The 54,972-nt window shown below is 51.5% G+C and carries 68 protein-coding genes and 1 tRNA gene (1 of these 69 only partly in view); 38 read left to right on the plus strand and 31 right to left on the minus strand.

Translation table 11 applies throughout. The annotated features are described in order from the left end of the window. Positions 1-300 precede the first annotated feature (300 nt). A complete protein-coding gene (locus B5F76_RS07440) occupies positions 301-675 on the minus strand; it encodes a hypothetical protein (protein ID WP_087352875.1) in 375 nt (124 codons plus the stop codon). A 767-nt stretch (positions 676-1,442) separates the two neighbouring features. On the opposite strand from B5F76_RS07440, the gene B5F76_RS07445 reads away from it, so the two are divergent. The 3 genes from B5F76_RS07445 to B5F76_RS07455 all read left to right on the plus strand — a co-directional run bounded on the left by B5F76_RS07445 (position 1,443) and on the right by B5F76_RS07455 (position 5,468). Continuing rightward, complete coding sequence (locus B5F76_RS07445; RefSeq protein ID WP_087352877.1) at positions 1,443-2,657, plus strand: iron-containing alcohol dehydrogenase; 1,215 nt, start codon at positions 1,443-1,445, stop codon at positions 2,655-2,657. Positions 2,658-2,997: 340 nt separating this feature from the next. Continuing rightward, complete coding sequence (locus tag B5F76_RS07450) at positions 2,998-4,215, plus strand: ATP-binding protein (protein ID WP_162608747.1); 1,218 nt, start codon at positions 2,998-3,000, stop codon at positions 4,213-4,215. 227 nt (positions 4,216-4,442) lie between these two features. After that, positions 4,443-5,468 (plus strand): Fic family protein, encoded by a 1,026-nt coding sequence (locus B5F76_RS07455; protein ID WP_087353046.1) that lies wholly within the window; start codon positions 4,443-4,445, stop codon positions 5,466-5,468. 171 nt (positions 5,469-5,639) lie between these two features. Here B5F76_RS07455 and B5F76_RS07460 read toward each other — a convergent pair whose 3' ends face one another. The 18 genes from B5F76_RS07460 to B5F76_RS07540 form a co-directional block, all read right to left on the minus strand. Continuing rightward, positions 5,640-6,224 (minus strand): DJ-1/PfpI family protein, encoded by a 585-nt coding sequence (locus B5F76_RS07460; RefSeq protein ID WP_087352882.1) that lies wholly within the window; start codon positions 6,222-6,224, stop codon positions 5,640-5,642. Positions 6,225-6,385: 161 nt separating this feature from the next. Further along, positions 6,386-7,729, minus strand: a complete 1,344-nt coding sequence (locus B5F76_RS07465; protein WP_087352884.1) for a secretion/conjugation apparatus DotM-related subunit — start codon at positions 7,727-7,729, stop codon at positions 6,386-6,388. Then, complete coding sequence (locus B5F76_RS07470) at positions 7,729-8,391, minus strand: phage tail protein (protein WP_162608748.1); 663 nt, start codon at positions 8,389-8,391, stop codon at positions 7,729-7,731. Before B5F76_RS07470 ends, B5F76_RS07465 begins: the two co-directional genes overlap by 1 nt. A 110-nt stretch (positions 8,392-8,501) precedes the next feature. Next, the gene (locus B5F76_RS07475) at positions 8,502-9,419 is read right to left on the minus strand and encodes a prepilin peptidase (RefSeq protein ID WP_087352888.1); all 918 of its coding nucleotides are present in this window, start codon (positions 9,417-9,419) and stop codon (positions 8,502-8,504) included. Positions 9,420-9,493: 74 nt separating this feature from the next. Then, positions 9,494-10,009 (minus strand): lytic transglycosylase domain-containing protein, encoded by a 516-nt coding sequence (locus tag B5F76_RS07480; RefSeq protein ID WP_162608749.1) that lies wholly within the window; start codon positions 10,007-10,009, stop codon positions 9,494-9,496. Further along, positions 9,996-11,357, minus strand: a complete 1,362-nt coding sequence (gene pilV, locus B5F76_RS14480) for a shufflon system plasmid conjugative transfer pilus tip adhesin PilV (protein WP_144268413.1) — start codon at positions 11,355-11,357, stop codon at positions 9,996-9,998. Before pilV ends, B5F76_RS07480 begins: the two co-directional genes overlap by 14 nt. A gap of 73 nt (positions 11,358-11,430) precedes the next feature. Further along, a complete protein-coding gene (locus tag B5F76_RS07485) occupies positions 11,431-11,859 on the minus strand; it encodes a hypothetical protein (RefSeq protein ID WP_087352893.1) in 429 nt (142 codons plus the stop codon). An 81-nt stretch (positions 11,860-11,940) separates the two neighbouring features. Then, positions 11,941-12,813, minus strand: a complete 873-nt coding sequence (locus B5F76_RS07490) for a type 4 pilus major pilin (protein ID WP_144268414.1) — start codon at positions 12,811-12,813, stop codon at positions 11,941-11,943. 102 nt (positions 12,814-12,915) lie between these two features. Beyond that, on the minus strand, positions 12,916-14,007 hold the full coding sequence (locus B5F76_RS07495) for a type II secretion system F family protein (RefSeq protein WP_087352897.1): 1,092 nt from the start codon (positions 14,005-14,007) through the stop codon (positions 12,916-12,918). Between the two features lie 52 nt (positions 14,008-14,059). Beyond that, positions 14,060-15,583 carry an ATPase, T2SS/T4P/T4SS family gene (locus B5F76_RS07500; protein ID WP_087352899.1) on the minus strand — a complete coding sequence of 508 codons (1,524 nt, stop codon included), beginning with the start codon at positions 15,581-15,583 and terminating at the stop codon, positions 14,060-14,062. 9 nt (positions 15,584-15,592) lie between these two features. Continuing rightward, complete coding sequence (locus B5F76_RS07505) at positions 15,593-16,408, minus strand: hypothetical protein (RefSeq protein ID WP_087352901.1); 816 nt, start codon at positions 16,406-16,408, stop codon at positions 15,593-15,595. 27 nt (positions 16,409-16,435) lie between these two features. Then, complete coding sequence (gene pilO2, locus B5F76_RS07510; RefSeq protein WP_087352903.1) at positions 16,436-17,737, minus strand: type 4b pilus protein PilO2; 1,302 nt, start codon at positions 17,735-17,737, stop codon at positions 16,436-16,438. After that, positions 17,730-19,340 carry a hypothetical protein gene (locus B5F76_RS07515; RefSeq protein ID WP_087352905.1) on the minus strand — a complete coding sequence of 537 codons (1,611 nt, stop codon included), beginning with the start codon at positions 19,338-19,340 and terminating at the stop codon, positions 17,730-17,732. The genes pilO2 and B5F76_RS07515 overlap by 8 nt, the downstream gene beginning before the upstream one ends. Beyond that, a complete protein-coding gene (locus tag B5F76_RS07520; RefSeq protein WP_087352907.1) occupies positions 19,340-20,647 on the minus strand; it encodes a TcpQ domain-containing protein in 1,308 nt (435 codons plus the stop codon). The genes B5F76_RS07515 and B5F76_RS07520 overlap by 1 nt, the downstream gene beginning before the upstream one ends. 10 nt (positions 20,648-20,657) lie before the next feature. Then, complete coding sequence (gene icmT, locus B5F76_RS07525) at positions 20,658-20,906, minus strand: IcmT/TraK family protein (protein WP_087352909.1); 249 nt, start codon at positions 20,904-20,906, stop codon at positions 20,658-20,660. Between the two features lie 65 nt (positions 20,907-20,971). Continuing rightward, positions 20,972-22,216, minus strand: a complete 1,245-nt coding sequence (locus B5F76_RS07530) for a type IV pilus twitching motility protein PilT (protein ID WP_087352912.1) — start codon at positions 22,214-22,216, stop codon at positions 20,972-20,974. Between the two features lie 11 nt (positions 22,217-22,227). Further along, positions 22,228-23,265, minus strand: coding sequence for a type IV secretory system conjugative DNA transfer family protein (locus B5F76_RS07535; RefSeq protein ID WP_087352914.1), 1,038 nt, complete (start codon positions 23,263-23,265; stop codon positions 22,228-22,230). Positions 23,266-23,313: 48 nt separating this feature from the next. Next, the gene (locus B5F76_RS07540) at positions 23,314-23,775 is read right to left on the minus strand and encodes a DotD/TraH family lipoprotein (RefSeq protein WP_239406996.1); all 462 of its coding nucleotides are present in this window, start codon (positions 23,773-23,775) and stop codon (positions 23,314-23,316) included. A 947-nt stretch (positions 23,776-24,722) separates the two neighbouring features. Here B5F76_RS07540 and B5F76_RS07545 point away from each other — a divergent pair. Beyond that, the gene (locus tag B5F76_RS07545) at positions 24,723-25,322 is read left to right on the plus strand and encodes a hypothetical protein (RefSeq protein WP_087352918.1); all 600 of its coding nucleotides are present in this window, start codon (positions 24,723-24,725) and stop codon (positions 25,320-25,322) included. A 55-nt stretch (positions 25,323-25,377) separates the two neighbouring features. On the opposite strand, the gene B5F76_RS07550 is transcribed toward B5F76_RS07545, so the two are convergent. Further along, entirely contained in the window at positions 25,378-26,523 is a 1,146-nt protein-coding gene (locus B5F76_RS07550; RefSeq protein WP_162608751.1) for a tyrosine-type recombinase/integrase, read from the minus strand. A 264-nt stretch (positions 26,524-26,787) separates the two neighbouring features. After that, on the minus strand, positions 26,788-27,324 hold the full coding sequence (locus B5F76_RS07555; RefSeq protein ID WP_087352922.1) for a glycoside hydrolase family 108 protein: 537 nt from the start codon (positions 27,322-27,324) through the stop codon (positions 26,788-26,790). Between the two features lie 98 nt (positions 27,325-27,422). Here B5F76_RS07555 and B5F76_RS07560 point away from each other — a divergent pair, with 98 nt between their 5' ends. The 10 genes from B5F76_RS07560 to B5F76_RS07605 all read left to right on the plus strand — a co-directional run bounded on the left by B5F76_RS07560 (position 27,423) and on the right by B5F76_RS07605 (position 32,575). Continuing rightward, on the plus strand, positions 27,423-27,980 hold the full coding sequence (locus B5F76_RS07560; RefSeq protein WP_162608752.1) for a 3'-5' exonuclease: 558 nt from the start codon (positions 27,423-27,425) through the stop codon (positions 27,978-27,980). Positions 27,981-28,020: 40 nt separating this feature from the next. Further along, entirely contained in the window at positions 28,021-28,290 is a 270-nt protein-coding gene (locus B5F76_RS07565) for a hypothetical protein (RefSeq protein WP_087352926.1), read from the plus strand. After that, on the plus strand, positions 28,280-28,921 hold the full coding sequence (locus tag B5F76_RS07570) for a hypothetical protein (protein WP_087352928.1): 642 nt from the start codon (positions 28,280-28,282) through the stop codon (positions 28,919-28,921). The genes B5F76_RS07565 and B5F76_RS07570 overlap by 11 nt, the downstream gene beginning before the upstream one ends. A gap of 220 nt (positions 28,922-29,141) precedes the next feature. Beyond that, a complete protein-coding gene (locus B5F76_RS07575) occupies positions 29,142-29,528 on the plus strand; it encodes a hypothetical protein (protein WP_087352929.1) in 387 nt (128 codons plus the stop codon). 321 nt (positions 29,529-29,849) lie between these two features. Beyond that, on the plus strand, positions 29,850-30,035 hold the full coding sequence (locus B5F76_RS07580) for a hypothetical protein (protein WP_087352931.1): 186 nt from the start codon (positions 29,850-29,852) through the stop codon (positions 30,033-30,035). 329 nt (positions 30,036-30,364) lie between these two features. Further along, complete coding sequence (locus B5F76_RS07585) at positions 30,365-30,754, plus strand: hypothetical protein (RefSeq protein WP_087352933.1); 390 nt, start codon at positions 30,365-30,367, stop codon at positions 30,752-30,754. Positions 30,755-30,766: 12 nt separating this feature from the next. Beyond that, positions 30,767-30,988 carry a hypothetical protein gene (locus tag B5F76_RS07590; RefSeq protein ID WP_087352935.1) on the plus strand — a complete coding sequence of 74 codons (222 nt, stop codon included), beginning with the start codon at positions 30,767-30,769 and terminating at the stop codon, positions 30,986-30,988. A gap of 76 nt (positions 30,989-31,064) precedes the next feature. Then, positions 31,065-31,826, plus strand: coding sequence for a hypothetical protein (locus tag B5F76_RS07595; RefSeq protein ID WP_087352937.1), 762 nt, complete (start codon positions 31,065-31,067; stop codon positions 31,824-31,826). 68 nt (positions 31,827-31,894) lie between these two features. Continuing rightward, on the plus strand, positions 31,895-32,383 hold the full coding sequence (locus B5F76_RS07600; protein ID WP_087352939.1) for a hypothetical protein: 489 nt from the start codon (positions 31,895-31,897) through the stop codon (positions 32,381-32,383). A gap of 6 nt (positions 32,384-32,389) precedes the next feature. After that, positions 32,390-32,575: a hypothetical protein gene (locus B5F76_RS07605; protein ID WP_087352940.1), complete on the plus strand. Its 186-nt coding sequence runs from the start codon at positions 32,390-32,392 to the stop codon at positions 32,573-32,575. Positions 32,576-32,730: 155 nt separating this feature from the next. Here B5F76_RS07605 and B5F76_RS07610 read toward each other — a convergent pair. The 8 genes from B5F76_RS07610 to B5F76_RS07640 all read right to left on the minus strand — a co-directional run bounded on the left by B5F76_RS07610 (position 32,731) and on the right by B5F76_RS07640 (position 36,115). Beyond that, positions 32,731-32,822 (minus strand) — tRNA-Ser (locus B5F76_RS07610). Between the two features lie 168 nt (positions 32,823-32,990). After that, positions 32,991-33,164, minus strand: a complete 174-nt coding sequence (locus tag B5F76_RS14850) for a hypothetical protein (RefSeq protein WP_162608753.1) — start codon at positions 33,162-33,164, stop codon at positions 32,991-32,993. A 1-nt stretch (position 33,165) separates the two neighbouring features. Beyond that, complete coding sequence (locus B5F76_RS07615) at positions 33,166-33,570, minus strand: hypothetical protein (RefSeq protein WP_144268416.1); 405 nt, start codon at positions 33,568-33,570, stop codon at positions 33,166-33,168. Next, complete coding sequence (locus B5F76_RS07620) at positions 33,540-33,926, minus strand: hypothetical protein (protein WP_087352946.1); 387 nt, start codon at positions 33,924-33,926, stop codon at positions 33,540-33,542. Before B5F76_RS07620 ends, B5F76_RS07615 begins: the two co-directional genes overlap by 31 nt. A 66-nt stretch (positions 33,927-33,992) precedes the next feature. Then, positions 33,993-34,895 (minus strand): SPFH domain-containing protein, encoded by a 903-nt coding sequence (locus tag B5F76_RS07625; protein ID WP_087352948.1) that lies wholly within the window; start codon positions 34,893-34,895, stop codon positions 33,993-33,995. Next, positions 34,855-35,067 (minus strand): hypothetical protein, encoded by a 213-nt coding sequence (locus tag B5F76_RS14855; RefSeq protein ID WP_087352949.1) that lies wholly within the window; start codon positions 35,065-35,067, stop codon positions 34,855-34,857. The genes B5F76_RS07625 and B5F76_RS14855 overlap by 41 nt, the downstream gene beginning before the upstream one ends. Before the next feature lie 63 nt (positions 35,068-35,130). Continuing rightward, positions 35,131-35,598, minus strand: coding sequence for a hypothetical protein (locus tag B5F76_RS07635; RefSeq protein ID WP_087352951.1), 468 nt, complete (start codon positions 35,596-35,598; stop codon positions 35,131-35,133). Further along, positions 35,588-36,115 (minus strand): hypothetical protein, encoded by a 528-nt coding sequence (locus B5F76_RS07640; RefSeq protein ID WP_087352953.1) that lies wholly within the window; start codon positions 36,113-36,115, stop codon positions 35,588-35,590. Before B5F76_RS07640 ends, B5F76_RS07635 begins: the two co-directional genes overlap by 11 nt. Before the next feature lie 393 nt (positions 36,116-36,508). On the opposite strand from B5F76_RS07640, the gene B5F76_RS07645 reads away from it, so the two are divergent. Next, positions 36,509-36,922 (plus strand): hypothetical protein, encoded by a 414-nt coding sequence (locus B5F76_RS07645; protein ID WP_087352956.1) that lies wholly within the window; start codon positions 36,509-36,511, stop codon positions 36,920-36,922. A gap of 685 nt (positions 36,923-37,607) precedes the next feature. Here B5F76_RS07645 and B5F76_RS07650 read toward each other — a convergent pair. Then, entirely contained in the window at positions 37,608-39,875 is a 2,268-nt protein-coding gene (locus tag B5F76_RS07650) for a hypothetical protein (protein WP_162608754.1), read from the minus strand. 222 nt (positions 39,876-40,097) lie between these two features. Here B5F76_RS07650 and B5F76_RS07655 point away from each other — a divergent pair, with 222 nt between their 5' ends. The 5 genes from B5F76_RS07655 (at position 40,098) to B5F76_RS07675 (ending at position 43,423) form a co-directional block, all read left to right on the plus strand. Next, positions 40,098-41,438, plus strand: coding sequence for a hypothetical protein (locus tag B5F76_RS07655; protein WP_087352960.1), 1,341 nt, complete (start codon positions 40,098-40,100; stop codon positions 41,436-41,438). Positions 41,439-41,450: 12 nt separating this feature from the next. Further along, positions 41,451-42,248, plus strand: a complete 798-nt coding sequence (locus tag B5F76_RS07660; protein ID WP_087352962.1) for a phage antirepressor N-terminal domain-containing protein — start codon at positions 41,451-41,453, stop codon at positions 42,246-42,248. A 60-nt stretch (positions 42,249-42,308) separates the two neighbouring features. Continuing rightward, the gene (locus B5F76_RS14485; protein ID WP_144268417.1) at positions 42,309-42,542 is read left to right on the plus strand and encodes a hypothetical protein; all 234 of its coding nucleotides are present in this window, start codon (positions 42,309-42,311) and stop codon (positions 42,540-42,542) included. Positions 42,543-42,893: 351 nt separating this feature from the next. Next, positions 42,894-43,247: a hypothetical protein gene (locus B5F76_RS07670; protein ID WP_087352966.1), complete on the plus strand. Its 354-nt coding sequence runs from the start codon at positions 42,894-42,896 to the stop codon at positions 43,245-43,247. Beyond that, positions 43,244-43,423 (plus strand): hypothetical protein, encoded by a 180-nt coding sequence (locus B5F76_RS07675; protein ID WP_087352968.1) that lies wholly within the window; start codon positions 43,244-43,246, stop codon positions 43,421-43,423. The genes B5F76_RS07670 and B5F76_RS07675 overlap by 4 nt, the downstream gene beginning before the upstream one ends. A gap of 1,007 nt (positions 43,424-44,430) precedes the next feature. On the opposite strand, the gene B5F76_RS07690 is transcribed toward B5F76_RS07675, so the two are convergent. Continuing rightward, the gene (locus B5F76_RS07690; protein ID WP_087352972.1) at positions 44,431-44,892 is read right to left on the minus strand and encodes a deoxycytidylate deaminase; all 462 of its coding nucleotides are present in this window, start codon (positions 44,890-44,892) and stop codon (positions 44,431-44,433) included. 52 nt (positions 44,893-44,944) lie between these two features. Between B5F76_RS07690 and B5F76_RS07695 the strand changes: the two genes are divergently transcribed. From B5F76_RS07695 to B5F76_RS07785, 18 genes are all read left to right on the plus strand, one after another. Then, complete coding sequence (locus B5F76_RS07695; RefSeq protein WP_144268418.1) at positions 44,945-45,505, plus strand: hypothetical protein; 561 nt, start codon at positions 44,945-44,947, stop codon at positions 45,503-45,505. A 2-nt stretch (positions 45,506-45,507) separates the two neighbouring features. Then, positions 45,508-46,089, plus strand: a complete 582-nt coding sequence (locus B5F76_RS07700) for a hypothetical protein (protein ID WP_087352976.1) — start codon at positions 45,508-45,510, stop codon at positions 46,087-46,089. Between the two features lie 23 nt (positions 46,090-46,112). Further along, positions 46,113-46,607, plus strand: a complete 495-nt coding sequence (locus B5F76_RS07705; protein ID WP_087352979.1) for a hypothetical protein — start codon at positions 46,113-46,115, stop codon at positions 46,605-46,607. A gap of 10 nt (positions 46,608-46,617) precedes the next feature. Further along, entirely contained in the window at positions 46,618-47,220 is a 603-nt protein-coding gene (locus tag B5F76_RS07710; protein WP_087352981.1) for a hypothetical protein, read from the plus strand. Positions 47,221-47,265: 45 nt separating this feature from the next. Beyond that, the gene (locus B5F76_RS07715) at positions 47,266-47,499 is read left to right on the plus strand and encodes a hypothetical protein (protein ID WP_087352983.1); all 234 of its coding nucleotides are present in this window, start codon (positions 47,266-47,268) and stop codon (positions 47,497-47,499) included. A gap of 14 nt (positions 47,500-47,513) precedes the next feature. After that, positions 47,514-47,879 (plus strand): hypothetical protein, encoded by a 366-nt coding sequence (locus tag B5F76_RS07720; RefSeq protein WP_087352985.1) that lies wholly within the window; start codon positions 47,514-47,516, stop codon positions 47,877-47,879. 964 nt (positions 47,880-48,843) lie between these two features. Continuing rightward, complete coding sequence (locus B5F76_RS14490) at positions 48,844-49,299, plus strand: hypothetical protein (RefSeq protein ID WP_144268419.1); 456 nt, start codon at positions 48,844-48,846, stop codon at positions 49,297-49,299. A 25-nt stretch (positions 49,300-49,324) separates the two neighbouring features. Further along, entirely contained in the window at positions 49,325-50,008 is a 684-nt protein-coding gene (locus B5F76_RS07730) for a hypothetical protein (RefSeq protein ID WP_087352989.1), read from the plus strand. Positions 50,009-50,109: 101 nt separating this feature from the next. Then, positions 50,110-50,559 carry a hypothetical protein gene (locus B5F76_RS07735; protein ID WP_087352991.1) on the plus strand — a complete coding sequence of 150 codons (450 nt, stop codon included), beginning with the start codon at positions 50,110-50,112 and terminating at the stop codon, positions 50,557-50,559. Continuing rightward, positions 50,552-51,025: a hypothetical protein gene (locus B5F76_RS07740; protein WP_087352993.1), complete on the plus strand. Its 474-nt coding sequence runs from the start codon at positions 50,552-50,554 to the stop codon at positions 51,023-51,025. The genes B5F76_RS07735 and B5F76_RS07740 overlap by 8 nt, the downstream gene beginning before the upstream one ends. After that, positions 51,018-51,515, plus strand: a complete 498-nt coding sequence (locus B5F76_RS07745) for a hypothetical protein (RefSeq protein ID WP_087352994.1) — start codon at positions 51,018-51,020, stop codon at positions 51,513-51,515. Before B5F76_RS07740 ends, B5F76_RS07745 begins: the two co-directional genes overlap by 8 nt. Beyond that, on the plus strand, positions 51,515-52,054 hold the full coding sequence (locus B5F76_RS07750; protein ID WP_087352996.1) for a hypothetical protein: 540 nt from the start codon (positions 51,515-51,517) through the stop codon (positions 52,052-52,054). Before B5F76_RS07745 ends, B5F76_RS07750 begins: the two co-directional genes overlap by 1 nt. Then, positions 52,038-52,505, plus strand: a complete 468-nt coding sequence (locus tag B5F76_RS07755) for a hypothetical protein (protein WP_087352998.1) — start codon at positions 52,038-52,040, stop codon at positions 52,503-52,505. Before B5F76_RS07750 ends, B5F76_RS07755 begins: the two co-directional genes overlap by 17 nt. Before the next feature lie 72 nt (positions 52,506-52,577). Further along, positions 52,578-52,832, plus strand: a complete 255-nt coding sequence (locus B5F76_RS07760; protein WP_144268420.1) for a hypothetical protein — start codon at positions 52,578-52,580, stop codon at positions 52,830-52,832. Beyond that, positions 52,820-53,344: a hypothetical protein gene (locus B5F76_RS07765; RefSeq protein ID WP_087353002.1), complete on the plus strand. Its 525-nt coding sequence runs from the start codon at positions 52,820-52,822 to the stop codon at positions 53,342-53,344. The genes B5F76_RS07760 and B5F76_RS07765 overlap by 13 nt, the downstream gene beginning before the upstream one ends. A gap of 16 nt (positions 53,345-53,360) precedes the next feature. Then, complete coding sequence (locus B5F76_RS07770) at positions 53,361-54,002, plus strand: hypothetical protein (protein WP_087353004.1); 642 nt, start codon at positions 53,361-53,363, stop codon at positions 54,000-54,002. Then, on the plus strand, positions 53,992-54,267 hold the full coding sequence (locus B5F76_RS07775) for a hypothetical protein (protein WP_087353006.1): 276 nt from the start codon (positions 53,992-53,994) through the stop codon (positions 54,265-54,267). Before B5F76_RS07770 ends, B5F76_RS07775 begins: the two co-directional genes overlap by 11 nt. 420 nt (positions 54,268-54,687) lie before the next feature. Continuing rightward, positions 54,688-54,972 carry the 5' end (the start) of a hypothetical protein gene (locus B5F76_RS07785; protein WP_087353010.1) on the plus strand. 312 nt of this gene lie beyond the right edge of the window, so the window shows 285 of its 597 coding nt (coding positions 1-285); its start codon is at positions 54,688-54,690; its stop codon lies off the right edge, out of view.

Consider the following 54,972-nt stretch of genomic DNA (forward strand, 5'->3'; position numbering starts at 1 on the left):
CTTAGTCGCACTTAAATCTAGCGGCAAGGGCTATCAGGAGCTGATGACTTTTCTAGGCCGGTGAACACCACTGGCTGGCCGTTGAGTGGTAATTTTTGGGAAGTTCAGGATTGGAGGAAATGCCCTCTTCTGCTTTCTGCTGCTGAGCTTCGGAGGAGGAAAATTCGGAAGATCCCATACATTATTCGTGGTTTTGAGGTTTTGCGGGACACTTTTCGAATGACAGGGATTGCCAAAAGGTCTCCCCTCCCCGGGAAGCCCCTGAGGAGGGGAGAATGCAGTCCCCTTGCGGGACAGGGGCTAGAGAAGGATCTTTCTCACTGCGGCAAGCGCCATGGCTGCCGTGTCGTCGGAGATGTCGATGGATTCGGGCACAAAGCGGTTGAGGGCGTTTTCGATGCAGAGCGTGTTGCTTTTGAAGTTGGCAAGGCTGAGCTTGTGACCGTCTTCGGAGATATCGATCCTGTGCACTTCGGCAGTGTGCACCTGGCCCGGAATACCTGCAAGCGTGAAGGTCAGTATCGGGCGTTTCTGCTCGATCTTGATGTTCTGAAGCTCCAGAATGCCCTCAAGGTACCTGTTGACAAACTCGCGTGCAAACTTGTCCAGTGCAGTGGAGGCAGCCATGTCGATCATGGCGTCCTTCTTTTCCTTCAAGGTGTCAAAGAGGCCCATTTGTTTTCTTCTCCTGATTGTTTTATGCCTGTCTCTCGCAGGCAGAGAGTCCTGTTTGCGCTACTTGTTGCACTGTTGTGAGAGTTTATGTATGCCTTTGCAAACAGGTAGTGCAAAATTCCTTTTGCTGTTTTTGAAAGTTTCTGCAACCTTGTGTTTTCTACATGGTTTATCCTTGGAAAATTGTGGGAAAAACTTGCCTTGAACAATGTGTGCGAGTTTGCTTTGGTTGTGGTACAAAGGAATGACACGAGTGTCTACACGCAAATATGGGTATAGATTTGTCTCTGTCAAGGGAAGAACGCAATTTTTCCCAAAGGCAGAAGAGGTTATTTCCAGACTTTTCCTTGCAAATAGTGTGCCATTATATGCTTTGACATGTCAAAACAGATATGCAAGCACTGTGCCACAGAAAGGCCCAGGGGCTTGTTGCCTGTCTCACCCTTCGTTCAGCCAGAGTCTTGCCGTGAGGGAGGGCGACGGGAAGGGCGTCTCGGCTCAAAACCAGCTTGCAGGTGGCGATCGAAGGGAGATAATGAAATAAATCACAAACAAATTATTTATTGAATATCAATATGATATAGAAAAAATTGTGACAAATTTACATCAAAATGAGAAAAATTTCACAAAGCTGTTCTTGACTGTTTGCCCAGCCAGTTTTAGTCTTTTTCTCAAGTTCAGGAAGGCAAAAACGGGCCGCACTCATTGGTCCGCGCATGCCGGTCAGCTTAATATTTTCAATAGTTTATCGTCTTCAGGAGATCGATATGCTTTTCGCTCGCAAGAACAGCTTCTCAAAGATCCGCGAAATTCGCACAAAGGTCACTACCTATCTTGGCGTTGGTGCAATCGACAAGATCGATGACATCATGGCCGAACTGAAGAGGAGGGGCATCAACGCTGCCCTATGCGTCACCGGCGGCCATTCCTACAAGCTGACGGGTGCATGGGACAAGGTTTGTGCCGCTGCCGCAAACCACGGCGTGGAGCTTTGCCTCTACAACAAGGTTACCCCCAACCCCACCACAGACGCAGTGGATGAGGCAGCAGCCTGTGGCAGGGCTGCCGGAGCCGGCGCTGTTATAACCATTGGTGGAGGAAGCCCCATAGACTGTGGCAAGGGTGCAGCCATACTGCTTGCCAACCCAGACTTCACTGGCGAGGAGGTTTTCTGCAGTCGCGTTGTGCCGGACAAGGCAGTGCCCATTGTGGCCATCAACCTCACCCACGGCACTGGCTCCGAGGTGAACCGATTTGCTGTCGCCACAGTGACTGCCCTCAAGTTCAAGCCAGCCATTGCCCTGGACTGCATCTATCCCACCTATTCCATCGACGATCCTGCACTCATGACAGGGCTTTCGCCCCAGCAGACGCTGTACGTCTCCATCGATGCCGTGAACCACAGCATCGAGGCTGCCACGACAGTCTGCACCAACCCCTTTGCCATCATGCTGGCAGAAGAGGCCATCACCACTGTCTACAGAAGCCTTCCCAGGGCCATGGCGCATCCCGACGAGCTGCCCACTAGGGGTGAGCTTGCCTACGCCGCCATGCTGGCAGGCGTTGCCTTCGACAACGGCATGCTCCACCTCACCCACGCCCTGGAGCATCCCTTGAGCGGCGTCAAGCCCTCGCTCAGCCACGGCCTTGGCCTTGCCATCCTTTTGCCCGCAGTCATAGAGGAAATCTATCCCGCAAGCGCCCAGACCCTTGCCTTCATCCTGAAGACCATAGTCCCCGGCCTTGCCGGCATGCCGGATGAGGCCCACAAGGTTGCCCTGGCTGTCCAGCAGTGGATTTTTGGCCTTGGTGTGACGGAAAAGCTCGAAGACATGGGCTTTGTCGAGGAGGACATCGACGGGCTGTGCGACCTTGTGGAACAGACACCTTCCTTGAGCCTTCTGACCTCCCTTGCGCCCGTCAAGGCAGACAGGGAGCTGATTGCCCGCATCTACCGCAATTCCATGCGCCCCATGATTTAGCCAGCCTGCAAGGGGTGTCTACCCCTGAACCAGAGCCTTGCTCCACATGGTATACAGCCGGCATGGCGTGCGTGTGCATCCCCAAGCCGGCTGAAGTTTTGCTTTCCAGTTTATGTGTTCCCTGGCATGTCGCAATCCATGTTGCGGCTGCCAGGGGATTTTTTATCTCGGGCTTGGTTTCTTTGCCACACGGGCCTTGGCTACGTCACATAGGGTGATGCGCCATCGATGTGCGACACGAAATTGCTCCCCAATGCGACACGAAACTGATCCCCAGTTGTTGACGGGTTTTGAGAATTCGACTAATTGCAAGACAGGTTTTCAATCAGTCGGAGGCGCCATGTATATCCCGAGAACTCTTGAAAAAACTATACGGGAAGCTGCCGACTTTTTCCCGGTTCTGCTCGTGACAGGCCCAAGCGGGGCAGGGAAGACGACCCTCCTCAAGGCCTGCGGGAATGATACGCGCTCCTACGTTTCCCTGGATGTCCTGGAAAACCGCAGGTTTGCCAGGGAGGATCCGGCTCTCTTTTTGCAGCGCTTCAGACCGCCGATTTTCATAGACGAGATTCAGCACGCCCCGCAGCTCTTTCTGTACATCAAGGCTCTTGTGGATGAAGAGAAGGCGCCGGGCATGTTCTGGCTTGCGAGCTCTCACGAGTTTCGGAAGATGCGCAACGTGACAGCATGCCTTGCCGGCCGCATGGCTATCCTGCATCTTGCAGGCCTTTCCCTGGCAGAGCGGGAAGGACAGTACCAGAGATCCCCCTTTTTGCCTTTGCCAGAAATCATCGAGGCCAGGGCTGAAACAGCGGAAGCTCTGGACACAGCATCTCTTTTCCGCAGGATATGGCGCGGCTCCTGTCCCGGGATGCACGGCAAAGGAGACGACATGTGGCAATCCTTCTACGAAAGACATGTCCAGGCGTACATGGAGAGGAATATCCGCGCGCTGCGAGTGGGGAATGAGCTTGTCTTTTTTGCCTTCCTGAAGGCCCTTGCTGCCCGCACGGGACAGACCCTCAACTGCTCGGACATTGCGCGCGAGGTGGGTGTCACGTCCCCTACGGTGAAAGCCTGGGTTTCCATGCTGGAGACAACGGGAGTGGTTTTCCTGCTTCAGCCCTGCAGGACTTTGGACAAGCGCCTCATCAAGAGCCCGAAGGTGTATTTCATGGACACCGGCCTTGCCTGCTATCTTGCTGGCTGGAATGCGCCACAGCCTCTTGATGCAGGGACAATGAGCACAGCGATGCTGGAGACTTTTGTTGTCACGGAAATCGTGAAGAGCTGGTGGCACAACGGAAAGTCTCCCCGCATCAGCTACTACCGGGACAAAGACAGGCGGGAGATAGCGGTGATCCTTGAGGAAAATGGTTTCCTTCATCCCATTGGGATCACGAGGATAAGCCGTGTGAGTGAGGAGGATGTCAGGGCCTTTGGCGCGATAGAATCCGTCCTTGGGCGAAAGCGTGGGCACGGCGCCGTATTGTGCATGGCACGGACAGACTTGCCTGTCACAGGAGATGTGGACGCTGTCCCTGTAGGCTATATCTGAGATGGAGTCAGCCGGTGAAAGCCTGGCCTCTGTTTGGGGCTATACAAAATGCTCCCGAAGCGCCGTCTTCTCAAAACGGGCCGGATACGCTAAAAATTCGTAGAACGAAACGTTCTGGCCGGTAAAAGGGCGCATGAGGCATCCTTGCAGCCAACGCCTTAACCGCATCAAGCTCACCTTGCTGCAAACAGCCTTGATACACATCTGAACAGGGAGGAATGCGCCGCATGACGTATCCGCCATACACCATCACCAGCGCCATCCTCAAACATGTGGCGAACATCAGCGAACAGCTTGCCGCACGTGCCGCCCTCAGGGGACTTGCCGTGGATCTCCTGTCTGCGCATCTACGGCGGGAAAATCGTATTCGTACCATCCATGCATCTCTTGCCATCGAAAACAATTCGCTCAGTCTGGAACAGGTGACGGACATCATTAACGGCAAGACGGTTATTGGGCCGCCCCGCGATATTCAGGAAGTACACGGCGCAGTGGCCGCCTATGAAAGACTGGATACATGGCAACCCCACAAGCTGGAAGATATGCTCTCGGCTCACGCAATACTCATGCGCAATCTTGTGGAAAGGCCAGGCAGGCTCCGCACTGGCGGTGTAGGCGTTTTTCAGGGCAACAGAGTCGTACATATGGCCCCACCAGCTCACCTGGTACATGATCACCTGACAAGACTTCTTGGCTGGCTGGAAAAGGCGGACGAGCATCCACTGGTTTCGAGCTGTGTCTTTCACTACGAATTCGAATTCATCCATCCATTTGCGGATGGCAACGGTCGCATGGGACGCCTCTGGCAAACGCTCATCCTCAGCAAATGGAATCCTCTTTTTGCCTATCTGCCGGTGGAAACCATTGTCCGTAATCGGCAGGTCGAATATTACGAAAGCCTTGGTCGTGCCGATGCACAGGGAGAAGCAACGGCCTTTGTGGAGTTTATGCTCGCGGCCCTGAGCGATGCCGTGACCGATATCCCAAGCGATCAAGTAAACGACCAAGTGAGCGATCAAGTACGTCGCTTGCTGGAGGCACTTGGGCAAGGGGAAAAAAGCGCGGCTGAGCTGATGGATGATCTGGGGCTGCGCCATGCCCCCACATTCCGCAAAAATTATCTATCGCCCGCACTGGAGGCCGGTCTTGTTGAGCGAACAAGACCGGATGCGCCCCGCAGTCCCTTGCAAAAATACAGGCTGACAATAACGGGAAGAAGAATCGCCAACGGCAATGCTTACCAGTTAGTGTGAACCTGATTATGGTCTGCGTCATCCCGAGTTCCAGAATCAATTGCAACTTAGACATAGGCCCCGAGGTTCCCTCTGCCCCCCGACTCTTGTCCGTGGCAGCAAAAATCCGCTGTGTCCCTCACGCCCTGCGCTTTGGAACACAGCGGATGGTATTTGGAACGAGGCCTCGCGCTAGATGCTGATCTGTGCGCCAAGCAGCTTCACGAACGCGGCGATCCAGGCGGGATGGGCAGGCCATGCGGGCGCTGTCACAAGATGCCCGGACACCACGGCATTGGTGAAGGTCTCATTGGTGCCGCCAAAGGTTGCGCCTGCGTCTTCCACATCGGGCTGCACTGCGGGATAGCAGGTGCAGGTGTGGTTTTTCAGGATGCCTGCGGAGACAAGAATCTGTGGGCCATGGCAGATGGCGGCAATGGGCTTCTTGTCCGCGTCAAACTCGCGCACGATCTCGAGCACGCGCTTGTTGAGGCGCAGGTATTCAGGGGCGCGGCCGCCAGGAACGACAAGACCTGCGTAGTCCTTGGTGTTGACTGCGTCAAAGTCTGCGTTGATGGCGAAGTTGTGGCCACGCTTTTCGGAATAGGTCTGATCGCCCTCGAAGTCGTGTATGGCAGTCTTGACTGTGTCACCGGGCTTTTTGCCAGGGCAGACAGCGTCCACCTCGTAGCCCAGCATGAGCAGCATCTGGTAGGGGACCATGATCTCGTAGTCTTCGACAAAGTCCCCAGCAAGCATGAGTATTTTCTTGGCCATGTGTCCTCCGAATGTCCATGGGATTGTTCCGGGATTGTGCGGGAAGAACCCCGAAATCGCGGAAACGTGTTCGTCCCCATTCTGCACAAAAAAACCCTGCCTGCCAAGGTACGCTCTTTCCCTGTTCCGGGCAGAGGTCCCGGGCTTTGGGGCCACAGACATCAGTCGAGGCCAAGCATCTTCTTGTTGCGGGCAACAGAATCCGAGAGCCTGTCCGGGGATATCCAGCCCTCCTCGTAGAGCGCCACCTCAAGCGCGTTGATGGCCTCCGTGACCTGGGGTTCTGCAATGCCCAGGCTTTCCGGGTCCATGCCAGCCAAAACCTTTTCCGCCTCGTAGTGGGCCCATGCACCTGCAATCTCGGGCCAGGCAGTGCGGCGGCCTACGTTGTTCAAAAGGTAGTACAGGGGGCGGTTGAGCGGGCGCAGCCAGATGAACTCGGCTGTGGGCAGGACACCCTTGCGGCGAGCAGCCTCGTAGAGTGCCAAAAGGGCAAGGTTGCGATAAACAAGGTGCGGTCGCATGGCATTTTGCACAGCGTCTGACGCAAGGGCCCTTTGCGCCTTTGGCAGGATATCCTTCGCAATGCGGGCATCTATCGCGTAGGGACGCTCGCGCCTTGCCGAGTGCCAGAAGGGTGCCACAGTGTCAAAGCGCGCTGGCCTTGCCCCTTGCGGTGCCCTGAAGGAGAGGGAGAGAGAATCCAGAAGGGCTTTGGCAGCGTCCTTTTCCTCGCAGGCAAAAAAGGCCAGGGCTGCCGCAAACTTGTAGAGATACCCTGGCAAATGCTCAAGGCCTTCCCAGGCTGGCCCAAGCTGGCTTGCGAAAACCGCTTGCGCCCTTTCCCTGTCCAGGGCAAGTCCGTCCATTGCCTTGCCAAGCCAGCACGAGTTGGGAAGAGCCAGGTTGTCTGGCCCAAGGATCTCTTCCCGCGGGACAGGCGTATTCCTTCCTCCATTGCCCGGAACATGATTGGGGAGAATCAGAAGATTCCTGTCCGCGGCAAGCTGCAGGGGCTGCCTTGCTGCCATCCAGGGACCAGAGTCCAAAGGCTCTGCAAGAATGCTGCGCGGCCAGTTCAGGATTGGGGCAATGCAGGGCGCAAGGGCAAGGTTTGCTGTGAGAAGCTCCTTCATGCCAAGGCTTCTTTTGTACACGTCGGAGACCCCGAGCCTCCAGCTACGCACTGCAAGAAGGAGAAGGAGGGGCAGGCACAAGAAGACGTAGGGCCTGCACACCCTGCCAAGGACAGCCATGGCAAAGGCTGGATCCCGGCTTCCTGGTTCAAGGTTTGCGAGATTGGCAAGGGCCTTCGCATAGTCCGCGTCAAGGAAAGCCAATGGCTGGAGAAGGGCCCTTGCGAGTGCAAGGATCCCGTCAGCCATCTCTTTTTCGTAGCGGGAATAGAGAAGGCTTGCTGCAAGGACCAGGGCGACACTTGCGAAAAGATAGCCTGTGCCGGGATCCGCCTCGCGTGCGGGAAAAGGCCTTTGTGCGCCCTGCATTATCTTGCCCTTATGAGGTAGCGCACTGCCGTGTTGGCAGGCCTGTTTTCCGAGGCAGTGGGCACAACCAGGGACGCGTTGAAGGAGACGCGCACGTTGTTGGAATCGGTTGTGGCATAGCCCTGCACGTTGGCTGGCGTGAAGTAGGTAAAGGCGCCTGTGATGGCAAGGTTGGAGGCGGAGCCCACATTGTTGCCAATGGGCAGGTTGCCTGTGATGTTGCGTATGCCGTCACCCTGCACAACGCCCAACCTGTCGCTGCTGTGCCTTGTCATGGTGACGCCGTACAAAATGCCGTTTTGCTGGGTGTGGGTCTGGGAGCCGAAGCCGCGCAAAAAAAGGCCCCCGTAGTTGGGCACGCGCACGGAGGTGGCAGCGCTGCTGCCACTCAGGATCCGCACAAGCTCCGGGTAGTCCGAAGCCTGGATGGTCCTTCCGTCGCAGTCGAGCCAGTTTTCCATGTCGGAAGGGTTGGTGTGCACGGGCCAGGCGACCACAGTGCCAATGGGTATGCCGCTTGCTGCCACGGGTGTGACCGTGTACGCACTAGGATCAAAGGTCGCGTCCAGGGCCTGGACATAGGTGCTTGCAAGGAGCAAAAGGGCCAGGGCAAGCGCTGCCCGGACCACTGTTCCTTGCGCAAGTTTCGTTGCAGTTCGCATAGCAGGCCTCCCTAAAGCCATGCATTTTTATGGTGTTTGCTTTTGCCAGGCACTGCAGCCAGGGGAGGAGGCTTCTTTTACCTTGCTTTCTCCCCTGACATGTCCGGTTATCAATAGAAGACAAAGGGTATGAGGGCCAGGATAAGCCAGGGAGCCAGGGGGATTTCGAGGTTCTCCCACAGCGCTTCGCGACGCTCTCTTGCCAGGGCCTTTTCCTGTTCCTCGTGCTCCTTGCGAAGCTGTTGCAGGGGCGAGGTGTTGCAGGGATCGGCTGTGGCCTCTTCCACACTTGCTTCTTCCTTGTCCTTCTCTGTCAGGCCTTCGCGTTCCCTGTAGCGCACAAGGCCGATGGCGTAGATGCCGGCAATAAAGCTTCCGAGCGCAGAGACAAGGAAGACGTTGTCAAGGGTGAAAAAGCCGAGCAGTATGCCAAGCTTCACATCGCCAAGGCCGAGTACTATGCGGGACTTGACTCTTTTGCCGTACCATCGAAGACCGTAGAAGAAGAGGGCTGCCCCAAGGCCTGCAAGCGCCATGGAAAGGGGACTTGTCACGAGAATAAGCCACTTGTAGCAAAAGACCGCAGCCATGAGGGGAAGGAGGATCGCATCCGGGATGATTTCCTTCTCAAGGTCGTGCACGGCAAGAAGGACAAGGGGCACAAAGACAAGGGCTATGCCAAGAAGGGTCGGGGAAAGCCCAAGGGAGAGGTAGGCAAAGAGGAAGAAAAGGCCTGAGCAAAACTCGAAGATGGGGTAGAGAAGGGATATGGGCGCCTTGCAAAAATGGCACCTTCCGCGCAGGGAAATGAAGCCAATGACCGGCACAAGATCGCGAAAGCGCAAGGTCTTTTTGCAGGCATCGCAATGGGAGCGGCCAAGGACAAAGCCCTCGCCCTTCGCGTAGCGCATGCCTGCTGTGAGGGCAAAGGAGCCGAGCAGGGCGCCGAAGAGAAGCATTGCGCCCGAGATGAGTGTGTGCAGCCAGGGGGTGAGGGTAGCTGCTTGCGTGACTTCCGTTACTTCCATGGATAACCTCCGTGTCGCTGTATGGTGTTGGGTGGTGTGTCTTTCTTTTCCCGGTTTTGTTCGGGCATCCCTGTTCACTTGCCAAGGGACCTGTGGATGCCGGAGAGGGCTCGCGCAACCTTTTGCACGTAGCGCTTCTGGCGCGCAGGGTTCTTTGAGTGGTAGGCGCCGACTGCCTTCCAGGTGGACCCATATCTGCGCATCTCGTACTTCAAAATGCAAAGCCCAAGGGTCACGTTGGTTACAGGGTCAAGGACGCGTTCGAGCGGGATTTGCCACTTGCGAAGCCAGTACGAGTTTATCTGCATGAGGCCCACATCCAGGGACTTGCCGAGAGCAAAGGCCCTTTTGGCAATTGTCGCAGCTTCCGCAAGGCTTTTTGCCCTGTAGTCCTTGCCCTCTATGTTCACGCACCAGGGATGCCAGTCGGACTCGACCCTGGCTACTGCCATGGCAAGGTACGGGTCCACACCAAGGAGCCTTGCGGGTCCGGTGAAGACATCAGCCCTCACAGTGGCAGGATACAGGAAGACAAGCGCAAAAAGAGTGAACAGGGCCAGGAGCCTCTTCGCCAGCCTATTCACCTGCATGACTTCCGGGATCCTGGCTTTTGCGCACGCAGGCCGTGATGACCTGGGCAGCCCCGTACGCAAGGGAATTTGTGCCCTCCTGAGCCGGCTCGTACCAGGAGCCTGTGTCATGCTCAGTGTTCTTCACCCGGATGTGCACGCGCCAGTGCGTCTCGTCCTCGACACTTGCCCAGGCGCGCAGGGCCGCCATGGCCGGGCTTGAGGGCCCGGACGAGGCCATGGCAGGGGCCACGAAGATCTGTGCCTCGGCCCCTGTGCCGCTTGCGCAAAGGGGCCTTTCTATGAGCTCGTTGTCGGCAGCAAGGGTCATACCCTGTACGGAGACGGCATTTGCGCTGTCCGAAAGAAGGGCAAGCTGCGCAACCTCGCTTCCATCCTCTCCGCGCACAAGGCGGCAGAGGTAGAGGCCAAAGTTTTTGTCGAGAAAGAGCTTTCCCAAATCCTCCCCGGAACAGGCAGTACCCTCGCCTGCAAGGGGTGAACTACCTGCCACAAGGTTGTGTTCGTCAAGCCTGACAAAGCCTGTATTCACAATGCCGTTGCCTGTCATGTCGAGGACGGTCTCCATCTGGTTGAGTTCCGGGCGCCCCGGGACAGCCACGCGGTGCAAAAAGTTGTCGGAAGAAGACTCTTCCCTTGCGTTCAAAACAAGGTAGGCGCCAAGATGCCCTGGTCCTGGGCTTGCAATGCCAAGGTCTGCCAGGGGCAAAACATAGCTTCCCTGGCCGCTCACAAGGTCCGAGGCAGTCGCACCGTCCCTGTCGCGGCCCGGAATGTAGCCTGCGTGCACGCCGGCCCTTGCGGCAGCGCCTGGCACATGCACGTTCAAAAAGGTCGCGTTGTCTGCATCGTAGACACTTCCCCTGCCTCCGGAAGTCAGCACCACAAGGGCAAGTCGGGATATGGTCTGTGCGTCATCATCGCTGCCATCGCCCCCTTCCGTACCTTCCGCCTGAAAGGAAAGCTCTATCTTGCGCACGTGCAAAACGTAGTCCTGGTTCCAGAGATTGGTTGCCGCAAAGCCCTGCGGCAAAAAGCCTTCTCGTGCAAGGTCCTCAAGCGTCACACTGGGTCCGGAAGCCTGGCCGGCTTCTGCCAGAAGTTCCGTCTCGTGCAGGCTGGCATAGCCCTGGAAAGCCTCCGCGACCATGCGCAAGTGGCTGGCTGCAGAGGCCTGTTCCATCCAGACGCTTCCCCGCTGAACGACACCTGTGAGAAGGGTCAGCATGATACCTGCGACAAGGATGGCGCCAAGGACTTCCACCAGGGTAAAGCCCGCTTCGCCTGCTCCTGTCCCTGTTCTGGGCACTGTCCGCCTTGATTTGTGCATGCTTGCCTTTCGTTTCATGTCTTGTCGTCCTCTTCCGATTCATCCTTTTCCATTTGTACGCCGTGTTCCGCACTTGCCGTCATTGCCCCTGTCATTCTTCTCCCCTTGCCACACAGACAAGGGATCCATCCGGAATGCCAGAGGGCAGAACCATGTCGTTCAGGCGCCCATTGCGGCTTGTACCGCACGCTTTGCCTGCCCCGCAGGTTATGCGGGCGCCTTCGCATCTTTCGAAATACACTATGACATCAGGGCCTGATTGCGCAAGCTTAAAATTGTTCATCGCAGCGCCTCTCCTGTAACCTTGAGGCAGGAGTCTTTCAATATCGTTGCGCGAAAGAGGGCCGTCATCCCCAGCCTCATGCCGAAGTTCAAGGGCATCGCCTGCGGCCTGGCAGACAAGTGCAAGCTCGTGTCCACGGGAAAGGGCCCTGTCATTCTGTATGTCCGGACCAGGATATGCCAGGTTTGCCAGGGCGCAGAGCCCGGAAAAAAGAAGGGCCATGGCAAGGGGGTACATGCTGTCTCCTCCCGGGGCCCCCACCGTATCGGGGGCCCCTCGCAAGTCGGTTATGTCGGCTCCATGGTGTCGGGTCTGGGGCTAGTGGGCCAGGAAGGTCAGCTCGTTGACGCCAACACCGTCCTCGTCGGGCTCGCAGCCTGTGGGAGGAAGTTCGGTCACGGCATTGCCGCCAATGGAGACGCTGTCCCAGCCCTCAAGCTGGCTCGACACAATCTTGCGGCACACGGCCTCGGGGATGGAGCTGGCAGTGATGGTGAAGCCGGAAACGGTTCCGGAAACACTGACGCTGCCGCCGAAGTTGTGCACAGCGCTTGCGCCGTCTGCAGTCATCCAGTTCTGCGGGATAGCGCCTGCGTCGATGAGGTCCTGGGTGATGTCCACGCTGGCAGTGGTCGAGGAACCAAAGCCGCGGGAAGAGGCATAGCTTTCGTGTATGTTGATGCGCAGAAGGGCAAGACTCTCGTTAAAGCCGGACACCCTGGCAGACTCAAGCCCGCCGCTGATGCCAAAGGCAGCGAAGGCGAAGACAATGGAGCCTACGACCAGGGCGCCGAGCACCTCGATGAGGGTGAAGCCGCCCTGGCTTTGCTTTTCCTTCTTGGCTGCCGCTTTTCTGGCCTTGCTGGCAATAAGCCTTCGTATGCCGGCGCGTATCTTCGCCCGTATGGCGTTCCTGCGGACATCATCCTGGTCGTCATCTGTGCAGGCCATGGCTGCGGGGGCTTCCTTCGAGCTCAGGCTGGTTTCCCCGGCATCAGAGCACCCGGCGTCAGAGCACGAGGTTCCAGTGCACGTGCACTGGCTTGTGCCTGCCTCCTCGCAAGCTGCCTTTTCCTTCACACTGTCTTCCGGAGCGGTTGCGGGGGAAGCCGTCATGCATTCCCTCTCTGCTGCAGGGGCACGCCGTACCTGTGTGGCGTAGCGCCTGCAAGGGCAAAGTCGTCTTTTCAAGATGGAATTCTCCACGTCTGTTGCCTGTTCTTGGACCTCGACCTCAAGCCATTCTGGGTGTTTGTGTATGTGCGTGTATTTGTGGATGAAAGTACCTCCTTGTTATATGTGCCCCATGCGTCCGACAGAGCCCGTGATCTGCTCCTGTATGCCGAAAAGTCCCATGACAAGGAGAATCAGAAGGGCAATGACGCCCAGGATGGCAAGGCCACCCATGGTTTTGGCAAGGCGCTGCACACGCTCCATGGCGTCTTCCATGAGCCCTTCGGCTACCTCGGTCACCATGTCCGCAAAGCCCGGAAGGCTTGAGTAGACGCGCATGTCCTCTGCCATTGTCCTGTCGGGCCAGCGATCCTTTCCCCTGCACAATGCCTCGCCAAGGCTTAGGCCTAGGCAGACCCTCTGGTGTATGGGGTGAAGTCGCCAGCGCAAATAGGGACTGGTGGCCCTTGCTTCCATGATGCCCTGCAATATGGTGCCAAGCTTTTGCCTTGTCTGAAGCAAAAGGGCTGTGGCGTAGAGCCAGGAAACACCTGTCACAAGCCTGTACACGGACCAGGGTGGAAGATAGTCCGCGTACACCCGAACCCTTCCTGTGAGATGAGGCAGGGAAAGGACTGTCGCAAGGCCTGCAAGGCAAAGCCCCAAAAGCGTTGCCGCTCCCTTCCAGGAACTGACAAAAAGGGATGTCTCATAGAGGACTGCGCCAGCTCCCTGCCAGGTTGCAGGGTTGGCAAGGATTGCCAGCCTTGGCACAAGCACATGGGCTATGACGACCAGAAAGGCAGCCATGGCAGCCACAAGCGAGGCAGGATAGACAAGCTCCTTTGCGATTGCAGCCCGCATCCTGCGCTTTTTCTCCATGAGACTTGCAGCACGAAGAAAGCCCTGTGCAAGGCCTTGTTCGCCTGCACTTTGCCCAGCGTCTATGAGCATGACCTCTTCCGGACTGGCGAAGGAGGCAATGGCAGCCCCTATGCTGTAGCCCCTGGCAAGCCGTGCCCCAATCGTTGCGTACACGAGTGTGAGGGGGCTTTTGTCCGCAATGGCCCGTTCTTCGAGCAGGTGGAAGCAGTATTCGAGGGGCAGGTGCGCTGTTTCAAGCTGGCGTCCAAGACGTTTCCAGCACCGTTCCCTGACCCCGGGATGAAAGTTCCACCCGGCAAGGGTTAGTCTTGCTTTCGACAAAATCATTTCTAGCAAATCCTTCCTGAATTGTCAACTGGTATGCCAGTATTTTTTTTGGTCAGATTCCCTCAAGGTCCGCATCAAGGGTTGTGCCAAGACGCTCTTGGGCAAGACGCGGGTCAACCTCTCCACTACCCACACGCATTCTTGCGTGGGCTATGTGCGTTGTGCCGTGCATGACATCGACCCAGTAGCGCTGGGCCTCCTCCATGGCATTCGCGCGCACAAGCTCCACAAGATGGGCGTCGTTCATGGGTATGACTTCGGCAGCCACCTGCTGGGCCGTGAGTCCCATGCCGTCGCACGCCTTGCAGCCCTTGCCCTGCAGACAAAGCCCTTCCCGCTCTTCCTTTGGATAGAGGCGCTCGATTCTTTTGAGAAGGTCTTTTGCAAGCTCCCCCTTGTGGGAGCTGAGGGGCCGCTTGCAGGAGGGGCAGAGTATGGGCAAAAGGCGCTGGTAGCTCACTCCTGTGAGCACACCCCTTGAGCACACGGACTCCAGGGGGAGCCCCATCTCGCGAAAGCGGGCAAGGACGTTTATGCCTGAGCTTGCGTGCACCGTAGTCCAGACACTGTGGCCTGTCAGGGCAGCGTTGACTGCAGCCCTTGCGGCCTCAAGGTAGCGTATCTCGCCAAGCAGTATGACGTCCGGGTCTGCGCGCATGAGGCCTGCCAAAGCTTCCAGAAGGGCTCGCTCGCGCTCCTTGTCCGACACGGCCTTGGTAAAGACATTGAGCTGCTTCACACCAAGGATGGTGTACTCCGGCGGGTCCTCGAGACTGTAGTAGTTCCTTGTCGGCACGCTGCGGGCAAGGGCCTCCATGATGTTCTTGAGCACAGTGGTCTTGCCGTGGCCCGTGGGCCCGGAGACGACACTCAAGCCCGACCTTTGGCTAAAGGAGTACAAGAGCTCCTGCTGTTCCCTTGTGAAGCCAAGGGCTGCCATGCGCTCCATGAGCGTGCCACTCACACTTGTCGTATCGAAGAGCAGACGCATGGAGAGGTTGAGGCCTGGGCCAGGGATATAGGGACTCTGGATGGGCTCGGAGTGCAGGCGCACGGCAAAAAGCCCCCTTGGCAGGAAGGACTGGTCCGCGATGCGGCCGTCGTAGCGTTCGTATTCGGAAAAGCCGGATTCCGCCTGGGATCTGCCGCCCTGGAAGATGCCGCGGATGAGCATGAGGCCCATGGCACCGTCCAGGCATTCCTCTGGCTGTATGAGTCCCATGCGGCGAAAGCTCACCTCCGCGTAGGGCCCCATGTAGGTTATGTGTATGTCAGTGACCTTTTTTGCCATGGCCCTGGCAAAGAGCTTCTTTACGTAGTCGTCAACCCACGATGAGCCTTCGGAGAGATCGTTGCCTTTGTGGGGCGTGCCAAAGAGCTGCTCGAATTCCACAGGCTTGTGCCAGCGTATGGGGATTGTCATGACACCCGTGGCTCGTGCACGCTCGGCCAGTATGCCATCCAGGGCAAGGCTCCCCTTGAGCTCTGCAGACACGTGGCAGACGTTGCCGACAAAGCGCAGGCGCAAGGGGCCAGCGTCCATGGCCGAAGCTGTCATCTTCTTCGTATCCTCCATGCCAACCTCCTAGCGCCAGGGAAGAGCAGTTCCGCCCACCACAACGCGCGTGCGACTGATTTCGTCCACAATCTTGTCGCCTATGGAGGAGCCTTCGCGCACAAAGTGCCGCCCCTCGGGACCCGCGACCTCGGCCTCAAGGCTTGCGCCCCTGCCGCGCACGGCAATGACGCGCAAATTGCCAAGCCTTGCCTTTGAGATGCTTCCCATGGCGCGGGCCATCTCCTCCTGAACCGTCGCCTTCAAGGTATCCTTGAGGCTTTGGCGTATGGAGTCCCGTATGCTGTCCTCGAGGCTGCCGGAAGCAGTTTCGGCTTCAGTGCCTGTACCCGCAAGGCGGCGCTCCATTTCCTTCAGCTTCACCTGCACCTCGGCAAGGGCCAGGTCCGCCCTGGCAATCTGTGATCCTGCCTGCAGGCGGGTGATCTCGCCCAATGTACCGGAATAGACAGTTCCTGGCTCAAAGTTTGTTATGGCAGGAAGGCGCACAGAGTTTGCATCTGCCACCGGTTCCGCGTTGGGCTTGGCCTGTGAGCTACCCTTCCCCTCGTCTTGCGCGGGAGCCTGCGGCAAGGCCGCTTGGGGAGCCACATGTGCCTGCCCTGCCGGCTGCAATTTTGTGGGCCTGCTCACCCTTGCGGGCCTGGGGGCATCCTTCAGGAACACGTATGCCACGCCAGCACAAGCCCCAAGAAGCAGGGCGCACAGGGCAAGTACGATGATGGCTCTCTTGCGGCCAGGCTTTTCCGTGACTTGCAGGCTTGCCTGGCCTTGCGGGCCTGTCATTTGCAAAAGAGCATCCTTCGTCAGGTCTTCTCTTGTCATGATTCCTCCACAATTTTGTCTGCCTTGTCAGCGTCTGACTACAAGTTCTCCTTCCATGCTCCAGCTTCTGCCATCCCAGGCCATGCTTTGAAGGTATAGGCCACGCAGAGCCACTGCCCCTGCAAGGGCCTGGTAGTCGCTCACCACATAGTCCGGGATTGCCTGCAGCCGTACACGGGCCTTGACCCAGGGAGCCTCGACCCTTGTCTCGCCCACCATGAGAGACTCGGGCTTTTTGAAGGAGACTTTAAGTCTCAGCCCAAAGCGGGTGGCAAGCTCTGCCAGAATGCGCCTTGCCGTCCCCTCGTCCAGAAGATCCTCCTTTGTGAGGGAGCCTTTGGGCAGGGCAAGGCTGCGGGGAAGAGTCTGTGTGGCTACCCCCGGGTTTTTCACGTCGTTTACAGCATCCCCTGGCGGAAAGAGCAGCAGGGCAGAAGAGTGCGCCTTCCAGCGGGCAGAAAGGCCTTTTTCGGTTCCCGCAAGCTCCTGCAAAACCCAGCCGTTGCCGGACAGGGGATAGGCAAGCATCCCGGGGACCACGGCAAGCACGAAGGAGGAAGCGGACGGCCTTTTTTGCCAGGAGATGTCGAAGTATTTTTCGGGGTTGCGTTTGATGTCCTCACGCTTTTTGGCAAGCTCCTCCCTTGTCTGAGAGAGCAGGGTTGTGCGCGCCCTTGTCTCCCACCACTCCCACATGGTCTGGCCGCCTATGAGAAGGGCAGCAGCCAAAAGGCCCATGAGAGACACAAGGACAATGCGCCCAAGCGAGACGGGCTCAAGGGGCAAAAGGGCTGCTTCGCCAGCCTTTTCCCGTATGGCTGCCCTTGCAAGCTCCCGCAAGAGGGCAAGACTCTCGTCCTCGTCAAAGACCCTAGGGCCAGTGAGGCCAAGGCTTGCCGCAATGCTTTGGGCAAGCTTTAATGCCTTGCCCCTGGCGCTTACGAGCACATCGCCGCGGGCAGAAAGAACATTGGCCCTGGCTGCCCACACCCAGTAGAGCAGGCCTTCGGATGTGGGAAGGCAAAGCACTGCCACGCCTTTTGCAAGATGCCTTTGCGCAAGCACTGCCAGGGAAAGTTTTTTTCCACGCCGTGCGGGAGTCAGAGTTCCGTTTCCGACTGATACGTGCCGCATGCCGGCACGCTGCAATATGCCAAAGCGCTCCCTGGCAAGTACCAGACTGTCGCAGCCCTTGAGCCTTGCGTACCTTGCCATGGCCTGGCGGGAGAGTTTGTCGCCCCCTCCCGCAAGGCTGTCCGCCTGCCAGAGCAGGTTGCAGACAAGGCCCATGGGGATATCGTTCACGTGCAGGCAAACTGGTTCAGACATTGTCAGCCCCCTCAAGCTCGATGGTCACCACAAGCAGGGTCTTGCTCGCGTCGTTGCTCTTGCCTGCATTAAGCAATCCAAGGCTTTCCGCAGCCTGTTCGGTGTCCTGCTCGAAGCCAGCCAGAACAAGCGTCTGGCCGCTCTTGAGCCTTGTTCTCTGGCTGAAGGACCTGGTGGAGACCTGGGGCAGCTGAACCAATATGGTGTCCCGCTCGATGGTGGTCATGTCCTCAAGAGAGGAGAGGGTGATGTTGTACTGCAAGAGCACGTGCCTGTCCGGCAGGATGTGCGGGATGATGGTCATGGCAAAGCCTGTGGTGACCTCGCCTGGGGTGATTTCGGAGGTCTGGCTGTACTCGGACGTGCTCATGGTCATGCCGGCAAGGTAGGCGTGGCGGCGCACAGCCTGCACGGGAAAGGGCTGGTTGTTGGTCACAAGGCCGGAGGCAGAGGTGAGCTGGGTCGCGTTGCCCCATTCCTTCATGGCCTCAAGCGCTGCAGAGGAGCCCTTGAGGCTCCCCTTCAAAACCGAGACCGAGGCAAGGGAAGAGGCGGTGGCAGCGGCAGTGCCTGCGCTGATTGCCACGTCCGGCGAGGAGAAGAGGGCCTGCAAATTTATGCCTGCGGATGAGGCATCGTTCACTTCAAGGGCCCACACCCGCACGCACAGGGCTATCTGGCGGGAGAGGCGCTCGTTCACCTCGTCTATGTAGGCGCGCACAGCCTCAAGGCGGGCATAGGAGTCGCGCACCGTGATGGTGCCGGAGGCAGGATTTACCCTGGCAGTGCCTGCCTTGGAGAGCAGGCCGCGGACAGTTGTTTCCACGTCCTTCCACACGTCGAGGCGGGCCCTTGTGGTATTGGTCTGGGCAGTCTGGGTGGATGTGTCGCCGCCAGTGACTGTCGTGTTGATGCTGGAACCCGTGCCAAGGTTCGTTGTGCGCTGTTCGCGGCTCTTGTTTGAGACCTGGCTCTCCCAGCCGACCTCGCCAACAGGGGCTTCCACCACAAAGGTTCTGACCTGCATGGCAGAGAAGGTGATGCGGCTGCGCTTTTCCTCCCAGTCCCATCCGTAGCCCGACATGGAGGCTATGGTATCGAGAAGGCCCGCAAGACTGCCGGTGTAGCTTATGTCGAGGTAGCCGGAAGGCAATGGTGCAAGGCTTGCCAGGCTTGCGGCATCGTCCGGCAGTATGTCTTCAAAACCTGGCACGGTGGGCGAGGCTTGGGGCGATGCGGGAAGAGCTATGTCCTCCGGGCTTGCCACCTGGGCAGAGACCGGGGCAAGGCGCGAGAGGGAGGCAGCGATTTCAGCCAAGGTTCCCTTTTGCTTGAGGGTTACCCTGGTCTGCAAAAGGGCGCTGTCGCGCACATCGTGGGCCAGGCTCACCAGGCGTCCCTGAAGATAGGGGGCAGAGCTTTCGGTAAAGGTGCGGGCCCTTGCTCGTGCGTTCAGCTCGTCCCTGTGCGCTTCGATCTGCTCCCTTGAGGGCGCCTGCACGTCACGCGAGGCGCAGGCGAAAAGATTGGGCAGAATGGCAAGCAGGGCGAAGAGCAGAAGGGGAAGGGTACGGGAAAGGCGAAAAAGTGGCTTTTGTCTCATCAGCGATCCCCTATGTGCAGGACGTTGTTTCCGTGGAAGATGTGGGCCGTGTAGGGGGCACCTGCCTCGTGCAGGCCCTCGAAAAGGGCGCGTACTGCCTCGGCAAAGCTCCCATTGAAGGTTGCGCCTGCTGCCATGTGCAAATCCGTGTCCGCCTGCCAGACCATGCGGTAGCCTGCCCTGGAAGCCCACGATCCTACCTGGGCCTTCAGGGAACCCGGAGCTATGGACCAAGTGGGTGCGGGGGCCGGGACAGAACTTGCGGTATGGGCTTTTGGCTTGTCCTGGCTTTGAGCCACGATTTTGGCCTTGCTCTGGGCCCTTGCGAGGGCCTGGGTTACGCTTTGGTCAGTTTTGGGCGCAGGTTTGGGGCTTAAGGCAGTCTGGGTCTTTGGCCTGGCATCGGCCCTGGTTTTGGCTTCTGGTTTGGCTAGGGGCTTGACAGGTGTATTGGTTGCAGTGGCTGTCGATTTGGCTGACTGTTTTGACACCGTTGGCTTTGTGAGCCAGATGAGGGTGCCCTTCCTGAGTACGGCCTTCTTGTCCTTGAGGTTGTTCCAGGCCATGAGCCTCGTTATCTTCGTGTCCAGCACTCGTGAGGCTTCCACAACACTCATGTCCCTTGCCAGGTAGACCCTGCCAGGACCTGCGTAGTGGGAGACTATGAGGTCAGGCCGGTCATACGTATGGGCCTGAGCCTGGGAAGGCATGGGAGCGCTTGCGGAAGACTTGTTCGCAGGCTTTGGACTTGCGGGAGTCGGGGAAGAAACCGATGCGGGCATGGCTTTCGAGCTTGCGTCGGATACCTTGCGGCAGGTCAGTTTTTCGTAGAGCTCGTCGCTGTAGGGCTGCACAGTGAAGGTCTTCTCCTCCCAGTCCAGGATGATGAGGGTGTTGGTTTCCTGGGCAATGCGCTCCAAAGTCGCAAGCCAGGGTGTTTTGGCAACCCAGCTCACCCTTGTCATGGGAGCCTCGTGGGCGCCCAGGGCAAGCCAGCCTCTGGGGGTCAAAAGCGCAAGCGCGTGGGCAAGCGGAAGGTCCTCTCCAAGGGAGTGGAGTCTTGGGGCAGTTCCCTTCGGGCCCTTCAGGTGAATCAGATGACTCTGGGAAAGCCTGCTAACATTGGCGGGTGTTGCGGCTGCAGTAGCACTTTGGCCGGGCACAGGGCTTGCCAGGCGCTCCATGTAGGAGGCCTGGGCTTGCCCAGCGCAGAACAAAAGGACAGTTGCGACCAGGAGGAAAAGCAGGGCAGAGCCTTGCCATTTTTCCGGAATTTGCGGGCCTTTGGGCCACGGTACATGGTGCATGTATGCTCCTTCAGGCACGCAGGTGACGACCGTGCGCGCGAAAGCTGTCGAAAAAGGAGGTCCTTGCAAGGCCAAGGGCAGAGGGAAGGCTCAGGCCCCAGCGCTCAAGGAGAAGGAAAAGGGCTATGATGAGCAGGGATATCCAGAACGTGGGCCAGCACATGTGCAGCATCCAAACGAAAAATCCGGAAAGAGCCCTGGCATCGAGAAAGGCTATGCGCACTGTGCGGGCGCTGTCCCGCCACAGGACCTGGTTCATGTCTTGCGCACTCCTTGCAGTTGCACGTTTTCAAGGGGGTGGGTTTTTGTTGCAGGCAGGGCTCGTTAGCGGGGCATTTTGCCGCAGACCATGGCGAAGGTTTCCCTGCCAATCAGGCCCTCGTGAAGCTTGGCTGCTGCGTCCTCTTCCATGCTCTGCCCGTGCTCGCGCACCATGCGGTTCAAAGTTGGCAGAAGGTCCTGCAAAGGCAGGGTGCAGAGGCCTTTGCCAAGCTCCCTGTCAAGAACAAGGATCTCCCGCAAGGCCACCCGTCCGGGAGTGCCCGGTGCCATGGCCTTGGGCGCCCGGGGCACCAGGCGCTGGTGTATGAGCACGCGAACATTGGCACAGAGAACCGAGGCCACTCCTGCACGCTCGTCCTCGGGAAAGGCGTTGACCATGCGGGTGATGGTCTGGGGCACGTCCTGGGCGTGCACCGTGGTGTAGGCGGCTACACCCTGTTCCACTGTCGTAAGCAAGGCGCTGATGGTCTCCCTGTCGCGGCACTCGCCAACCATGGCTATCTCGCCCTTCCTGCGGGTCAGGGTGCGCACCCCGCTTGCCCAGTCCTCCACGTCAATGTGCACGGCAGACTGGGTGATGGGTGCTGCGCGCTCCTCTATGGGCAGCTGCGAGAAGTCGAATTCTATGGGGTCCTCCAGGGTGAGAATCTGGCGCCCGGACTTGAGAGATGCCTCGTGCAGTATGGCTGCAAGCAGGGTGGACTTGCCCGAGCCCATGACGCCAGAGACAACCACAAGGCCAGCCTCTGGAAAGAGCGCTTCCTTCTGGGCAGAGGTCAGGCCCTCCATGTCGTCGAGCCTTGGAATGCTTCCCGGCAGGACTCGCATGACAACGTAGAGGCCCTTGTTGGAGCTTGTGGCGTTCACGCGAAAGCGCTGGCGAAGCACCCTTTGTCCGGGAATGAGCACTGTTGCGGCGTAGTCTATGCTGTGCCCTGTCTTCACAAGGCCCGCCCGGTTGGACTGGCCGGAGGTTGTGTTCACGATTGCCTGGATCTCCGCGTCATTGAGAGGTGTGTCCGTGACAGGAAACCACACGCCGTCCCGTTGCAGCCAGACAGGGTCCCCGGGGCAGAAGACTATGTCCGAGGCACGCATCTCGACACACCACAAAAGCAGTCTTTCGAGCTGCTCCTGGCCTATCTCGTGAACCAGGGTCTCCGGAAAGCGCAGGGATTTTGGGAAATTTCCGGGCCTTGTGAGGCCTTGAGAGCCCCGGGAGTCCATGGAGCCCTGGGAGCTTTCCACAAGGCAGAGGCTTCCGTTTCTTGCAGGCACAAGGGTCATGTTTTCCTCCCTTAGGGCAGTGCCCTGTTGTCCAGCCAGGCCTTTTGGGGAAGAAAGCCTGCCGGAACGGTGATGCGAAAGACTGTCTCGTTTATGGCAAGGGTGCGCTTGCCCACTTTAAGCCCAAGCTTTCCCTCGGAGAGGCGCGGCATGCTCACCATGCCCCTTTGCGCAAGCAGGTGAAAGCGCAGCATGCCCCGGTAGTCCGCCACAAGGCGGGCCATGTTGAGCTCGAAAAGCTGCCTTGCCTGCTCAAGTCCCTCTTTCCAGCCAAGGTCTACGCCCTCCTTCCAGATGTCCTCCTCGTGCCCGTTTTCTGGCAGATACCCCTGGTGAGGCTCCAGTGCCGCAAAGTCCGTCACAAGGTAGTCTCGCCAGGTAGGTGCCCGGCTCACGATGCGGGCAGGGCTCTCTATGCGGTAGGTGGCCTCGACGCTTTGGGCATTGTCGCCAGATTTCAGGCTCGTGGCAGGTCCCATCCAGCGTATGACTGGCGGAAGCACCCGGCCCTCAAGCAAAAGCTGGCGGAAGTTGAAAATGCGGTCAAAGATGAGGGCCCTTTTTTCGCAAGTCTCGCGCAAGAGGCCATAGCCATGACGCACGGCCTTTTGAAAGGCCATGGTTCCGGCTGCCTGCTTCAGAGCCTTGTCACGTATGTCCCGTGCCCGTTCCCTGGCCTCTGCCTTTCTGTCACCTGCCCTGCGGCTCTTCAAATTCTCAAGAAGGCGTTCACCCTCACTGTCCTTAAGGGCGCTGGCGCCTTGCGGGGCTTGCCCTGTCGCATTGCCAGGTCCTCCGAAGACGAGGGGTGCGTTTGGCATTGTCCCAAAGCCCGCGTAGGGCCTGTCGCTTCCGTAGAGGGGGTAGCCTGGTGCCACAAAGTCCTCCACATCGGACGCAAGGCTGGGTACAGGGAGAGTCTGGCCCTCAGCTCGGGCGCAGGAGATGAAAGGCGCTGCGAAAAGCCCAACCAAAAGAAGCATCAAGAGCGCCAAAAGGCAGGGGAACAGGGGCACAGTGCAAGACCTGCGACATGATACGTTTCTCATGCGCTGCTCCTTTCTTGTGATGTTGCTGGGGGTAATTCCGTGGTATTGCTACGGCGTTGCCTGTCTTGGCCTTGTCCGGATCTCGTCCTGTGTAAGCCAGACAAGCTCTATGACCTTTTTGTCCTCAAGGACGCGCACTTCCTCGCCTGCTGATGTCTGCAGCCCAATAAGGCGCAGGATCTGCAGGACTTCCGTGTCTTTTGCGCGCACGTGAACAAGGATTGGTGCCGTGCGTTGTTTGCCTTTTTCCACCAGACGATATCCTATGCGCGCACAGATCTTTTCGAGAGCACCTGCAAGCGGGCCCTCGTAGGTCAGATCCATGTGCGTGTGCAATGGCCCGGTGCGTAGTGACCCGGTTGAAGATTGTGCGGCATAGTTCTGGTAGGAGCCTGTGAGACGCGCAAGGTCCGCCATGATGGCGTTTGCGGAATCGTTCAGGGAGCGCTCCACAAGATCCTGTCCGCTTGTCCTGTTGCTTTCCCTTGCCACGCACCCGCCAAGGGCCATGACCACGAGAAGCAGGAGGAGAAGGGCGAGGGCAAAGGGGCCTGTGTCGTTGTGTTGTCTATGTGATGTGTTGGGTGATGTTGGGTCCGGAAAATCCGGGAGGGAAGATATGGTTCTCTGCTTCAACTCTCTGAAAACGTTGCCTGTTCGTTGACGCCCCGTGCCCTTTCCCATGAAACGGGCTCATCCGGGAAGCGTCGGATGGACTCCTTTTATGACAGAAATAAAAACATGTCAACAAGAAAAATTTCAAGGACTCATAAAAAATGTTATGCCGCAAATAAAACAGAGCATGCTACAAATCCTGTGCCCGGAATCTGGTTTGGCCTGTGGTTGGGCACTACAGGGAAGTCTCGGGTGGTCTGCAGTACTGTCCGGGTTGTGCGGAGCGCATAAGGCTAGGACTGTCAGGGGAAGCTGGCAAGGAGGCTCACCCCATGCAAAAAAAGTTCGACAAGGATGGATGTCCGGCGTAGCATGATTAAGAAAGGGGGCCACGGGAAAGACCGAGGGATGGCAGAGGGCGATTTTCTCTGCCGTGTCCTCGCTTGTGACAATGCCGAAAGCATCCATGTCCGAGCCTGTGTCGGCAAGGGTAGGAATGGTTGTGACAGGCAATGCTACTCATGAGTCTTGAGAGTTGCCTATCCTCACCCTGCACCGGAACCCGGAATCTACTGGCAGGCGTCCCCCTGGGAAAAGTCGTGCGAAGGATGTTGAAAAAAATTTTTCTGGCATTTCAGAAAACAGGTGTTGACAATAAATGGTGACATGCTTATAAGTGAATCACGGACTGCAGGGAGGACCTTTCCCCGAATGCGGGGGCCTGCGGCAACGGTGCCACAAGATGCAGAATTGAAGCCAGTTGATGATCATATTGCTGGCCAGATTGGCTCCTGGTGCCGTCAACGAGAAACGGGCAACAGTACAGGAACATACAGGTGACAATGGACATACCCTGGGGTGCCCAGGCGGTTTCCCTGCCAACAGGAACGGAGCTTGAACCCCACGAATCGGAATGGATAGACAAGATCAACACTCTGGGCATCACGGCGGACATAGACTTGTGTCTTGATCTGCTCGATTCCTGCCCCCTTTCCCTGACAAGAAGAAAATTGTGCGGAGTTTTTGCAGGCGTGCTCCTTGGCAGGGTGCTTGCCATGAGTTGCGAAGAAAGGGCAGGGCGCAAGGAACAACTGAAAAGGCTCTATGCACTTTCCTCCTTCTGGACCATTACAGATCCCGAGGCCTTCTGCCTCTTCGTTGAAACAGTGGGCCCGGAAGTGCTCTACGTCGCAATCAGGCTCTGGCCCGATGACCATCAGGACAGCAGGCTTTTTTGTGCCGCAGTGCTCTGGGGCCTGCACCTCGAACATGCGAAGGGTACGGAATTTCTGAAAGGAAATGGCGCTCTGGAGTCCTTGCGCACTATCGTAACCCAGGCAATCTATCCGGGAGATGAGCCGAGAGAGGACCAGGGAGAGGAGCAGGATGAACGCGCCGAAGGAAAAGTACAAGAAAACACTGCGTGCGCGCTACTTGCGTGAGATGCGTATCCTGCTTTTGAAAGGCAAGGCTGTGCGTAACAAAAAACACGCAATATCAATTAGTTGTGCTATTCCTCTTGCTGGCTGATCCCGTGTCCATACAAGCATTGTCCATACAGCGAAGAGCGTTTTTAGCCATTTTTTCCATTACATTAGCCTTATCTTTCAACTCCACATGCTGATAAGTGCGCAATATCATGGTTGCGTCAACATGACCCATAATCTTGGCTAGAGTTCCTACATCAAGTCCTTTCCTGAGTCCATTCGTAGCAAAGGCGTGCCGCAAATCATATGGACGCAACTCCCGATCAATACCGGCTTTCACCAGCGTACTCTTCCAGGATCTCTGTAACCGCATAATTTTCCGCCCATAGTAATTAACAACGGTAATACACTCCTTATAAACTGAATCCCTATGTTTCCAATCTATAAAAATGTCCCTGAATGCTTCTGGGATTGGAATGGCACGCACAGGTTCACGGTGATTTTTCTTCGCCGCCCGTAAGTTAATAACCCAAGTATCCATATCAATATCAGACCATTCAAGAGACAGCATTTCGCATGGGCCAACTCTCATTCCAAAATACGCGCCCAGAATAATCACTCGCTGTACATGGTGTGGTGCGACACTGTACAGCTTTTCCAGCTCGTCTTCTGTAGGGGGTATGAATTCCTTGGAAGAACAAGCTGGTATGTCTATGTTATCTGGAATACTGTCAATATAGCCCATATTAACAGCATGCCGAAGAATACTTCGAACAGTCGTTATTCGTCTCTGTACGGTCTGTGGCTTATTACCCAAGCGTATCTTTTCCAGATAATAGTTACTGAATGTCTGCCTTGTTATTGTGCGAACATCCATGTGCAAGAACTTTTTTACCGAGTATCGTTCATCTGACAACAGGGCGTAGCCCCGCCATTCCTCAAAAGTCTTGACCACATTCTTGAACAGATACCTGTCAGGGTCAAGGGCAGGCTTCGATTCGGGCTCGGGCTTCGGCTTGGGCTTTGGTTTGGGTACTGGTGTTCTTTTTGCATCCTCCTCTATGATTTTCTCACGCTCAAATTCGAGCATGTATTTGACGCGACGATCCTCCTTCTCCGCGTCTTTTTGTGTCTCGAAAAACCGGCTGCGCTGCTTGCCGGTAACAGGATCGCGATAGTATACCTCATAACCATCGCGCTTCTTACGAACAGCCATGGTCAGCTCCTTTTGGGGTCCGACCGAGAAGTCCGCAGACAAGTGCACGCATAACATCTTCGCGCACCCAACGCAAACCGTTACCCCTACCTCTACCAAAATCAACAGGAACAACGTCATTCTGACGCATAACAGCAGCAAACTTGCTCGCTGGTATACCTGTCAGTTCTATTGCCTCTTTTGTAGTTATCAATACTGGCATGTTTACCTCCATACACAGGGTAGTCCATACCAGCCTGATGAAATTTCGTGTAGCGTGTGTTCCTAAAAACCCTTAACGACACTTCTGCACGCATCAACACGATTAAGCCAGCCTTTGAGAAATTTGGCGTTATTCCCGTTCTTTGCGATGCTACGATAGAACTTGTCACGCTCATCGCAAAGCCTCAATGCTGTGGCCAAATCATCACAACTCATAAGCGCAGCCTTGGTCTCTGGTCCATACAAACCATCATCAGAAACATTAAGCGCCCTTTGAAGAAGTTTAACGCTTTGTTTGGCGCCAGCGTTAACAGAGCTGTCATAGAAGACGATAGCGACACGAGCGGGCCAATCATCCAAATCCAGGTTATCCCAGAAGTTGTGTTTGAAGAGGGCCTTCTGGATCTCTGGTGTGACGGCGAGAACATCATTCCTGTCGACAGTGCCGTCATCGTTTATGTCAGTATTGGTACTCCTGAGAAATTTCAAAGAGACACCGTACTTGGTAGCGCCGCCTGTGTCGTCGGGATCATCGGACCAGTAGCCCTCCCACTTGCACACATGCTCATGTGCAACATCAAATGCCCTTTGGTCAGCCATAGAGAAACCTCCAAATGTTTCTCTATAAGTATGATTAAATTTTTAGGGGTAATTTATGTTATAAGGATATGTATGAGAAAAGTGTAAGGAGGTGTCTCATGCGACATATTGTTGTTGATATAGAGACCATCGGTATAGAGCCGGGATGTGTAATTCTTGAGATTGGTGCTGCGTCATTTATCCATGGTCAGACTAAAGACATCACAGATACGTTCAGTGTGTCCATAGACAAAGAGCTCTCCACAAGGTTGCCAGCCAGGATCACCGTGGAGACCAGAAGCTGGTGGATTAAGAACTTCCCTATTGTATATGGAGAAGTTCTCAGGGATTGTAAAAAGAACGGTCTTTCCCCGAAAGAGGCGCTGGAGAAATTCAACGCCTGGATTTTCGACAGCTCCAAAGACCAGGACATATGGTTCTGGGGTAATGGCCCGGAATTCGATATGTCCATATTGGGGTACTACTACGACCAGGTTAAAGTCGTAGAAAACCCATTCAATTTTCGCAGGGTGGCGTCCATACGAAGCCTTGGGGCGCTGCTGCCAGGTGTGAGCCTGGGCTCTGGTATCAAGAACGAAAGACCGCATCGATCTGTGCATGATGCGGTCTATGAGGCACGTGTGCTCCAAAGGTTTATCAACGAGCACATCAGGTAATCTCATTATTTTCTGACAACATGTCAAAAGGAGTAAAGAAATGGCGACTATCGCTGCGTACGTGGCCGTGGCCACACTGAGTTTTGTCAATGGTGAAATATTTGAGGCCGTCGGTGATGGCTTCGAAACCTACGATGCCTGCATGGTTCAGGCCGAGGCCGATGCCAAGAATATGGCTCTGGCAGCCGAGGAGCAAGAGAAGCGGTTAGCTCACAAAGTGCTGAAACACATAAACGTCGAATGTGTGTTCGTTGATAACTTCGATGGGCATACGGGATACATCCCTCTGGAGGAATACTATGGCAATTAAAAGGACTTACCAGGTCGGTCTGTCCACACTGATATACATGTTCATACTCGTGGCTCTCTCCTTCATCGTTGGGTGCTACGGATTATTTGTTTCATATGTGTCAAGAGACAAGGTGGACATCTACTATACGAGATGCATCACGCTGATGGAAGAAAACTCCAAACTGCGTGAACAATTGGCGAATGTCGCTCCTGCCAGCAAGAAAGTGGAGATGGTGTTCAACGTTGGTGACGATGAGTTCGCTCCCAAAACGCTGGCCAGAGCGAATCGGAACCTTCTTAACATCCGTTATTTCGGCGGAGAAAAGTTCAAAGGTACAATTGGTGTTGATAAACATAATCATGTTATATTTTCACATCCAGCATTCTCTGTTCGTGCCGGGGCTATAATTCTAAAAAACTACGAGAAGAAGCACGGCATCAAGACCATCAAAGACATGATTCATCGCTTTGCTGAAGGTAATCGAGAACAGTACATCAAGTTTGTCTGCAAGTGGCTCGATGTACACCCAACACAGAAGATCAGTATAACAAAGAACCTCCATCGCATACTCCCTGCCATGATAAAGTTTGAAACTGGCGAGGATGTTGGCATGGAGTATACAGAAATAATCAATGCAATCATTAGCTAGACAAATGATATAATTGACTGCTTAAATGATATAATTGAAAAACAGTCTGGTTGGCGGGGCGTAGAAACCTCGCCTTTTTGTTACCCTGAAAAATTAGATTTTCAGGGGTCGTTTTTGTTATAAGGTTATGAAGGGAGAAATGTAAGTATTCCCTTCGTTTTTCTATAAATGAAAAACCCCAGGCATGAGGAAATGCTCTGGGTATTCTGTGAGGTTTATTATGGAAAGAGTAGAAGTCATCCGTGGTCTGTATGAAGTACGTATTAGCACTGCTGGCGATATTGAGTGGAGAAGCGTCGATGTACAGCGCCTCAGTTTAATAGGCATTATCAGCCTTATTCGAAAGCTCATAAAGAATCCAAAGCTTATCCATGATTTGGCAGAAGAGGCCGCCAAACAACTCCTCTCTGTCCCGTCCTCCCAGAACATCACTCTTGGAGAGGGTGATGCGTACAAATCCCTTGTTGAAGTCATTGCATACGACGACCTCACAATGATGGTCACTGGCGAGGCCGCCGGACGAATCAACCTCTTCCGCTTGGTTCCCGCAATTGTTCGCGGGATCAAGCAGGCAAAGAGAGAGTTCAAGGAGATTAAGGCTATCTAGCCACACCTTGAACTCCATGCCCATGTCCCTACCTGCCAACGCACTCTGTGAATTGGCAAGCTTTCTCTATTCACCGTAAGGAGGTGATTACCATGTTATTCTGGCCTTTCCCTCGGCCAATTCCCGTTAAATAACTAAAAAGGAGAACACCTATGGATGTCAAGAAAATGGAATATTGGGGCAGCTCAAGGGTTGTCCCGACAGTCCGCCATAACTTGGCGGGAGAATTCAATAATGTAAAATTTCCGTCCCGTAAATGCGAGATGGAAAAAACTCCTGATGTGTGTTCGTACATCAGGAAGAACCGTGGAGGTACTACAAATGGCTAAGATCTATCTTTCTGAAGAGAAGTCGTTGCCACCAGAACAGCGTCCTGATGCTTCCGGCTACAAGGCCGAGAAGCAGGCACAAAAATGGTCCAAGCCCAAGACGAAAGTCTATGGGCAGACCTTCGACCCGGCAGTAGCCGGGTGTCTCTTACCAGAAAGGAGGCGCTACTGGAGATAGCGCCTCCCTCAATTAAATAATCAACTCGACGGGAGCAGTTATCTGTTAAGATAACTGCTCCCCCTTATCTTTATTATTTTAGCCCACCATGTCAAGTACTAATTTTTCTCCAGTAAATGTTGTTTTACGCCAATAACTGGCGAAAACTCGTTATGCAAAATTATACCTTATTGGGTATAAAACTCCCTGTATCCCCTGTTATTATACCCTATCAGGTATACGGTTCTTTTTTAGCTCTTGCCAACCATGCTGTTTTGCAGTATTAAATTTTTAGTGCCCATTTTTGTTATAAGGATGTACAAAAATGACGTTTAGCGATGGAGGCTAGTATGGATTTGGTAAACCTTACTCCTCACGCTGTTGTTTTGTATGAAAGAGGTGCCTGCGAAGAAGTTGGTGGCAGGCTTGTTCTAAAAAACAAAAGCGCGAGGGGATTTGTCAGTATTCCCAGCTCTGGATTGTCCAGAGTACGTCTCGGAGAAGAAGACCATGGTGCGATAAAAATCGGGAAGAGATTTGTTCCTCTTACAAAAATGGAGTATGGGGAACCTGTGGGGCTTCCAGAAAAAAGAGAGAACACTATGTTCATTGTTTCTGCCATAACTGCTACTGCAGCGGCTAAATCTGGAAGAGAAACAGACGATCTTCTTATTCCCGCTGGGGTAGTCAGGGATGAACGTGGAATTGTTATTGGTTGTACGAAATTCGCCGTACTATAAAGGAGGTAGTAGTTGGAAAATCTTAAGCCCGTTGAATTACGGTTATCTGATGGGCGTAACACAGTAAACATCAAGTTCATCAATGGTGAGCCGATGATAAATATTGAGCAGCTTTCGAGAGTTATTGGGCTGACATCTGACCAGCTAAAAGAAGTCTACAAGATTACAGAAACAGTGCAGCGCAATTACGCGTCACTAAAATATCTGGTTACACAACCAGAGAAAAACAATTAAGCAACCAACTACATCATAATTAGGGGATCGACCATCCATGGCCGGTCCCCTTTTGCTTTATCCAAGGAGAAGCAAGATGGAAAACACCCGCTTTGTTTGCCTGCCCATTTTCAACATCGACACCACCAAGGTTCGCATCACGTACGACTCCAGCAAGGACATCTTCTGGGTTTGTGAATATGACGCGGCACTCCTGGGGCGCACAACAAACTATCCAAGCCGCTCAAAGTCGGTACCCATGATCAAGAAGGAGTGCGCAAACAACGTTCCGTTCTACAACGGTATGTTCGAAAGCTACAGAGCGCTGACTGTAGCCATGCTCCTCAAATGGCTTGAGGTCAGAAATCGCCCTGAATGTGCTGACTATGTGCGTGAGCATGTGGTTCCGCACCTTATGGCCATGAGGGACAAGATAATCTCTCAGCGTAAAGAGCAGGTCCTTCTGCCTGAAGATATGCAGCAGAAGTCGGATCCTGCAAAATCAAAGGAGAGTACCATGCGCAAAGAAACCAATGAATTGCATTCCGATAAGAAATCGGATACACTTATGGCTGCAGTAAGCAAGATTATCGGTGACATGGAGCTGTCACTGTTCGCAAAGTTTGCCAGTACATATGTACAAACCCCTGTTACTGAGTCATCTATTATTGAGACTCTGCTGAACAACGGACTTATTGACAAAGAATCTGTCTACAGCGGTGATGCCTGGAAGACTGGCCTGCTCCGGTACGGGGCAATGGCAAAGCCCGTTATCCGTGATGGTCAGATAAAATACCTTCCCGGCATCATTGTCACACCAGAAGGTCAGAGGCAGATTGCTCTGCTTCTGGAGAAGTAAAAAAATAAGAGAAATAAAATATTGGTAGCGGCATGTATTTTGCCGCTACCCTACAGAGGAGAGCCAGAATGGAGCTAGTTGACAAAGTTCCTGGCAATGATGATGACTTAAAGGTAAGCGTAGTCTATAAACACGACAATATAGACTATGTGATCGAAGAAGAGGTAGATGGGCTGCATAGACGCATAATTGATATCCATGTCACGCCTATCTGCATTCACCGAATTGTGGCTCCGGAAAAGTTGTCACGACCTAAAATGATGGATATTTGGGGAACATTCTTCGACAAGAAGTACGACAAGACCGAGCCCATAAATGTGTTATGCCTGTTCCTTGATGATGATGGCAAGGTGAGCAAGCAGGTAAGGGGTACTGTCTTTCCCTACCACGGTATGGCCAAATTCACGGTAAAGGCGAAATCTCGGAAGGAGTACACCGCAGTGGTGGACTGCAAGGTTGACCAGGGACCCCTCATCGAAGCCATGCTGAAATGCAAGAGGGCCACGACTGATATGCTGACCGAAGATGATTTTGAAGGACTTGTGTCCTGGGAGTAAGAACAAATGCAATTTATTGACGATGTAAAGAATTGGATTTCTGGTGTGTTTCTCGACAAAATAAGGCTGATTTCCGAAAATGTCGACCTTAAGCGGCGTAACAAACAGCTGTCGAAGGATTACGAAACTATCCTGAAGCAATACGAGAGCATAACCAAAAAGTATTATGCTCTTCTTTCTGAAAAGGGGTAGAAGTCTTATACTTAAAAGAGTAGTACAAAAAAGGGCGCTGCTCCAACAACGATGCGGCGCCCTTGTTTTTTAGCCAATAGAAAAGCGAGCACTGTGTGCGCTACAGTGCTCGCTTAACGAGGAGGGTACGGAAACCATAGGAGACAAGGTATGTGTGGCGGAGAGTGTACGATTCGAACGCACGGCAGGTAGTTAGCCTACGGCGGTTTTCAAGACCGCTGCCTTAAACCAGCTCGGCCAACTCTCCTGGTAATGTTTGCCCGACAGTCTCCATAAACAGTAACAAAGGTGAACCAGCTCCCTGTCGGGCGAAATTTTTGGATTGGAAATTTGTAGCAGAACGTGCAGGATGTCCCGGAGCTATGTTACTTGGCAGGCAAGGCAGTAAAAGGAGAAAAACCTACCTTATTGTACGCTACGACGGGGAACCATCCTGCACGTTCTTGGACCCCCTGACAGACAATTTGTTGAGATGCTCTGTTGCTTCAACAAATTCTCTTTGCGCAATATGACCATCTTTCAGTCGTTTGTCAAGCTCTTTTTTAGAATCTTCCACAAAATTTTCGAATTCTTTTTGTGATTTTTCCATACTACCTCTTTTTTGACTCACCAATGACAGAGCTCACATACAGAATATCAATATTCTTGCATCGTGGAGTCATAATATACCAGTGATATCCGCTTCTGGATGTTTGAGCACAGACACTCACGGCATCGAGCATAACCTTTAGAGAGTGGTAAATTGCACTGTCCGTATAGTCATCATCGAGAACAACTATATCGCACATGGATGCGTCTTCGAGGACATTGCCGATAGCCCAGGCATTGTAGTTTATGCTTGTGTCCATTGGAGACCTGGCGTCAAGGGCAGGGCCAGTAACTGTCCAGCCAAAACGCCTGCCAAGAACATCGACAATATGGTCAGCCTTCTCGGTACTGTTCTCATCAAGCAACAGGTATACGATCACTTCTCTGTTGTTATTCTGAACTTCCACTTTGCCTGCTCCTGGATAATATCCTCACTTTTTACCTGAAAAAGTCCTATAACAAAGTAGGTATCGACACGACCCATAACAAACTGGTCCATATCTTCAGGCGGAAACACGTTATACTTGCACTTGAACTCTTCAGGTGTACAAGAACTGTACAGCTTGTTGTCGTGATCATACACCAGATAAAGGTCATCCTCTGGTATACGCTTTACACGATAGTAACTGATAGTAGCGCTTGTAGGACACCACTTCGAATTATTGTTTGGCTTTGTCTCTGGTGCTGGTTCAGGCTCCGTATGTGCGTTGATACCGATAAATGTGGTGAACCAATCCAGGAAATTGTTTGCCCAGTTTTTCATTACCCCTCCCCCAAGAGAAGGCAATGCCTGCATATGTATGCAAGCATTGCCACTAAAATCCTACTGCTACTTAATCTGCAACATAGGCACAGAATCGCTGGTAACCTTGGGCAACTGCCCATCCCACTTGTTGATTGTGTTGTACTGGATGAGCTCTGGTGTCAGGGATTCGGCCAGTATTCGGTTAGCCTCCTGCTGAGCCTTGGCCTCTGTCAGCAAGGCATAGGCGTTGGCATCCGCAATGGCTCTCTTTGACCTGGCTTCACCTTCCGCTGCAGCCACAGCCTTGTCAGCCTCTGCCTTGGCAGTAGCGACTTCTGTCTCGCGCTGCGCCGCAAGCTGCCCGGCGCGAACCTTGTCATCGATGGCCTGCTTGACGTTTTCAGGCAACCAGACATTTCCGATAATAGCTACATAGTCCAGATGGATGCCGATAGGCTCAAGCTTTTTCGAAACTGTGGCATTTACTTCCGCCAAAAAATCGTTCTTTCCCGCACCATAGAGATTTTCAGCTGTACGCTTAGAAGCGGCCTGGACCATCGTGTCTCTTACGATATTACGCAGGTAGACATCCGTGATTTCCTCTATGCCTTTGCGATATGTCTGAAACAGCACAGGCACTTTCTCTGGATCGATAATAAATGACATGCTCACATCAGCAGACAGAGACAAGCCCTCTGATGACTGAAACTGGAAGGCGCCACTGGATTTGTCCTCGCCAGTCCAGGCAACGGTCTGCTGGAAAACCGGGAACAGGTAAAGCTCCTCGTTCCAGCCAATCCAGTATTTTCCTGTACCGAGAACCTCTGAATCGACACCCTTGTCGCCGCCAAGAAGATTGACCTTGACGCCCACATATCCTGCCTCGACACGAGAACATGCGCTCGTAACATAGCACATGAGCAGGAGCAGCGGGATAACAAGCAGATTACTTCTCTTTGAAATGGTCTTCAACAGCCTGGATATCATCTTTTATTCCCTCCCTGTTTTTATAGATGATTGCCGGTACGCAGATTATGATTGCTATACCAAACCATACGGCCAGTGTACTCTTTGCGCTGAGCAGCCACGGAAGCAGAAAGCCGACCAGAAAACACAACACTATGGCCACGGCTACATATTTGAAATATAGCCTCAGCATTGATATTACCTCCCCAGATAAAAATAGCGGGAGCGGGTATTGTTCCACTCCCGCACCAAAAGCCTACTTCCTGAAGCCCTTTATGAAGTCATCCATGGCAGCCATAAGGCGCTCGAACCTCTCGTCTGTGTCCGGTTCCTTTTCCTTTGGCTCTTCCTTTTCCTTCACTTCCTTCTCGGCAGCTTCGGGACACTCGTCACAATTGCCGCTGCATTCACAATCGTCGTCCTCGACAATACTGAACAAATGCATCAGCGCTTCATCGCCCAGCTCAGGATCTTCCTTCTCGCACTCCTTGTAGGTCTCGATAGCAAGGCGTGCGCCGAGGGGAGCGATTCGATTGGCGATGTTAACACGATCAATGTCAAATCCATTGCCAAACGAGAAGATAGCGATGCCCTCGGCACCATTTTCCGGATCATAATCCACGTCATACACACAGATTGTGGATGGAGAGTGCTGGCCGAGAGCACGCATGTCTTCCTCAAACGCCGCCATGCAATCATTGCTACCGAGAAGCTTAACCTTCATTCTTGTTTTCCTCCTGTTGTCTATACGGACACTTTTCGCAGGAACAGGCCCTGCTGTCATTTGCGCATGAATCGCCATCTATGCCATCGCCCTTGAACGGGCATTGCGCCAGATGCTGTCGTCTGGCCTCTATAGGCATCTTCAGGCGAATCTCGTTGATATCGTGTGGGTTCATCAGATCCACTATGCTCAACTTCCACTTTCTCCTCAGCACATAGTCGATGCCCTTCACCCCAAAAATACCGATAAACATCGCGATGCCGAGCTCAAGGCGGGGGGAGAGCGGTGGAAGTATCCACTCTGCAAGACACAAAACACACAGCACGAGAAGTGCTGCCATAAGTGCCGAGAAAAGCAGATTGCCGATTACATAAAGTGGCGTGCGCTGCAGGTAACTTCTCTTCACATAATGGAAGCCAAGAGCCAACGTCAGAGCGCCCGCAGCTGCGGCAAGTGGACCAAAATCCTTCAGGATTTTAATGTAGTCACTTACATGTGATTCCGTTTCGAGGGGCATTGTAAAGCTCCGTCACTGGCGCCTAGATATGTCCCCCTGTATCTATCGTAAGCAGCCTTTCCATTGTTAAATTGTTCTATAGTACACCTTCGGTTTCAAGTCAAGCAGTGCTATACCAAGCCGAGGCAACACAACGCACTGACAACCATCTTGAACCACATTCCATCAAACCCACTGCAGAAGGTTAAAATACCCATGCTGAAGGAGATGTAAAAAATCACGAACGATATTACAAAAAATGTGTAGTCTTCTCGTTCGTTAAAGTCATAAAAACTTTTTGGCATACAGCCTCCTATTGCTTATAAATAAGAATGCCGTATGGCTTGTAGTCGGTTGACAAAGCGATGAGGACAACCTAAAATTTATATACAATATTGATAAAAGAGGTGCACAATGGAAGGTTTAACAAATGATGAACTTGACAGGATTGTCATGGCCCTTGGGATTTCAAAAGACAACAACATATCATGGGAAATGGTCGGTTTCCCACTGTACACAAAACTCATCAAGAAAGACTGCCTGTACGAAGATCATCCTACTAACAAGCTTCTCAAAGTTATTGACGCCTATGCAAAGTCAAAAAGAGTGGTAAAGGAAGTCAACCTTACTGACGATGAAAAGACAGTTCTCAGATACCTGTTCAGGTACGGCTCCAGCATGCCTATGGCTGACGAAACAGAAGAATTGATCAAAAAACTGTTCGATGCCGGATACCTTGAAGATAATGATATGGATGAGTGGTGGACAAGATTCTATAGTCCTACCGAAGAGCTGTACCAACTTTTAGGTATGAAACCACCCAAATAAACAAAAAAGGGTTTGGCAGACGTAAAAATCTGTCAAACCCTTTTTGGTAAATTGGCGCGGGAAGTATCCACCAATGTGTGGCCGTGAGTACCTCCCAGTTGCCACATAATGCCCGCTCCGCAGGGAGAAGGCTGCTCGCGCTGCGCCGTACGCGAGGGGGTTAGTTTACAGTTGATCTATGCCTCGGTTTGGAGTAGATTTTTTTCGCCTCTCCGAAACAGGCGTGAAACCTGCCCCAAAGGAGGCGGCATCATGCTGAAGCCCGTCTGGGTGATATCGCTATCGTACTGTGCCTGCTGATCAAGCTGTTCAAGCTGTTCGGCTAGTACAGAAACTTAAATGCGGCCCCAGTAGTTTGGCAGAACAACTGGGGCTGCTAACTTAATCTGGCCTTTTATTATGTCGGACTAGGGAGGCACGGGGCTTGCGCCAACCCGAGCAGGCGAGTGTTAGCTGCACTCACCTGCTCTTTTTAATAATGATGAAATTAACAGCTGTCAATATCACTCTTCAAATTCTTTTTCTGTATATTTTGCTAATTTTAGGTCATTCCAACAATTTACGTCATCTCTCCAGCCAGAGCAAAAATAAGAGGAGATCCAAAAACTATTCTAGGGAATACTAGTGGATCGGTATGTTATACCACAGCACCATGCCAAGTAGGAGTGGTATCACAGATGTCGTGTTAATAAGTACCATCTGTTCCTTGCCTCATCTCGGCGCCATACGCATACGCGGTTATCGGATTGTAACCGTGTATGTTACTCTTCTTGCCATATGTTGCCGCGTCTATCAACTGGTTCTTCAGATAACGGTGATTCAATGCTGATATCCAGTCCTTCCTCTGGTTTACCACACGGCTCAGTGGCAACGTCTCCGGCGCCACTTCCAACCGGCTCACCGTCTTCACAGTCTTCACTCCATGTTCAGTCAGATACCTCTGCACCTGTGCGTCTATCTCCGTGCCTACCGTCAGGTCGAGCACTCCTTCTCCCAAAACCTTGCCCAGAGCGTTTGCCACAGAAACATCCATGCTGGGCAACTTCTTTGCTTCCTGCACAAAGTCCTCATAAGTGACTACCTCGCCAGGAACAAAGGCTGCACTGGCAGGAGCACGGACAATACGAACATAGGGGTGGGCGGCCCTGGACAAAAGCTCAAAGTGACGCCTGTCCATGGTCTGACCTGTGTTTTTGTACACCTGATACATGTTCTCTGCCGCAGCGGAACGGGTGAATCCCAGATTTCTCAAGCGTGCGATGTCCTGAAGGTTATCCACACCGTTGGACAACTCCATACCAGGGTACACCTCTGCCCCTCGCTTGATGCCTTCGGCAAGCTTCAGGGACGGTGACACATAGTAGTCCCAATGCTGCTCCATATGTGGAGTAGGTGTACCAAACACAATATAACGCTCGGGCACAGGACGAGTCTGCCGAATAGTGATAATCTGACCACCTTGAGGGGCTGGACGAATGTTCACTATCGTACCTATTACCTCGCACAGAACCTTGCGGTTCGGGTAGTTGCGGGGCATTTCGACAAGCTGGCGAAGACCCTTTTCCTTGCGAAGCTTGTTGTCCTCACCGGTAGCCAGTGAAGTACTATGCTTGGCAGAAAGCGTCATCTGGGTAAGGGGTTCGCCTATATTGCCAGACGTGATAAGACCAGCCGAATCACCAATCTCGTAGTCCTTCTCCGTACTGTTGCGCATACCCATGCACAGCTGGCAGACAGAGCCGTCTGGCGCCTCACAGGTCTGCGGAGAACGGACGATAATCTCCCGTACCTTTTTTCTGAGAAGCTCTTGCTGAACGTCAGCGGTGATCTTGTCATTGCGCTTGAGGTTGCACTCTGGCACATCCCTGGCAAGATAGCGACCGATAATGGTGTCGTCCCTGGGCGGAAAAGCAAGTCCCTGCATGGTGCCACAATCACGCTTCGATACAATTGCACTATTTAGGACATTCGAGATAATCTTGGACATTTCACCAGGTTTGGCCGTGTTGACCTGACCTACAGCAATGTTCTTTCTGGACTCAGCGGCGCCAAGCCAAAAGTGTATCGGGTCCACACCCTCGGCATAACTCTTGGGAAAAATAATGGGGACGATATGATCGTCATTGTCTGTCACAACGCCTGGAGTTGTACGCAGCTTCATCAATTGCAGCTTGTTGCCTGTCAGAGCTGAGCTCACCATGATGCTGGCGTCATCTTTCGAGCCATCCAGGTCGTTTCGCGACAACTCTTTCTGAAACGCCTCCAGATGGGTAAGCATTGTCTGCTTGTCACCCTTCTTGAGGTCCTTCTCAAGCTGAGCCTGGTATTTTCTGACAATAGCGTCACGCTTTGCCTTGTTGGGCGTAGAGATCTCCTCTATGCCCATAGTGACGGGATCGTAGGTGGACCATGTGTCACCAAGACGCTTGAGACCACTGACAACCTTGTCGTACTGGTCCGGATGCTTGCGGGCAACCTCTATGAGGAGAACCTCGGTCTGCTTTTTATCAAGCTGCGTTGTCACATGCATATCCGAAGGCAGGACGTGGTTGATGAGGTATTCGGCAAAGGTTTCGGGCTTTCCGGCAGCGCCCTGCTTTACGATTGACGCTTGGAGCAGGGTAGGCGTCTTGAGCGGCGAAGAGACAGCCTTCGGCTTCTTCAACCCGTTGGCCCTGTTCTTCAGGGCATCTGCCATCTGCTCGTTACCGAGAGTCTCCTTTGCGTAATTGGTCTCCTCCATGGGCTTGGGCATATTGACGCCCTGCATTGCCGGAGAAGTAACCGATCCACGCGGATCAATCTCGACACCAGTCTTGTTGAGCGCGTTTAAGCGCTGTTTTGTGCCAATAGGCGCCTTTTTGCGATCATCTTTGTCTTGTCCATTTTCTTTCCTGTATGCTGCAATCTGAGAATTGACCATATCTGCCAGGTCTGCGGTGTTGTTTCCCATATGGTTGAAGATACGCATACCACGACGAGTGAGTCGGTTCGCCCAATATACTGCTGCATCGGAAGCATTTGATTTTTTTAACATGTTTTGTGTCCTTCTCCGGCGGTAAATTCGTTACCAAAAATATGCTGTGTGGAGAGGCCACGGTGAATCGGAAAAATCGACCCCATTTTTGTTATAAGTATATGTATTTATTGGGGGCATATTGCCCGGAGGTTTTTTATGGAGAAAAAACGTGGAAGACCGCCTACACCAGTGGAAGCGCTCAAGTTTGACGCTTCGGTGTACGGTGGATTCGAGGAGGAAGTCGATGATACAGACTATGAAGAAAGGATGGCCACGTATTGGAACGAGAGAGTGAAAGAAGAAAACGAGGAGAGGGAACTGGAGGCACAAGCAGCAGACGAGGATCTGAGAAGACTGGCCTTCGACAACGTAAAGGAGGTGTTCAGGGACGAGGTACTGAGGAAACTGGCAGATGGCCTCTACTTTTCACACTTGCCCCAGGCTATGTGGAGAGACCCGCGTATTCTGGCGAAAGCCCTGTTGTCCATGTATACCTATACAGGGTACCCCTCCGTGGGTGAACTGATAGACAACATGGACAGACGTGGGCTGAACATCAAGCAATGGGTGAGTAAATCGTCTGTCAAACGGTGGGAAACAGTCGAGGCTCCGGGTAAACCAAGAACGTCATCGGAGCTGTCGAGACACTTTCAGGCAACTGACGCGTATTTTCGAAGGACGTACACGATCATGCCCAAGAACAGTATGCCTGACGAGATGCGAAACCTGGCCAACGAGCGAGGCGATTGGCTAAAGGAGGTATTGGACAATGATACGATACGACGAGGGAGAGGGGTTAATATTGCGTTGGGAAAACTAAACGAGTTTCTCGATGAGTTTCCGGAGGATGCGTGCGTATTGGTTCCCTGGACGCAGTACCTGTGCAAGTACTTGTGCACACTGAGTTATGAGACCAATCTTGAGCTTCTCAAGCTGACGACAGAGTTTATACGCAACAACTGCGCCAGCAATGAAATGCTCAAGCGCATGCCAATGTCGAGCAAATTCCGTATAACATATTTCAGTGGCACGAAGTTTGGCAACGACAGGACGTACTGGAGATCTCATCACGACCACATCTGGAACACAATGACAGACTGTGTGTGCTACTCGCTGATAGGAGAAGAAGACCCATGCGGTCTGGTGAAGGACTGGGCTCAGAAACTGCTTGCTGCTGATGAGGTTAGTCTTGAAGCTAGAATGGCATTCATGTCAATGCTCCCAAACGTCAGTCTAACCTGCTACACGAGGCCACAGACATCCGCTCCTCCGAGAACACAGATATTCGGAGTATTCCCGGTACAGAGGTTCAAAGATGTGACCAGGCTTACCCTGAGCTACTACGAGATCCACAAGGGCAGCTTCAGTGACAAAAAGACAATGGCGGACAAAATCAGGAAGTTGCTGATTATTCCCGTGAAATCGGTGTGCGTGCCGGCAGCTGCCGAAGACCTACTGCTATGCGCAAATTTGTACTCGAACAGGAAGATGTGGTGAGGGAGTTTTTGTATGAACAATCAATTAGAGTCAGTTCCGTTTCATGCGGACACTATTTATTGCGTTGAATATGACGGGGAACCGTACGCTCCGGTGAAACCTATCGTAGATAACCTTGGGCTGGATTGGAAAAACCAATCCGAAAAACTCAGGAACACTCCTCATTTCAACTGTGGTCTTATCACCATAGTTGCCAAAGATGGTAAGAATCGCGAGATGTTATGTATACCTGTCAGAAAACTGACTGGATTCTTGTACAGCATCAATGCGAATAGGGTTAAAGCAAACCTTCGAGAGAAACTCATTCAGTATCAGAACGAGTGCGACGACGTGCTCTGGAAATACTGGAACGAAGGGAGGGCTGTTCGCTCAACAGTACAAGCAAACGTTGTCCGACCTGTTTCAGACTATATTGATGGTGCTCGACTAGTCTTTGAGTCAGCGAACCTGACAGGTAATCAGATGACTATAGCTCTGGACCGTATCTACCGGAGCGTAACTGGATCATCTGCGCTACAAGAAGCCAACCTGGCTCTGGAAGCACCGAGGAAAGAGGTGATGCTCACTCCAACCCAGATCGGAGAGGATCTTGTTCCTCCTATGAAAGCAAGAGACGTGAACAGCCTTCTCCAGCAACATGGCTACCAGAGAAAGATCAATGGTATGTGGCAGCCGACAGAGAAGGGAAGTCCAATATGTACCATGCTTGATGTGGGCAAACGGCACAGCAAAGGTACTCCTGTAACTCAACTGAAGTGGTACTCATCAGTGGTTGATACACTACAGTCAATTATCAACCAGAACGTCTAAAGTTAATCTTGTTGCGGCAGAAGACAGTCACTTTCTGCCGCAACCGCTAAGGCTAAAGAGATGTACAAACTGTCAAAAATTATACTTTGTATAGTTATAGGATTAGCAGGATTTTCCACCTTAATGGCCCTATGGCATACAGTATTGCCGCAAAGTATGCGTTGGATGTCTGTTGAAGATATTCACGCTATTAGCGGTTTGGCAACTGTGCTTGATATTATAGTTATATTTGGTGCCATTGCATATTTCGTAAACAATAACCCGAATAAAAAGAGTAGAGATTATGATTGGTGATATACTCGAAGCAGCCGCATTCGAAGCCAATGTGGCTGCATACATCGCCGAACACTCCGGCTGGGATAGTGAGCCATGTGCCAACGGATTTCGCATTTTCTGTCCTGGAAAACACCTGGAGGGAAAAGCTTGTGGTCCCTGGTGCAAGATGCGCGAAGCAAGGCTGGCTGTTGAAATGGGATGGAGATCTTCTGGCAAGACAAGTGACCACAGAAAATTGCCCCTGTGTGAGGAATGCGGCGCCGAGTTTGCCGACGTTGTTCTGCCAACAAAGTACACTGATGGCAAGCAGAAGTCTCTGTGCTATCCATGCGCGATAGACATACTTCTGTTGGCAAAGGGGAAATAGTTGTGAATACACTTGATTGCATTGCTATTTGCACCATGGCGGTAGCTGTTGTAGTCAGCTTCGTGTGTGCAGACAGAATTATGAGCAAAGCTGTAGAGGATATGAAAGCTCTGCGAGAGGTAATGCATGAGGCAATAGACGGGTATCGAGACATGTCTGCCAAGGCAATAAACTCGTACAGAGATATGTATAGAGATATGCTTGCCTTTTATGGGTCAAATAAGACTCTGGTCGCTTATCTCGATGAGGATGGGGCACTACATATGACAACAATTGATCTTACTGACAAAGAAACTTCCGAGAAATTCCTTGAGAAAATTGGTAATCCTGTACAAGAGGAGGAGGCTCGAAAGTGACAGACACAACAGTCATGCTGATGCTGGTAGCATTCGTTAGTATAGTGCTTATGCTACTTGCAGTTGTCAGACGCATTCAAATCAACAGAAAAGGAGAATCAGACTGGCTCTCCAGATGGGTTATCATCCTGTCAGCATTCAATATTACAGAATTGATAATCATTTTGGTGAAGTGAGATGGCTGAATACGTAGTAATCATAAATGTTCCTGTACACGATATTCACGCCACATGTGTGGCTATTCGTGTACAGGCTGTCAGCGCGGACGCTGCTCGCGAGAAGGCGTTGCAGCAGCATTTTGGTAATAAAAAAATCATAGGGGTTAGTTGCAGCGTGGTACAGGTATAATGGATTTTATAATTTTGCTTGTTATAGTACTCGGATTATCACTAATACTTTCTATTATTGTCTTTAAGTATAGATGGCTTGATTATACGTATACTGAAGTATTTCCTATGCAGTATTGGATAAAAGAACATGACAAATTGATAGAAGAATTTCGAAGGAGGGAACAATATGAGTTCAAGAAAAGAAATCGCCGCCGCTGTTTTCAGGCTTCGCTGCTCGGTGTGCCACGGAAAAGGCCGCGTAGATGGCAAGCCGTGCCCATATTGCGGAGGCCACGGTGAAGCTAATGTTCAGCTCGCCGGTGTTCGTGTAGTGGATATCCTTTACAAAGGAGGTAAGCGTAGGAAGTAGATCATAGACAAAGGGGTGCGCAGGCATTGGTTTGTGCGTGAGTTTCGCCTGCGCACCTCAAAATGGAGTTTCACATGGCAAAAATTTTTCTGAAATTCTTTGTGATATCAATGTTGATAATCACAGCAGTATGGTTTCTGCATATCATACTGCCAGAAAGTTTACGATGGCTGTCACCAGAAGAGACAAGAGGGCTGAGTTTTGTAACCCTACCTGATGTCATACTTTGCATTGGGTATGCCGCATATCTTGCCTCACTTTCACACGAAGACAGGTAGCCATATGGTAGTCTATCACGTTACAACGTTGAAAAAGCTGAACAAGTATCTCAGGTCCGGTGGAATAGAGCCGCCTGTCCGAGCTTGGATAGACATCGAACAGGCGGAGAGATTTTCCAAGAGCACTGGCAGAATGATCATTCTCAGGCTCAAGTTTCCAGCCAACGCAGAAGTGTTGGAAGGACACTACGGGAAGGCAAGAGTGCTTAGGCAGCGGTATGTTCTGAGGTGCCTATGAAATGCACCACCCTCCCGGCAGACTTGAGCATCTCCACAGCAAGATCGTCAGGGTAAGAATCAGAGCAGTAGACCTCAGAAATTCCAGCGTTAAGAAGCATCTTTATGCACTGGGTGCAAGGCATGGTCGTACAGTACAGATCAGCGCCGACAATAGGCACACCGAAGCGTGCTGCCTGAATCAATGCGTTTTGTTCGGCGTGCACACCACGACAGATTTCGTGGCGCTCACCAGAAGGAATGTTCAGCTGCTGACGAAGACAACCAACATCCTCGCAGTGCGCCAGTCCTGACGGCGCTCCGTTGTACCCAGTGGCGAGGATACGCTTTTCCTTGACGAGGATACACCCAACCTGACGACGAACACAGGTTGAGCGTGTGGCAACGAGTTTGGCAATGGACATGAAATAAGTGTTCCAATCGGTTCGCATAAGAAAAGACTCCTTTGAGGTGTAGTGTTGTATGATAAGCTTTTGCAGATTAGTGGATAATCAGATTTCTGCGGGAATGGAAATCAACTATTTTTCTTTTGACGCATGTGTGCAGGATCGAGGGCAACCTAACCTTGTGTCTGAGTTGCTTAGGGATATCGTATACCAGGTCGCCAACAGATTTGTGTACTCAAATACCAGCTACCTGAAAGAATTCTACAAATGGGTATCAGCAGACAGGTACAACCAGGACAGGATAGAATCCTTCGTCGATATGATACCAGCAGGTTTCAAACTATTTATACAGTATCGGAATTACAACGAAAATCGTGATGAAACCGTTGAGGTGACAGAAGAGAACTTTGAGACAGTCACTAGAATGAATGGGTTGAATCACGTGCAGTACGCTATATTGCGCAGCACTAGCGGCGTAATACTTGAACTCAAGGTATCACACAACTACATGTACATTGAGCTTAATGACAGGACAAACAAGATTTGGGCTATAAGTGACCAATCTACAGAAGACCTTGTGAAGAACTTGTGTGACAATACGATTTACTATGCTCTTGATAGGGTAACATCAAGGGGTGAGCGAATTTTGGAGATATAGCATTGATACTGACAGTAGAAAAAATAAAAAACGCAGACAAGCGGTTTTTCAAAGTTACAGCAAATATTGGAGATAATCGCTGGACACAGTATAACTATTCTGTATCATCGACTCTCTATGATCTTGCGGAGGACATACACAAATTCATTCCAAAGGAAGATAAAGATAATCTAAAAAATTTGATGTCTTGCATACTGGAAAACACTGTTCCCCAAAATGAACCAATCTTCACAGGAAAATTGAAGCCTGGAATAATTGTGTATGAAGAAAATGAGTCAGGGTATGCTCCTACTCATTTTGGAATAACCAAGGATGCTGTTTGGGAAGTGCTCGAACTTCTTGGTGATGGTGACGATGAACATAAACGTATAGCGCTCCCGTATCTCTTTCTTGATGAGTTACGAGTATACGCCACCCCGTACAGGCTTGGGATAATAGCAAACGTGTATCCAGGCAAGAATGAAGTTGTGGCAAATATTGGAGAACCTGAGCTATCTAGTCAAATCTACAGCATATACACAGGTTTACTTGAGTATGCAGCGGACAGGTCATTCGCAAAAATAAGAAAGGTATCGATACTATGATAACGATCAATAGGAAAGCCTTCATGTTCACCGTATATGATAAATTCGGTGACGAGGAGATATGGGCAAGTCATACCTGGATTGCTACCACACTATGCGACTTTTGCGACCAGGTACTCACAAGATTCGCAAGTCCTGTCATAGAGGGTGGACTTGATTTTATTCACGCTCTTTACAACGATGCCGAGCGTGAAGCGCAGATATGTCTGAATAATATACAGTATCCGGTCCACGTTAAAGCTGACAAGACATACAATGATGTTGATAAGGAGATAATACCTAAAATTATTAACCGTGAAGATACATCACAGAGTATACAGGTGCAAATTGTAACTTGCACAGCACCTCTAGTAAGTCTGACTATAAAAACTAATTGCTGTTACATGTTTGAGTATGGAAACATAAAGACAGACTTTTGTAATGGTTATGGTTGGTTGCAAGACAATTTCAGACTTAAAATTGTATCTGCAGTTCTGGGGAAAATATATCCGTACGGGATACCAACTGTAAATATATAGGATATGTAACATGATTACAATAGTGAAAGCGCCAAACAGATTTTTCGTTATCCTTGGTAGTGACAAATTGTTTATCGGTAGTGGTACAGACATTAGACTTGCAATACCAGATCTGGCTGACACAATATACGATAATTATTGCTTCAGCTGTCTAGATGTTCTCAACAATATCTCCGGTAAAAAACTTTCTGATGAAGGGACAATTAAAATACTTCTAAATACTTATGATGTAGTGTCTGCGTTTACTGATGATAGGTATCTTAATTTCAACATAACAACTGGTACGGATTTGCTTGAGTATGAGGCTGTGGACACTCAGAATAATGACTGGTACGATCAAATGCTTAGTATTCAGAAAAGATGTCCAGAATCCTATGTCTCGGAAGTAACGATAGGGATGGATCTTGCTGATGTCAATTACTCTATTGAATGCGGTTACTGTGGTGGTGAGAACGAAACTCCTGTGGTAGCAATAAAAGATATCGATGACACTATCATTCAGTCTGTAGGTGATAGTCACAGAAAACTCAAGAGCAGGCTTTCTATTGAGATTGCCGAATACATGGCAAGCAAGCTGTTCACCATGACTGGCGAGAAAATTCTTACAGTTTAGACAACGTTGCACTGTTACGGACAATCAAACTACTGGAGGTTCGGTATGGAAAGTGTTAAGCTTCTCGGAGCTGAATACAATAGTGAGTCGTATTTTATGAACTCGGTTACCCTCTTCAGCAAGTATCCATATGAAGGCGAAGATGGGTACCGGGGAACTGTCATCGTGGGACGAGATGGGTCCGCGTTATTCTACGATGGCAATGCTGACGAGGCTTCAGCTTGGACCAGTGAATTTGATCCGATGGTGGACAACTGGGAAGCCATTCCTGTTGACTAAGAGGAGGAAAAGCGGTGGGTTACTATTCTGATGTCGCACTGGTGCTGGCACCTTCTGCTGTCAAGAAACTGAAGAAAGCTATCGCCAACGTTGATGAGAAAAGTGAGAAACTAAATTTCATAAAATACCCATACAAGCATTTCACAGACTATGATGGAAATGAGCTTTACTACTGGGAAAGTGTAAAGTGGTACGAGGATTTCCCGGAAACTCAGTTTATGGAGGAATTTATGAATAGTCTTGACCCCGAAGAGTACAGGTTTCTGAGAGTAGGGGAATCAGAAGGTGATACTGATGAAGGCGGAGGCATTTTCTATAACCATAACTTCGGAGTTTACAGCTTGCGTGGGATATACTTCAGGAAGCCTACTATAAATTAAATTTTTGAGGGTGTTTTTTGTTATAAGGATATGTCTGTTTACGTATAGCTTATGCGTTATAATTATCTTCTTGGCCTGGCGCGGTAGGGTTTGCCAGGGTTTGGCTCGGTAGGGTTAGGCTCGGTGAGGTCAGGTATGGTATGGACTTCGGTACGGTTGGGTGCGGTAGAGTCGGGTAAGGTACGATGCGGTATGGTACGGTATGGATCTTGGCTAGATAAAGTTAGGCTGGGTATGGTATGACTTGGTACGGTATGGACTTTGGCTCGGTTGGGTACGGCAGGGTTTGGTCAGGTTTGATATGGTATGGACCCATGTTCGGTGTAGATTCAGGTTGGGCACGGTCAGGTCAGGTGTGGCTTGGTGTGGTAAGGTTCGGTGCGGATCTTGGTGTGGTTCCGTATGGATCGGTCCGGTTCGGTTAGGCTCGGTATGGTTCGGTCCGGTCGAGTATGGTGAGGTATGGATCATGGCTCGGTTCGGTCAGGTATGGCCCGGTAGGGTCCTGTTAGGTAAGGTTAGGTTGAATATGGCACGGTTTGGTATGGTTTGGACTTCGGTACGGTTCGGTTCGGTCGGGTAGGGCCAGGTTAGGTGTGGTAAGGTCGGGTTTGGTCCGGTTCGGTGAGGTATGGACTTCGGTACGGTTCGGTGAGGCCGGGTATGGCCAGGTTAGGTATGGTAAGGTCGGGTCTGGTGCGGCAAGGTATGGACTTCGGTATGGCCCGGTATGGTATGGCCCGGTATGGTCTGGCTAGGTGCGGTCTGGCTGGGTTTGGTGTGGACTTTGGATCGGTATGGTACGGTGGGGCTTGGTAGGGTTGGGTGCGGTTGGGTCGGGTCTGGTGCGGTTCGGTGTGGACTTCGGTCGGGTAAGGTATGGTGAGGTACGGTACTGCCCGGTTGGGTAGGGTTTGGCGTGAAACGAAGCTATACAAAAAACAGACAGTTATGGGGTACTGCTATGGAAAACGTATCTGTATACCATGGAGGTATACCAACAAAACCTGATGTAAAAAAGCTGCTGGAGAAGTTTCCAGTATCAACTCTTACTGTTGGACGGGTAATTACCTATGAGGAAATATCACTAGTAATTGGTGAGCCCCCAAGAACGTCACGTTTCAGAACAGTTACCAATAAATGGCGAAAGGAGGTGGAGCAGACAACAGATATCATTATGGGAACTCACAAGGGTCAAGCTCTTGTAATATTGTCCGATAGCGGAAAACTCTGTCTTGCATCAGACAAACTGACATCGGCGACGAAGATGGCCGCAAAAGCTACTATGGTAGCGACCAAAATAGAAGTTAAAAATCTTTCCGATGCTGAACGCGAAGCGCTTACGAAAATCCAAAAAAGAGCTGCATTCTTCGCTATAAATGAAGCATTCAAGCGTCCTCAAGCAATTCCCGAAATATAACTATTCAATAAAAGGAGAATTTGGTATGGCTAATCCCAAGCAGTATTTCGTTAGGCTCACAGCTAAGGCACCTTTGCTTATGCATCGTGACAATCTGAAGTTTTCTGAAACTGTTAAGGCATGGCAACGTGATCCACAAAACAAAGAGTTCTCCATTGCTGGTGACGACAGGTCTCCTGCATGGACGTGGATTGGGTGCTTGTACGGCGACTCGCAGGTTGATCCTTATGTGGTCATGGATTCAGATTGCATTATGTCCACACTGAGAGAAGCTGGTGCCAAAATGATGACTGGCAGGGGTAAGGAGACCTTTAAGAAGCAGACACAGTATGGTCTTGTCGTCGATGGTGTCGCATTCAAGTTTATGATCAACGGACAGCAACTTAGCTGGGATGACCTGAGACCTCTTACAACTAATAACAACTTCCAAGATCATGTACAATTTGCTACAGACCACGGCTTCGAGCTGTTCGTAAAAAGAGCTGTGATCGGAAGGTCGAAACATGTGCGTGTCAGGCCCATGTTTCGTAATTGGGTCGCTGAGGGAACAATTACGGTTTTTGATGAAGATGTAAGCAAGCTTACACAAGATAATCTCCAGCGTATATTTGACCTTGCTGGAGCCATGACCGGTCTGTGCGACTGGCGTCCAGGTAGCCCGAAGCCTGGATCCTATGGGACATTCACAACTGAGATAACCCTCGTCTAACCAATTCCTCCGCACATAAACCAGTGCGTATGTGTGGTATGCCTCTCGTCAGGGTATGCCACACATACGCACGAAATAAACACGTCATATTTTTTACCACCATGATTACAGAACTGTTTCGCAACTTTACCGTCATAAACGGTGCTCGCGCTACCTACCAAAAGAAAGGCACTGACAAGTTCGTGATGTTCTACACCAAGTTTCTCCCTCTGTTTGAGGAAAAGGAGCCTACACAGAAAGACCTGAAGAGGGTGTCAAAATACAGCCTCAAAAAGATCAAGGGAAAGGTTATCACTCGTGAGTTTGCTGCTCTGGCTCACAGATTTGAGACAGAAGGATATGATTTGGTGGGGATGAGTGTAACAATGAATAAGAACTGTATTTCTATTGAGTGGGAGAATGGAAAGCCTTCACTGTTCTATGGAGGTAACGCAACAGACTACCCTGATTTGCAGTATCAGTCGCATCAGTTGGAGTACCTGCTGTGCTGCTACACATTTGAAAAAAATATCAATGAGATAATCGAGACGAGGAGATTGACACGTGATTGAGAGACTCATTGACGTACCGGAGATAACCCGTGTATATGCTATCTATAGTACAAAAGACAGAAAGAAGAAACTCATCCATACTCATTTTACAGAGAAGGACGAGGAAAAAATAAACGATCACTGGAGCGAGAAGGAGTGGAATATCGTCAAGGAGTGCGACCTTGACTGCCTTGGTCCAGCAGTACAACCGTGGCGCTTCGATTTTGTGACGGCAAGGCTGGAACAGGAAAAATACAGGCTGGATGAAGTTCAGTTTATGACGGACGATGGGGTTTCCATCAAGGTTGTCTTCTCGGCAAGTGGGCCGCGCATCACATTCAACAAGGACCGGATGAGCGAAAACCCCAAGGACGAGTACAGTATATCAAAGACAGTGCTCGAAGAAATAATAGAGATAATGGACGATGGTGTCTTTCAAGACATCGTGACTGGCATAATGGAGAAGAGGAGTCTGCCATATGATTGATAAGCTCGTGAACATTGACCTCGTTACAGGAATAGAGTGCTACTACTATCGGGATGACGCCGACTTTGACGATCTTCCGTACATTTCGGCATTTATCCCTAACGAGGCGAAATTCAACGATCTACCCGAACTGTCTGATAAGGTGAAATCTGAGTTGGACGCTATAAAAATAGAAACGTTCAAAGACGATGTGCATTATAATCAATTCGATTACCTGGCACGGATATTCGAGGACAACGCCTACATTGTGTCTCAGGTATCCTTCCATGCTGGCAGCTTCGAAGTAGGAATAGACTGGGGCAAACACGACCCGGAGATATTCGTAAACGGTTCTCTCAACGAGAAAATTGTCAGAAATCTCGAATACGGGAAAGTGCTCCAAGCATCTACCTTCCGTATGTGGGACCTCATCAAAGTAATGGATGATAAGTACTTCAACAAGATTTTCACCAACGTTATGAAAACCAGGTCTCTGTTCAGGAGCAGGTGATGCTTGATGACATTTTGCAGATAAACCACATAATGCGAGTAGAGTTGGAATTCCTGAGAGACGATGGGGAGCGCAGGGTAGTTGGTACATGGATCTGCGACGAGGATATGTTCATGCCTGTCCCGGAGATGGATGACCATGAAAAGGAGTTCTTCCTGAGCGCGACTCCGGACGAATCGTACGAGAGCACGACACTCGCTCTTTTCGAACCTCTTGCGGAGATGATAGAAAACGCTGGATTCAAGCTCAAGGCCGCTCACTTCGGGTGCAGCAACATAAGCGTAGGCATTGTGCTCTGCGATCCGCCATTCAAGGCGAAGATTGTGTTTGGTGGCGGGCTCGATGAGGGCGAAACGGATTCTATGCCGATGTACGATGTTGTCCATCGTTGCGTCATAGATACCGCCGAGCTTCAAAGTGTCCTTATGGATGGCAGACTTATTCCTATCCTCGACGCTATACGCAGGGATAGATCGATATTTAAGTACAAAGAAATGTACAAGTATATGCGTAGGGGGTATAATGCTAGCAGAGATTAGGGCATCTTGCGTGTTTCAAAGTATTGCAGTAATGTATGAAAATCCAGACGGTGACAATCCTCCAATAAGTATTGAATCAAATATAGATTTGGATTACACTATCCACAATAAACCTGATGATGCCTGGTTCTACGACATAAAGCTGGGAAGTAACAAGGTAGAGCCCAGATACTTTGATTCTGTTGCCAAAAAGGCTGAATGTCGTGGTTACCTGGTGAAGGAAGTCTTCTTCGGTCTTGGTTTGTGCGACATAGGGTTCGTCAGAGATGGCGACAAGCTCAAGGGGCTAATACTCGGTGGCACACAAGACATCACCGAGAATCCTGCTAGTGTTCTCAATCATATGCGTCTTGGAGCCAGGGACCTGGACATGTTTCTGAAATCCAGTGAAGTGCGCAAACTGGTAGAGCGTCTGCATAACAACTGGCAACTTTTGGAACACGATAACTGATAACATAGTAGCGATTAAGCAAGACTTTAACACTTAAGCGCTACTATGTTAGTAATTAACAAGGAGTCCACATTGAGTGACCTTGAACGTCTGCGAGACGCGCTGCTGGAACTCGTCGAAGAGTTTGACTGCAGCAGTGCCACACTGCACAACGTGTTGGACGATACATATGAACACGACGTACCCGCCGACAGATTCGAAAAGGCTTTCAAACTCATCGACGAGACTAAAACTAATCTGCGTGTACGGACGACCGATATCATAATGACCGTATTCCCGGAGGTTCGCGCCATGTATGACAGAGGAGATAAAGAATGGCACTTGTAGAAGACTGGTGGGTTAACCATGTTCCCGGGCTTGAGGAAGTAACTGTACGCTACTGCAAACCTGGTAAGGAAGCAGCGCACGCTGAATACGCGTTTCAGACATTCAGGATACCTGAGTTCCTAAACAAACCGTTCGAGCCGATGACAGGTATTGAGGCTGCCAGTGCCAACGTTGAGAACGAAAGCAGTGAGCCGTGGCCAACAGCCATAACACTCTTCTACTCAAACGTGAAAATGGTAGAGGAAGACGGATATATCATACGGGACATCCACTTTTCGTGTGAGGATATCACCATCTCGCTCGACTGGCAGTCCACCATCAACCCGGATCTCAACTGCAAATTGCTGTATGAGAGCAATCGCATTGACGAAATGAAGACAGACGACCTGCTGGCCTCGGTGGAGTGGGATATGGGGTCACTCGTAAGCGTTATGAGAAACAAGCGGTTTATCGACGGTTTTGACTATGTGAGGAAGAATCGTCGACTTATTGAAAATGCTACTTTCAATTAGCCGGAGGTAAGAGAATATGAATGAAGTTAGTGCGTGCATACCTATGGAGGCGGTAAAGCCTACTAATAGTTTCGGATACTTTGATGGCAGAGCCGTTCAATGGTTTATTGGTAACAGACAGCTTGTTGGGACTGGCCGCACAACTATCGAAGCTATTAATGATCTCGCCAACAAGTTGATCAAAGTATTCATGGATAAACTTGGTGGGTCATTTGATAAAGCCTTTGATAGTATGAAGTGCTTTACCACACATCCTGAAGATACTTTGAATTTATGTAGGAGAGTATGTGACTATGAATTTAATGTTAATCTCGTAATAGAATCAAATAATAGTCCTATACAAAGTGTTAACGTTTATTCTGATTCTATAAACGATCTTATGCTATCTGTGTTACATGGTGAAAAATGGCTACATGCTATTAGATTTAGTATTAATACCGATGATGACGAGGAAGTATCCCTAGAACTTATGTATACTGAGAATAAATTCGAAGGCACATATAATAAAGTATTTATGTTTAATTACAAACAAAACGGTAATGCAAACCCATGTGGCATCAGAAGTGAGTCTCTTTATAATCTTGTCGATGGTGTGTCAAAAATACTTATGGAAAAGATGCTCGTAACACTTGAGGGGAAACTTGAAGGTGGGAAGTAATCCACAAGAAAGGTACGACCTGACTCTCGGCAAGCGAACATTCACTGGTTACGGACATCTGCTTCCAGAAGCCATCAAGGACACCGTAAAGAATCTCCTAACTGATATTACCGACGGATGCTTTGGTGGTCTGAAAAACACACTGCCCATTATTTGCAACGCACACAGAGATCCACAATCACTTACAGAAGTTGTAAACAAAGCAGCAGAGCGTGAATACCTTGTGGAGGTGCACCAATCTGAAAAAATGCTCGATGTGGCGTAGTTCATTTGCGGTCTTCGATAAGAAAAGGATTGACGCTGTACTTTTCCAAATTGATAACGACAGATATCTTTTTGACGTACAATTCACCATCAAGAGCTTCGACAAGGAGTGTTGGCGAATGAGGTACTTTTCAACGTTTGTCAATAGAAAAACGTTGAATGGTCGATTATATATGACTGCCAGTGGAGATACATGGTACGAGTTCGAAGACAGTATGTACAGGATGTTCCTTGAGAATTATATAATAGAACATAACAGTTAATTACATAGTAGGATAACTTTATTGGGGGCTGCGCTTAGGTGTGGCCTCTTTATTTTTTAGATTTTTGGGGGTCGTTTTTGTTATAAGATTATGAAGGGAGAAATGTAAGTATTCCTTCTTGTTGTGTTGTTTAACCATTAACCATTGGAGGTGGCATTATGTTAACAATCACAACCCGCCCTGGGAGCGGCAATGCTCAGTATAGACTCGCCATGCAGGTTGGCGAGTCTGAATTTTGCGGGGAGGCATATCGCTTCCCAGCCGCCTGCGCTGAACTCGCGATCAAGCTTGGCCGCAAGTTCATCTCACCAGTGTCTCGCGGGTTGGAGACACTGGTCCGTATCGCAATGAGCAAGTCTCATTGTGATGCGGAAGAAGTCTGCTATGAGATGGCAGGCTTCTGCGACCCGATGCACTCGTCTCTGAATTTCGAACTCAGGGAC

The organism is Desulfovibrio sp. An276 (assembly GCF_002159665.1).
Taxonomy (GTDB): Bacteria; Desulfobacterota; Desulfovibrionia; order Desulfovibrionales; family Desulfovibrionaceae; genus Desulfovibrio; species Desulfovibrio faecigallinarum.

Bases quoted from the DNA above. Each gene is read 5' to 3' on its own strand.
- B5F76_RS14490 (WP_144268419.1), top strand. From the start codon at position 48,844: ATGGAAAACGTATCTGTATACCATGGAGGTATACCAACAAAACCTGAT.
- B5F76_RS07625 (WP_087352948.1), bottom strand. From the start codon at position 34,895: ATGATATCCAGGCTGTTGAAGACCATTTCAAAGAGAAGTAATCTGCTT.
- B5F76_RS07440 (WP_087352875.1), bottom strand. From the start codon at position 675: ATGGGCCTCTTTGACACCTTGAAGGAAAAGAAGGACGCCATGATCGAC.
- B5F76_RS07640 (WP_087352953.1), bottom strand. From the start codon at position 36,115: ATGCCCCTCGAAACGGAATCACATGTAAGTGACTACATTAAAATCCTG.
- B5F76_RS07645 (WP_087352956.1), top strand. From the start codon at position 36,509: ATGGAAGGTTTAACAAATGATGAACTTGACAGGATTGTCATGGCCCTT.
- B5F76_RS07475 (WP_087352888.1), bottom strand. From the start codon at position 9,419: ATGGAAGTAACGGAAGTCACGCAAGCAGCTACCCTCACCCCCTGGCTG.
- B5F76_RS14850 (WP_162608753.1), bottom strand. From the start codon at position 33,164: ATGGAAAAATCACAAAAAGAATTCGAAAATTTTGTGGAAGATTCTAAA.
- B5F76_RS07535 (WP_087352914.1), bottom strand. From the start codon at position 23,265: ATGAGAAACGTATCATGTCGCAGGTCTTGCACTGTGCCCCTGTTCCCC.
- B5F76_RS07635 (WP_087352951.1), bottom strand. From the start codon at position 35,598: ATGAAGGTTAAGCTTCTCGGTAGCAATGATTGCATGGCGGCGTTTGAG.
- B5F76_RS07690 (WP_087352972.1), bottom strand. From the start codon at position 44,892: ATGCGAACCGATTGGAACACTTATTTCATGTCCATTGCCAAACTCGTT.
- B5F76_RS07570 (WP_087352928.1), top strand. From the start codon at position 28,280: ATGGCAATTAAAAGGACTTACCAGGTCGGTCTGTCCACACTGATATAC.
- B5F76_RS07705 (WP_087352979.1), top strand. From the start codon at position 46,113: ATGTTCACCGTATATGATAAATTCGGTGACGAGGAGATATGGGCAAGT.
- B5F76_RS07580 (WP_087352931.1), top strand. From the start codon at position 29,850: ATGGCTAAGATCTATCTTTCTGAAGAGAAGTCGTTGCCACCAGAACAG.
- B5F76_RS07465 (WP_087352884.1), bottom strand. From the start codon at position 7,729: ATGCAGGGCGCACAAAGGCCTTTTCCCGCACGCGAGGCGGATCCCGGC.
- B5F76_RS07660 (WP_087352962.1), top strand. From the start codon at position 41,451: ATGAACAATCAATTAGAGTCAGTTCCGTTTCATGCGGACACTATTTAT.
- B5F76_RS14855 (WP_087352949.1), bottom strand. From the start codon at position 35,067: ATGCTGAGGCTATATTTCAAATATGTAGCCGTGGCCATAGTGTTGTGT.
- B5F76_RS07565 (WP_087352926.1), top strand. From the start codon at position 28,021: ATGGCGACTATCGCTGCGTACGTGGCCGTGGCCACACTGAGTTTTGTC.
- B5F76_RS07750 (WP_087352996.1), top strand. From the start codon at position 51,515: ATGCTTGATGACATTTTGCAGATAAACCACATAATGCGAGTAGAGTTG.
- B5F76_RS07605 (WP_087352940.1), top strand. From the start codon at position 32,390: ATGCAATTTATTGACGATGTAAAGAATTGGATTTCTGGTGTGTTTCTC.
- B5F76_RS07545 (WP_087352918.1), top strand. From the start codon at position 24,723: ATGGACATACCCTGGGGTGCCCAGGCGGTTTCCCTGCCAACAGGAACG.
- B5F76_RS07585 (WP_087352933.1), top strand. From the start codon at position 30,365: ATGGATTTGGTAAACCTTACTCCTCACGCTGTTGTTTTGTATGAAAGA.
- B5F76_RS07575 (WP_087352929.1), top strand. From the start codon at position 29,142: ATGGAAAGAGTAGAAGTCATCCGTGGTCTGTATGAAGTACGTATTAGC.
- B5F76_RS14485 (WP_144268417.1), top strand. From the start codon at position 42,309: ATGTACAAACTGTCAAAAATTATACTTTGTATAGTTATAGGATTAGCA.
- B5F76_RS07655 (WP_087352960.1), top strand. From the start codon at position 40,098: ATGGAGAAAAAACGTGGAAGACCGCCTACACCAGTGGAAGCGCTCAAG.
- B5F76_RS07500 (WP_087352899.1), bottom strand. From the start codon at position 15,583: ATGGAGGATACGAAGAAGATGACAGCTTCGGCCATGGACGCTGGCCCC.
- B5F76_RS07515 (WP_087352905.1), bottom strand. From the start codon at position 19,340: ATGAGACAAAAGCCACTTTTTCGCCTTTCCCGTACCCTTCCCCTTCTG.
- B5F76_RS07540 (WP_239406996.1), bottom strand. From the start codon at position 23,775: ATGGCCCTTGGCGGGTGCGTGGCAAGGGAAAGCAACAGGACAAGCGGA.
- B5F76_RS07455 (WP_087353046.1), top strand. From the start codon at position 4,443: ATGACGTATCCGCCATACACCATCACCAGCGCCATCCTCAAACATGTG.
- B5F76_RS07560 (WP_162608752.1), top strand. From the start codon at position 27,423: ATGCGACATATTGTTGTTGATATAGAGACCATCGGTATAGAGCCGGGA.
- B5F76_RS07770 (WP_087353004.1), top strand. From the start codon at position 53,361: ATGAATGAAGTTAGTGCGTGCATACCTATGGAGGCGGTAAAGCCTACT.
- B5F76_RS07595 (WP_087352937.1), top strand. From the start codon at position 31,065: ATGGAAAACACCCGCTTTGTTTGCCTGCCCATTTTCAACATCGACACC.
- pilV (WP_144268413.1), bottom strand. From the start codon at position 11,357: ATGAAACGAAAGGCAAGCATGCACAAATCAAGGCGGACAGTGCCCAGA.
- B5F76_RS07530 (WP_087352912.1), bottom strand. From the start codon at position 22,216: ATGACCCTTGTGCCTGCAAGAAACGGAAGCCTCTGCCTTGTGGAAAGC.
- B5F76_RS07650 (WP_162608754.1), bottom strand. From the start codon at position 39,875: ATGGGAAACAACACCGCAGACCTGGCAGATATGGTCAATTCTCAGATT.
- B5F76_RS07460 (WP_087352882.1), bottom strand. From the start codon at position 6,224: ATGGCCAAGAAAATACTCATGCTTGCTGGGGACTTTGTCGAAGACTAC.
- pilO2 (WP_087352903.1), bottom strand. From the start codon at position 17,737: ATGTCTGAACCAGTTTGCCTGCACGTGAACGATATCCCCATGGGCCTT.
- B5F76_RS07620 (WP_087352946.1), bottom strand. From the start codon at position 33,926: ATGAAAAACTGGGCAAACAATTTCCTGGATTGGTTCACCACATTTATC.
- B5F76_RS07495 (WP_087352897.1), bottom strand. From the start codon at position 14,007: ATGATTTTGTCGAAAGCAAGACTAACCCTTGCCGGGTGGAACTTTCAT.
- B5F76_RS07480 (WP_162608749.1), bottom strand. From the start codon at position 10,009: ATGCAGGTGAATAGGCTGGCGAAGAGGCTCCTGGCCCTGTTCACTCTT.
- B5F76_RS07735 (WP_087352991.1), top strand. From the start codon at position 50,110: ATGATTACAGAACTGTTTCGCAACTTTACCGTCATAAACGGTGCTCGC.
- B5F76_RS07550 (WP_162608751.1), bottom strand. From the start codon at position 26,523: ATGGCTGTTCGTAAGAAGCGCGATGGTTATGAGGTATACTATCGCGAT.
- B5F76_RS07710 (WP_087352981.1), top strand. From the start codon at position 46,618: ATGATTACAATAGTGAAAGCGCCAAACAGATTTTTCGTTATCCTTGGT.
- B5F76_RS07600 (WP_087352939.1), top strand. From the start codon at position 31,895: ATGGAGCTAGTTGACAAAGTTCCTGGCAATGATGATGACTTAAAGGTA.
- B5F76_RS07745 (WP_087352994.1), top strand. From the start codon at position 51,018: ATGATTGATAAGCTCGTGAACATTGACCTCGTTACAGGAATAGAGTGC.
- B5F76_RS07555 (WP_087352922.1), bottom strand. From the start codon at position 27,324: ATGGCTGACCAAAGGGCATTTGATGTTGCACATGAGCATGTGTGCAAG.
- B5F76_RS07755 (WP_087352998.1), top strand. From the start codon at position 52,038: ATGCTAGCAGAGATTAGGGCATCTTGCGTGTTTCAAAGTATTGCAGTA.
- B5F76_RS07765 (WP_087353002.1), top strand. From the start codon at position 52,820: ATGGCACTTGTAGAAGACTGGTGGGTTAACCATGTTCCCGGGCTTGAG.
- B5F76_RS07485 (WP_087352893.1), bottom strand. From the start codon at position 11,859: ATGTACCCCCTTGCCATGGCCCTTCTTTTTTCCGGGCTCTGCGCCCTG.
- B5F76_RS07520 (WP_087352907.1), bottom strand. From the start codon at position 20,647: ATGCACCATGTACCGTGGCCCAAAGGCCCGCAAATTCCGGAAAAATGG.
- B5F76_RS07505 (WP_087352901.1), bottom strand. From the start codon at position 16,408: ATGACAAGAGAAGACCTGACGAAGGATGCTCTTTTGCAAATGACAGGC.
- B5F76_RS07470 (WP_162608748.1), bottom strand. From the start codon at position 8,391: ATGCGAACTGCAACGAAACTTGCGCAAGGAACAGTGGTCCGGGCAGCG.
- B5F76_RS07730 (WP_087352989.1), top strand. From the start codon at position 49,325: ATGGCTAATCCCAAGCAGTATTTCGTTAGGCTCACAGCTAAGGCACCT.
- B5F76_RS07715 (WP_087352983.1), top strand. From the start codon at position 47,266: ATGGAAAGTGTTAAGCTTCTCGGAGCTGAATACAATAGTGAGTCGTAT.
- B5F76_RS07445 (WP_087352877.1), top strand. From the start codon at position 1,443: ATGCTTTTCGCTCGCAAGAACAGCTTCTCAAAGATCCGCGAAATTCGC.
- icmT (WP_087352909.1), bottom strand. From the start codon at position 20,906: ATGAACCAGGTCCTGTGGCGGGACAGCGCCCGCACAGTGCGCATAGCC.
- B5F76_RS07450 (WP_162608747.1), top strand. From the start codon at position 2,998: ATGTATATCCCGAGAACTCTTGAAAAAACTATACGGGAAGCTGCCGAC.